Genomic DNA, 57,671 nt, shown 5'->3' on the forward strand with positions numbered 1-57,671 from the left:
TCGCCCGGTCAAGCCGGGCGACGACACCTCCTTTGTGGCCGGCGGGAACGACACCTCCCTTGTGGCCGCCAGAATCTGCTAACACCTGCCCATGACCGCACCCGACGCGACCTCCGCCGCCGGAACAGACACCATCTCGTGGCGCGACAGCCTCGCCGTGTACCTGCAATCGCGGGTGCTGATCGTGCTGTTTCTCGGCTTCTCCTCCGGGCTGCCGCTGGCGCTGTCGGGGTCGACCTTGCTGGTTTGGATGCGGGAATCCGGCGTCGACCTCGGCACCATCGGGCTGTTCGCGCTGGTCGGCACGCCGTACACGCTGAAATTCCTGTGGGCGCCGCTGGTGGATGCGCTGCATGTGCCGCTGTTCACCCGCGCGTTCGGCCGGCGGCGCGGGTGGCTGCTGTTCTCGCAGCTGCTGCTGATCATCGCGATCCTGCTGTTGGCGCTGACCGATCCCGCGCGCTCGCCGTTCTACGTCGCGCTCGGCGCGCTGCTGGTGGCGACGACGTCGTCGACGCAGGACATCGTGGTCGATGCCTTCCGCGTCGAGAGCCTGCCCGAGAGCGAGCAGGCCGCCGGCATGGCATCCTATGTCGCGGCCTATCGCATCGGCATGCTGGTCTCGACCGCCGGCGCGCTGTTCATTGTCTCCGGTTTCGAGAGCACCGGCATTGCGCGCGCATCCGCCTGGACGTGGGGCTATGTGGTGATGGCAGCGATGGTGCTGATCGGGACGGTCACGGCATTGGTCGCCACCGAGCCCGAGCAATCGGCGCGGGCCGAAGCAGCGACACACACCGAGACGGCCTTTGCGCGCGTGCTCCACGCCGCGATCGGCGCCTTCTCGGAATTCCTGTCGCGCAAGGACGCGCTCGCCGCGCTCATCTTCGTCGTGCTGTTCAAGTTCACCGACGCGTTCTCCGGCACCATGACAGCGCCGTTCGTGATCGACCTCGGGTTCTCCCGCAACGACTATGCCGCGATCGTGAAGGGCGTCGGCCTCGCCGCGACGCTGATCGGCGGCTTTGCCGGCGGCTTTGTCGCGCGGCGCTATTCGCTGGCGACGTCGCTGTGGATCGGCGGCGTCTTGCAGGCGCTCGCCAACTTCTCCTTCTCCTGGCTGGCCTTCGTGGGCACCAGCCAATGGGCGCTGGCCTTCGCCATCACCTGCGAGAACTTCACCAGCGCGATCGGCACCGTGATCTTCGTCGCCTATCTCTCGGCGCTGTGTCAGAACCCGCTGCACACGGCGACGCAATATGCGCTGCTCACCGCGCTGGCGGCAGTTGGACGAACGTATCTCTCATCGGGTGCGGGCTATGTCGCCAAGGCGACCGGATGGCCGCTGTTCTTCGTGATCTGCGTGCTGGTGGCGATCCCGAGCCTCGTCCTGCTGACATGGCTGCAGAAGCGACGGCATTTCGAGACGCTGGGGCCGGTGCGGATTTAGCAGGGCGCCGCCTCACACTCGGCATTGCGAGCGAAGCGAAGCAATCCAGAATCTCTCCTCAGAACCAGTCTGGATGCTTCGTCGCAAGGGCTCCTCGCAACGACGACGAGAGCAGAGCGGACCCCCTACTGCTTCCTCACCAAACTCCACTTCGTGATCACGGCTTCGCTCATCTGGCCGGGATCGCTGGCGCAGGCGACTTCGTCGACCTTGACCGAGATCTCCTTGCCGGCAAACGTCTTCAACTGCGCAGCCTGGGCATCGCCATTGGGGACGAGCTGGAAGGTCTCCGGCCCGGTCTCGAGATTGCACAGCCCGTTCGGCGGCGGCAGGCGGCGCGGCTCGGACGTGATCTGGTAGGTCGCAACCCTCTTGCCGGCGTTCTTGACGTCGCGCACTTTCATGGTGTTCAGCTCGCCGGAGAGCACCTCGCCGGCGTTGATCGGCTTGCCGGGCTTTGAAGGCGGCAACGCCTCGTCGTCCTGCTGCGCGGAGAAGGCCGGGGTCACCAGCACTGTTATCATCGCGGCCAAAGCCAATCGCGTGGCGAAAAGTTTCGTCATGTGGTCCGTTCCGTAACTTCTGGATTGCTAGAACAGGGTCCGCTGCCGCATCGCGGCCGACAGCGTCCCTTCATCGAGATAATCAAGCTCGCCACCGACCGGCACACCATGGGCGAGACGCGTTACTTTTACGTTGGCGTCCTGAAGCAGGTCGGTGATGTAGTGCGCTGTGGTCTGGCCGTCCACCGTCGCGTTCAGCGCCAGGATGATTTCGTGGACTTGCGCATCATGCGCGCGCGCGACCAGCGCGTCGATGGTCAGATCCTGCGGGCCGACGCCGTCGAGCGGCGACAAGGTCGCCCCTAACACATGGTAACGACCTTGAGTCGCATTGGCCCGCTCCAGCGCCCAGAGATCGGCGACATCGGCGACGACGACGATGATCGACGGATCGCGCCGCGGATCGACGCAGACCGTGCAGGGATTTTGGGTGTCGATGTTGCCGCAGGTTCTGCAGACCTGAACCTTGTCGAGCGCCACTTGCAGGGCCGAGGACAGCGGCATCATCAGCGCTTCGCGCTTCTTGATCAGATGCAGGGCCGCGCGCCGCGCGGAGCGCGGACCGAGGCCCGGCAGCCGTGCGAGAAGCTGCACCAGCCGCTCGATTTCGGGACCTGCAACCGCGCCCATATTATTGGCCGAACAGCCCCGGCGGCAGGCCGAGCCCGCCGGTGAGCGACTGCATCTTTTCCTGCATCGCCGTCTCCGCCTTGCGGCGAGCGTCACCGAGCGCGGTGACCAGAAGGTCCTCCAGCACCTCGCGCTCTTCCGGCTTCATCAGCGAGGGGTCGATCTTGACGCCCTTGACGTCCATCTTCGCGGTCATCCGCACGGCGACCAGGCCGCCGCCGGAGATACCCTCGACCTCTACATTGGCAAGCTGCTCCTGCATCTCCTGCATCTTGGATTGCAGCTGCGCCGCCTGCTTCATCATGCCGAGAAAATCAGCCATCGGTGCGTGTCCTCAAAACTGGCTCAGAGATCGTCGCCGTCGGAATCGTCGGGCGGATCGTCACTGCCATAGTCCGCATTAATATTGGTTTCCGGCGTCTCGGGGGCAAGCCTGCGGACCTCGACGACCTTCGCACCGGGGAAACGCGACAGCACCTCCTGAACGCGCGGATCGGCTTCCGCGGTACGTGCGTGCTCCTGCTTGGCGGCCTGGTTCACCGAGCGCAGCGTCGGCTGGCCCTGTTCATTGGAGACGATCACGGTCCAGCGGCGGCCGGTCCAGAGTTCGAACTTGCGTGCGAGCTCGGTGATCATGGTCTTGGAGGCATTCGGCTCGAGCGCGATCTCGAGCCGGCCTTCCTCGAAACGGACGAGGCGCATGTCGCTTTCGAGCGCGCCCTTGGTCATCAGGTCGCGTTTCTGGCCGGCGAGCGCGACGAGCTGGGTGAAGCTCGTGACCCGCAGCGCGGGGGCGGCAGCTTGCGGATCCGGCGCGGGCGCGGCCATCTGCGGCCGGGCGCCGCCGCCGAACGATGAAGGCGACGAGGTCGGCGCGCGAACAGGCGCCGCCGAGGCAACAGGTGCTGCCGGCGTACTGCGCGCGGCACTGCTGCCGCTCACGACCGGCGAACCGCCGCCGTTCTGTTCCAGCATTTTGATGGCTTCGTCCGGCGTCGGCAGGTCGGCGACATAGGCGATGCGCACCAGCACCATCTCGGCGGCAGCCGCCGGGCGCGTCGCGGCCTGCACCTCGGTAATGCCCTTGAGCAGCATCTGCCACATCCGCGACAGCACGCGCATCGAGATCTTGGACGCGAATTCACGTGCGCGCACGCGCTCGGTCTCGCCATAGGCGACATTGTCCGCGGTCGCCGGCACGATCTTGACGCGGGTGACGAAGTTGACGAATTCGGCGAGATCCGAGAGCACCACGATGGGGTCAGCCCCGACGTCGTACTGGTCGCGGAACTCCTTGAAGGCGGCCGCGATGTCGCCACGCGCCAGCGAATCGAAGAGATCGATGACGCGGGTGCGGTCGGCGAGCCCCAGCATCTGCCTGATAGCATCGGCCTTCACGGTGCCCGCCGCATGCGCGATCGCCTGGTCGAGCAGCGACAGCGAATCACGCACGGAACCTTCCGCCGCGCGCGCGATGATGCCGAGCGCCTCGGGCTCGATCTCGACGTTTTCCTTCGCAGCGATGTTGGCGAGGTGCTTCATCAGCACGTCGGCCTCGACCCGGCGCAGATCAAAACGCTGGCAGCGCGACAGCACGGTCACCGGAACTTTTCGGATCTCTGTCGTCGCGAACACGAATTTGGCGTGCTCCGGCGGTTCCTCCAGCGTCTTCAGGAAGGCATTGAACGCCGCCGTCGACAGCATGTGGACTTCATCGATGATGTAGACCTTGTAGCGGGCGCTGGCAGGGGCATAGCGCACGCTGTCATTGATCTGGCGGACGTCGTCGACGCCGGTATGCGACGCCGCGTCCATCTCCAGCACGTCCATGTGCCGGCTTTCCATGATCGCCTGGCAATGCACGCCCAGTGTCGGCATGTGGACGGTCGGCCCCTTCACCGAGCCGTCCGGGATCTCGTAGTTTAGCGCACGGGCAAGGATGCGCGCGGTGGTGGTCTTGCCGACGCCGCGGACGCCGGTGAGAATCCACGCCTGCGGAATGCGCCCGGTTTCGAACGCATTGGAGACGGTGCGAACCACGGCTTCCTGGCCGATCAGATCGTCAAAGCTGGAGGGGCGATATTTGCGTGCCAGCACCCGGTAGGGCGTGCCCGCCGGCGCGCCGAGTGCAAAGCCGGCCTGGCTGGCGCTATCGGAATTGGGAGGGGCGCCAGCATCGGTCATCGGTCGATCCGCAATGAAATCTCTCTCAGCCGGCTTTGCGGAAAGGAGCGCGCTGGCGGTTTGAGCCGCCGGCGCAATTCGCTCGAAAAAACGGTAGGAGACTGACGAGCGACCCGATCCGGACCTCGTTAGGGCTGCTTCCTTCCGGACCTGACCCGGTTGGCGAGTGGCTCGTCCACCGCCAATCTCCCGGTGCCTATTTGGAGCCAAAAGGGCGGGAAAGCAAGCGGGTATCATCTTGGACGGGCTGGGCTTAGCCTCGATTTATCCTTGGCTTGGCATTGGCATGCCTGGCCTCCGGGCAATTCCCGGTGTGCCCAGCCGATAGGCTGTGCTTTCACTGCCGAGGGCGCCTTGGAACGCTGCCGGAACTCCATCGCGGTCGACCAGGGCTCGCCGCACGACCAGGTCGTCAGCTGGCTGACACCAAAGGCGCAGATCCCGCGGCTGAAGAGCGCCGACGATGCCACCGCCGCGCTCCAGACCGGCCGCGTCGACGCTGTGCCTGATCACCATGGTGTCGCTGACGGTTTTGAAGAAGAATCCTTCGCTCGGCCAGTTTCGTGCTGCCGACGCCGATTTTCGCCACGACGTCGAATGCCGGCTTCCGCCGCGAGAGCGACAACACCTGACGCGACTACCTCAACACCTGGATCGACTTCAACAAGGGTCTCGGCTTCATCCGCAACGCGATCGTCACGAACATGGAGCTGATGGGCGTGACCGAAGCGGACATTCCGCCGAGCGTTTCGCTGTAGGCGATGAGTTTGAGTCGGACCCTATCCGCTACGCGGTGCGCCCCCTCTCCCGCTTGCGGGAGAGGGTTGGGGTGAGGGTCTCTCCTCCAGGGAGACTCCCCAAGAGGAAACAGCCCTCACCCGGCGCGCTGCCGCGCACCGACCTCTCCCGCAAGCGGGAGAGGTGCAGTGAGACCGCCGCTCTGCCTGACCAAACTTCTTCGCGACTGAGGCCCAAAAGAGTATGTATCAGTGGGACTTTGGCATCCTCTGGAGCTATCACTGGCTCTTTCTCGACGGCAAGTCGACGCTGCTCCGCTGCATCAATCTCCTGGTCGCGCCCGACGGCGGCAGCGTCCGCGTCGGCGACACGCACTTCACATTCGGCGATGGCGCAAGGCTGCCGGACGTCAAGACACTCGCAACATTCCGTGCCACCACCGGCATGGTGTTCCAGCATTTCAATATATTCCCGCACATGACGACGCTTCAGAACGTGATGGAGGGCCGAGATGGACGCCGAGAAGCTGGCGGTCGTCCCACGGGAAGACTCTTCACTACGAGCTTTCGCCAAACTTCTTCCTGGGGATATGGGTCCCGGATCTGCGCTCCGCTTCGCTGCGCTTGTCCGGGACGACGATCGAGTATGCAGTGATAGCGGAGCCCCAACCTTCCCCTCGTCAACTGCGTGTCGTATGGTCCGGCCAAACAAGCCCCATCGGGCCATCCGGAAGCCTTCATGTCTGAACCCGCCTGGTCGCTGCACTCCCGCCTGAAAGAGGACACCATCGACATCGGCGACTTGCCGCTATCGAAGGTGCTGGTCATCAAGGACGCGCATTATCCCTGGCTGCTGCTGGTGCCGCGGCGCGCGGATGCAGTCGAGATCATCGATCTCGATGAAGTGCAGCAGGCGCAGCTGATGACGGAGATCTCCCGCGTCTCGCGCGCGCTGAAGGAGATCACCCAATGCGACAAGCTCAATATCGCGGCGCTCGGCAACCTCGTGCCGCAGCTGCACGTGCACATCATCGCGCGCCGGAGCAGTGACGCCGCCTGGCCGCGGCCGGTGTGGGGGTGATGAAGCCCTTGGCGCATGACGCCACCGAGGTGCAGAGTTTCATCAGCGCGCTTCGCCGAAAAATCTGGTTGGGTTGAAAGAACAAATGTCAGCATTCGATTCCTTTCCGCTGGGGCAACCGGCCTTCGTCACCAACGTGCTCGATCGCGCCGCGCATCTGCGCCGCGACGAGGAAAAACTGTTCGCGATGGAGCAGAAGGTCTCATCGCGCGCCTATGTCGTCTACCGCGACTTGCTGCTGGTGAAGCGCGAAGGCGAAAAGGCGCGCGCGTTGCTGGCAATCGACGAGGCCCTAAAGTGCGGCGCCAATCCCGGCACGATTTTCTTAGGGCTGCGCGATGGTGCGGCCGTGTTCGGCATGGGGATGCCGCAGGCCGCCGCCGAGAAGCTGATCGGGCGGGAGGACTATACCGTCACCGAGCTGCGCGGCATGGCGATGCAGGGCGCGATTCCACCGCAAGAGCTCTCGGCGATCGCGATGGCGAAATCGATGGTGAGCTGGCACCAGCGCCACGGCTATTGCGCCAATTGCGGCGCGCGCAGCGCGATGAAGGAAGGCGGCTGGAAGCGCGAATGCCCTTCCTGCAAGGCCGAGCACTTTCCCCGCACCGATCCGGTCGTGATCATGCTGGTGGCTTCCGGCGAAAAATGCCTGCTCGGGCGCCAGAAGCAGTTTCCGCCGGGCATGTATTCCTGCCTCGCCGGCTTCGTCGAGGCCGCCGAGACGATCGAGGATGCGGTGCGCCGCGAGATCCTCGAAGAGTCCGGCATCAGCTGCACCGAAGTGCAGTATTACATGACCCAGCCCTGGCCGTATCCGTCGTCGCTGATGATCGGTTGCAGCGCGCGGGCCGTGAGCGAGGACATCGTCGTCGATCACTCCGAGCTGGAGGATGCGCGCTGGTTCACACGCGAGGAGGCAGCCCTGATGTTGACGCGAACGCATCCCGACGGGCTCGCCGGCCCGCATCCCTTCGCCATCGCCCATCATCTGCTCGGCCGCTGGGTGCACGACAAGAGCGGCGCTTGAGCTGAGATCGCCGATGGCCGGGATCGCGCCGCGCATCCTCTGCATAGGCATTCCCGTGCGCGACCTCATCTTTCGCGTCGAGGCCGTGCCTGAGCGCGGCAGCAAGGCCAATGCCAGTCACCTTGCGGAGATCTGCGGCGGCAACGCGCTCAATGCCGCGATCGCCATCGCCCGGCTCGGCGGCCGCGTCGCGTTCGCCGGTCCGATGGGCGATGCGCAGGAAACGTCGAGCCGTTTCATCCTCGAGCTGATGGCCGCCGACGGTGTCGATACCACGCATATCGTGCGCATGCCGGGTCTCATGACTCCGGTCTCTGCGATCATGATCGAGCCCTCCGGCGAACGAACGCTCACCATCTATCGCGACCCTGCGCTGTGGCGCGTGAGGCTGCCGGAGGCTGACGAGCTGCTGGCCGACTGCCGGGCGGTTCTGGTCGAAAGCCGCTGCGCCCCGTTCTGCACCGAAATCTGCCTCGAAGCGCGCCGCCGCGGCATAGCCGTCATTGTCGGCGTCGACCGCGCGATGGCGCTGACTGACCGCTTGCTGACCGACGCCTCGCATCTGCTGTTCGCCAGCGGGCAGGTGCAGGAAACCGCCGATGTGGCCGATGACGGCGAGGCCTTGAAGCGCCTCTCCGGGCTGACACCGGCCTTCCTGGCCGCCACCCGCGGCCCGCGCGGTACGATCTGGCTGAACGAGGCGGGCGCTCTGGAGGAGACGGCGGCCTTTCCGGTCCAGGCGGTCGATACGCTCGGCGCCGGCGACGTCTTCCATGGCGCCTTTACGCTTCGCTTGGCTCAAACCGGCGACGTGCGTGAGGCGCTGCGATTCGCTGCGGCGGCAGCAGCGCTGAAATGCACCCGCCATGGCGGCGGCCTAGCTGCTCCACAACTTATTGAAGTTGAAGAGTTTTTGCGCAGCTACCAGGAGCCAGCCTAAGTCGCCCGCCAAGATTATGGACTTGCGATAGAAGATTTTTCTATATATGAGGTAAAGAAGTCCACATAATGGAACAAAGTTCTTCAAATGACTGACCTCGCTGTCCAACTCCCCGAGACCAGCCGCCGCCTCGACGCCATCGATCGCAAGATCCTGATGGTGCTCCAGGACGATGCCTCCCTGTCGGTTGCCGAGATCGGCGACCGTGTCGGGCTGTCCTCGACGCCCTGCTGGAAGCGCATCCAGCGCCTGGAAGCTGACGGCGTGATCATCAAGCGGGTGGCCCTCGTCGACCAGAACAAGATCGGGCTCGGCATCTCCGTGTTCGTCTCGGTCGAGAGCTCCGACCATTCGGACGCCTGGCTCAAGAAGTTCGCCGAAGCCGTCAGTGCGATGCCCGAGGTGATGGAGTTCTACCGCATGGCCGGCGACGTCGATTACATGCTGCGCGTCGTGGTCGCGGACATGCAGGCCTATGACGTGTTTTACAAGAAGCTGATCAGCGCCGTGCCGCTGAAGAACGTCACCTCGCGCTTCGCGATGGAGAAGATCAAGTCGGTCACGGCGCTGCCGATCCCGGCGGTGGTGGCGTAGGTTTCACCGCACCGAAGCTGTCATCGCCCGGCTTGATCGGGCGATCCAGTACTCCGTGACGCCTGAAATCGATCGAGAAGCCGCGGCGTACTGGGTGCCCCGCCTGCGCGGGGCATGACACGGTGCGTCTGATACGCACTCGCCACTTCAAATCTTCTGATTGTACTCCCCGACTTGCGGATGGGTGCGCAGCACGCTGTTCACCATCTCGAACATGTCGTGCATCCGCTGCTCGGAGACCGGGCTCTCGACCACGACCACGAGTTCGGGCTTGTTGGAGGAGGCGCGCATCAGACCCCAGCTGCCGTCCTCGACCGTGACGCGCACGCCGTTGACCGTGACGAGATCGCGGATCGCCTGACCGCCGATCCTGGCGCCCTTGGCCTGCAAATCTTCAAAATGCTTCACCACGGCGTCGATGACGCCGTATTTGACCTCGTCGGCGCAATGCGGCGACATCGTCGGCGACGACCAGGTCTTCGGCAGCGCGTCCTTCAGGTCGGCCATCGACTTGCCGGGCGCGCGATCGAGCATGTCGCAGATCGCAATCGCCGAGACCAGGCCGTCGTCATAGCCGCGACCGTACGGCTTGTTGAAGAAGAAGTGGCCGGACTTCTCGAAGCCAGCGAGCGCGCCCATCTCGTGGGTGCGGCGCTTCATGTAGGAATGACCGGTCTTCCAATAGGCGACCTTCGCGCCCTGCTTCTGCAGCACGGGATCGGTGACGAACAGGCCGGTCGACTTCACGTCGACGACGAACTGCGCGTCCTTGTGGATCGCCGACATGTCGCGCGCCAGCATCACGCCGACCTTGTCGGCAAAAATCTCCTCGCCGGTGTTGTCGACAACGCCGCAGCGGTCGCCGTCACCGTCGAAGCCGAGGCCAACATCGGCCTTGTGCTGCAGCACCGCCTCGCGGATCGCGTGCAGCATCTCCATGTCTTCGGGGTTCGGATTGTATTTCGGGAAGGTATGGTCGAGCTCGGTGTCGAGCGGGATCACCTCGCAGCCGATCGCTTCCAGCACCTGGGGGGCGAACGCACCGGCGGTGCCGTTGCCGCAGGCGGCGACCACCTTGAGCTTGCGCTTCAGCTTCGGACGGCTGGTGAGATCGGCGATGTAGCGCGCCGGATAGTTTTCATGGAATTGGTAGGAGCCGCCGGCCTTGTTCTTGAAGTCGGCGTTGAGCACGATTTCTTTCAACCGAGTCATCTCGTCGGGGCCGAACGTCATCGGGCGGTTGGCGCCCATCTTCACGCCGGTCCAGCCGTTGTCGTTGTGCGAAGCGGTGACCATGGCGCAGCAGGGCACGTCGAGATCGAACTGCGCAAAATACGCCATCGGCGTCACCGCAAGCCCGATGTCGTGGACCTTGCAGCCCGCCGCCATCAGGCCCGAGATCAGCGCGTATTTGATCGAGGCCGAATAGCTGCGGAAATCATGGCCGGTGACGATCTCCTGCTTGACGCCGAGCTCGGCGATCAGCGCGCCCAGCCCCATGCCGAGCGCCTGCACACCCATCAGGTTGATTTCCTTCTGGAACAGCCAGCGCGCGTCGTATTCGCGAAAACCGGTGGCCTTCACCATCGGCTCGGATTCGAAGGCATAGGTGTTGGGCAGCAACACGGATTTCGGCTTGGGGAACATCGAGGAGGCCTCTTGAAAACGCGGATGGTGAACGCTTGAGCCATAGCCAAAGCAAAGGCTCAGCGAAAGGCGGCATGGGCGGCTTGTGGCCGAAAATTGCGGCAGATTGGCAGCGGCTAGCGGTACGGCTTGCGTACCGAACGCTCTGTCCGGTCGCGCGATCGGTTCTGAGGCAAACCGGCAAAAGCCGAGCGTGTCGCCGAAGGATTACCCCGTCCCGCTTGGCAAATACTCCGTGATCGCAATGGCGTTCGACCTTGTTTGGAGGACCAATCGAAGTGGATTTCAAAACGTGTCTAGAACTTTCTCCGCGACAGAGATATGGGAGAAGAAGCATGCGCAGGATGCTAGTCCTGGCTGCGGTCGCCGCCGCGGCAATCACGATCGCCTGTCCGCAAGCCCATTCGGGATTGTTGGGCATGCCGATCGGCCTGCTCTCCGCGATCCAGCAGATCAAGTTCAAAGACCCAGCGCTTGCGCCGATGGCGTTCACCATGTTCTGTCTGCGTTATCAGGACGAATGCCGCGCGCGCCCGATGTTTCGCGGCGGCCCCGTCCCGCTGACCGAGGCGCGATGGACCGAGCTGAAAGAGGTCAACCAGGCCGCGAACCGCGCCATCATTCCCGAACGGAATGATCTCGGTCTGGCCGGGGAAACCTGGCTCATCTATCCGGAACGCGGCGACTGCAACGACTACGCCGTCAGCAAACGACACACGCTTCTGGAGCGCGGATGGCCCGCGCGGACGCTGCTGCTGAGCGAGGTCGAGATCCCATCGGGCGAGCACCATCTGGTTCTCGTGGTACGGACCAAGAGCGGCGACCTCGTGCTGGATAATTTGACCCCGCAACTCAATCCTTGGTTACGCGCGCCCTATCGCTGGCTCCGAACTCAGCTGCCGGGCTATCCGCGATACTGGACGACCGTCGTGCAGCGCGGGTCCTAAGACTTCGGTGCGACCACGGCCGAGCCTGCGGTACGCGGTGCCGGCCTTACTGCTCCAGCACCATCTGACCGTTGGAATATTCGAAACGCTTCAGGCGGGACAGGAAGGAGAGGCCGAGCAGGTTCTCCGACAGCGCCTCGTCCGGCAGCACCATGGCATCGACGTCGCGCACGACGAGGCCGCCGACGTCGAGCATGGCGATGCGGGTGCGGGCAGCCTTGATGGTGCCGTTGGCGGTGGAGACAGTCGCGTTGTACTCGCTGCGCGAGGGACGCAGGCCGAAGCGCGCCGCCGAGCTCTCGTTCAGCGCGACCACGGAGGCGCCGGTGTCGACCATGAAGCCGATGCGCTGGCCATCGATACGGCCGTCAGTCTGGAAATGGCCGCGACCGTCCCGGGGGATGCTGAGGCTGCGACCGCCGGTTGGCGCGTTGGACGCAACTGCTACCGTAAGCGGCACCGATGTCGCCGAGGCGGAGCTCATCCTGTCCGCCATCTGCGCCATGAAGGTGCCCAGCCCAATCATGATGGCCGCGAAGATCATTATGTTACGCATGACACCACTCGGAACTGAAGGCACGATTTGACCACGCGGCGTGCCAGCCCGCGAGCGAAGCCGCGACTGGGCCGGTGTCATTTTGCCGAAAAGGATGAGCGAAGGGTTAATCCGCTCTCTGATGACTCAAGTGCCCCGCGGTTTGACCCGCCGGGTTGGCAATGCCCTGGCCGGATCCTCCGGCCAGGGGTGCCGCGGATAGCGTCCGCGCAGGTCCGAGCGCACCGCGCTGTAGCTGCAGCGCCAAAAACCGGGAAGATCGCGCGTCACCTGCACCGGGCGCTGCGCCGGCGACAGCAATTCCAGCACCAGCGGCACCTTGCCGGCCGCGATCGACGGATGGGTGTTGAGCCCGAACAATTCCTGGAGCCGCACCGCGATGGTCGGCCCCTGCTCGGCCTCGTAGTCGATCGCGAGCACCGTGCCGGTCGGCGCCTCGAAATGCGTCGGCGCTTCGCGCTCGAGCCGGGCGCGCATCTCCCAGGGCAGCAACGCCATCTGTGCATCGGAGAGATCGCCGGCCGAGATATCCTTGAGCGCGGTCTTGCCGTAGAGCGCCGGTACCAGCCAATCATCGCGCCGCGCGATCAGACCATCATCCGACAGATCAGGCCAGCTCTCGCCTTCCGCCTTGCGCAGGAACATCACACGGTCGCGCCATTGTTTGGCAGCCTTCGACCATGGTAAGCGGTCGAGACCGGCTGCGATCAACCCATCCGCGAAGATGCGCGCGGTCTCCTCCGACGGCGACACCGCCAGCGTCGCCTCGGACAGCGTAATCGCGTGCAGGGCGCGCTTGCGCCGCGCGCGCAGTGCCATCGCGCCGCGGTCGAAGGAGATCTCGTCCACCGTCTCGATATGCTCGGCGAAATGCCGCTCGATCTCGCCCTCGGTGATTTGCGCGGCGAGCAGGATGCGGCCGCTCGCGGCCGTCCCCGTCATCTCGCCAATGGCGATATAGGGCGCGCGCGCGAGCGGCGAGATCTGCTCCACCGCGGCACCGCGGCCATTGGCGAGCACGAAACTGCCGTTGCCGCGGTTGCGCGCGACACGATCCGGGAAAGCGTAGGCGAGCATCAGCCCGGTCGAGAGATGATCCCGCTCGGCGGCCTTCTCTGAGGCCGCGACCTGCGAAGCCCAGCGCCGCGCCAGGTCGCGCGCGCTCGACGCGCGCGGCGAGCGGTCGCGGCGGAACTGGTCGCGCCTGTGCTCCAGGTCGGCGCTGTCTCCGCCGAGCCCGCGCTCGGTGAGGATGGCGGCAATCTCGGCGGCGGCCTCACCCGCACCTTGGCGGTGCGAATCCACGATCATGCGCGCGAGCCGCGGCGGCAGTGCCAGCGCGCGCAGGCTCTTGCCTTCCGCAGTGATGCGGCCGTCGCCATCAAGCGCATTCAGCTCGGTAAGCAGGCTCTTGGCCTCCTTCCAGGCCGGCTGCGGCGGCGGATCGAGGAACGACAGGGCGGCGGGGTCAGCGACGCCCCATTGCGCCAGATCGAGCACCAGCGAGGACAGATCGGCACTGAGGATTTCCGGCTGGGTATAGGGCGCAAGTGACGCCGTCTGCGGCTCGTCCCACAGCCGGTAGCAAACGCCGGGTTCGGTGCGGCCGGCGCGACCGCGGCGCTGGTCCGCCGCCGCGCGCGAGGCGCGCACGGTTTCGAGCCGCGTCAGCCCGATATCAGGCTCGTAGCGCGGCACGCGGGCGAGACCGGAATCGACCACGATGCGCACGCCCTCGATAGTCAGCGAGGTCTCGGCGATCGAGGTCGCCAGCACCACCTTGCGCATGCCCTTGGGCGCCGGCGAGATGGCGCGATCCTGCACGGCGGCATCGAGAGCGCCGAACAGCGGCACGATCTCGATGGAGGCATCCTGCACCCGTTCAGCGAGGAAGTTCTGGGTGCGGCGGATTTCCGCAGCACCCGGCAGGAACGCCAAGACGGACCCCGCATGGGCGCGGAGCGCAGAGGCGATCGCATCCGCCATCTGCCTCTCAACCTGCACATCCGCCTTGCGGCCGAGATAGCGCGTCTCGACCGGAAACGCGCGGCCCTCGCTTTCGACGACGGGAGCCTCGCCGAGCAGCCTGGCGACGCGCGCGCCGTCGAGCGTTGCGGACATCACCAGGATGCGCAGATCCTCGCGGAGGCCCAGCTGCGCATCGCGCGCCAGCGCGAGGCCGAGATCGGCGTCGAGCGAGCGTTCGTGGAATTCGTCGAACAGGACGGCCGCAATGCCGGAGAGCTCGGGGTCGTCGAGGATCTGGCGTGTAAAAATGCCCTCCGTCACCACCTCGATGCGGGTCGCGCGCGATATTTTCGAGCCGAAGCGAACGCGATAGCCGACGGTCTCGCCTGCGCGCTCGCCGAGCGACTTGGCCATGCGATCGGCGCTGGCGCGAGCCGCGATGCGCCGCGGCTCCAGCACGATGATCTTTTTGCCCTTGGCCCAGGGCGCATCCAGCAGCGCCAGCGGCACCCGCGTGGTCTTGCCGGCGCCGGGCGGTGCCACCAGCACGGCGGCGGCATGCGCCTCCAGCGTGCGCGAGAGGTCGTCGAGCACGGCATCGATCGGGAGGGGCGTGTCGAAGCTGCGGGGCAATTGGCAATCCGTTCGTCATGCCCGGGAAAAAGCGCGAAGCGCGTCTTCGCGCAGAAGTCCCGGGCAACCACGTCTTTAGACTAGAAAACAGACGTGGATGGCCGGGACAAGCCCGGCCATGACGGAATCGTTGCAACGTTGATCGCTAGCCCTGCACCGACGACCGCCCGATGCTCTCATAGACGAAGCCGGCGGCGGCCATCTCTTCGGGGCGGTAGATGTTGCGCAAGTCGACGATGACGGGCTGTGCCATGGTCGCCTTCAGCCGGTCGAGATCGAGCGCGCGGAACTGCACCCATTCCGTGACGATAACGATAGCGTCGGCACCTTGCGCGCAGGAATAGGCGTCCTCGCAATAGATGATGTTGGGCAGCTCACCCTTGGCCTGCTCCATCCCGACGGGATCGAAGGCCTTGACCTTGGCGCCCATATCGAGAAGGCCGGTGACCAGCGGAATCGACGGCGCATCGCGCATGTCGTCGGTGTCGGGCTTGAAGGTGAGACCGAGCACCGCGATGGTCTTGCCGCGCAGCGAGCCGCCGAGCGCCTGGCTGACTTTCCGCGCCATCGCGCGCTTGCGGTTCTCGTTGACCGCGAGCACGGATTCGACGATGCGCAAGGACACGTCGTAGTCCTGCGCGATCTTAATCAGCGCCTTGGTATCCTTTGGGAAGCAGGAGCCGCCGAAGCCGGGACCGGCGTGCAGGAACTTGGTGCCGATGCGGTTGTCCAGGCCAATGCCGCGCGCGACCTCCTGCACGTTGGCGCCGACTTTCTCGGACAGGTCTGCGATCTCGTTGATGAAAGTGATCTTGGTCGCGAGAAACGCGTTCGCCGCGTATTTGATCATCTCGGCGGTGCGGCGCTCCGTGAACATCAGCGGCGCCTGGTTCAGCGAGAGCGGGCGATAGATGTCGCCCATCAGCTTGCGGCCGCGCTCGTCCGAGGTGCCGACGACGACACGGTCGGGGAACTTGAAATCGCGGATCGCGGCGCCCTCACGCAGGAACTCGGGGTTGGAGGCAACGACCACGTCGGCTAACGGATTGGTCTCGCGAATGATGCGCTCGACCTCATCGCCGGTGCCGACCGGAACGGTCGACTTGGTCACCACGACCGTGAAGCCGGTGAGTGACTGCGCGATCTCTTTCGCGGCAGCGTAGACATAGGAGAGATCGGCGTGACCGTCACCACGGCGCGACGGCGTGCCGACCGCGATGAAAACCGCATCGGCGTCCGCGACCGGCTTAGACAGGTCGGTGGTGAAGTCGAGCCGCTTGGCCTTGACGTTGCTCGCGACCAGCTCGTCCAGCCCGGGCTCGTAGATCGGGATCTCGCCGCGATGCAGTGCCGCGATCTTCTTCTCGTCCTTGTCGACGCAGGTGATGTCGTGACCGAAATCCGCAAAGCAGGCTCCGGACACCAGTCCCACATAGCCCGTGCCGATCATCGCGATGCGCATTGAATAGCCCTGTCTGTCCTGGTTAACGAAACCCCAATTCGGGGCGGTTTAGCATTTTCCTGCTGGGAAGGAACAGCCCGCATCCGAAAACCGGCACGTGATTTGTACCGGTAAAGAAGTCGGAAACCACAAGGCCCCACACTGCCGCGATCCCGGACAGCATCGGACGGAACACGGGTCGAACAGGGACACCCATGACACCAATTGGCACACCAGGCGCGAGCGGAGGCTTTAAGGCCCCGGCGACCACGCGTGTCGACTGGGTCGACTATGCCAAAGGCATCTGCATCGTCATGGTCGTGATGATGCATTCGGTGCTGGGCGTCGAGCTCGCGGCCGGCGAGACCGGTTTCATGCATGTCGTCGTGGCCTTCGCCAAGCCGTTCCGGATACCGGACTTCTTCCTGATTTCGGGCCTTTTCCTGCCACTGGTGATCGACCGCGATTGGCGAACCTATCTCGACCGCAAGGTGGTGCATTTCGCCTATTTTTATGTCCTCTGGGTGACAATCCAGTTCGGCTTCAAGGCGCCTGCGTTCGCGGCGGAGACGAGTTGGCGCGACGCGGGCCTGCTGTATCTCGGATCCTTCATCGAGCCGTTCGGCACGCTCTGGTTCATCTACCTGCTGCCGATCTTCTTCGTCGTCACAAAATCGACACGGCGATTTCCCCCGCTCGCGATCTGGATGGTCGCGGCAGCGCTGGAAACGGCACGCATCGCGACCGGCTGGACTGCGATCGACGAGTTCTGCGCGCGCTTCGTCTATTTCTATTCCGGCTATCTGTTCGCGCCTTACGTGTTCGCGCTGTCGGATCGTGCGCGCAACCATCCTGCGCTCGCGCTGGCAGCGCTGGCGGCATGGGCGCTGATCAATGCGGGCATGGTCGCGCTCGGCGCAAGCGAATGGAAGGTCGTCTCGCTCGTGCTCGGCTTTACCGGCGCCTGTGCCATCATCGTCATGGGCACACTGCTCGCGCGTGCCCATTGGCTGAAGCTCCTGCGCTTCTGCGGCGAGCATTCGATCGTGATCTATCTCGGCTTTTTCCTGCCGATGGCGGCAACGCGCACGCTGCTGCTGCGCACCGGCATCATTCCCGATATCGGCACGATGTCGCTGATCGTCACCATCGCCGGCGTGCTCGGATCGCTGGCGATCTGGCAGGCCGCGCTGCGCCTCCACGCCAACTTCCTGTTCGAGCGGCCGGATGCATTCTGGATCGCGCCGAAGAAGGCCGGGGCTCGGTTGCAAGCGGCGGAGTAGCCCGCTCTCTCGCTGTCGTCGCACGGCTTGACCGGGCGACCCAGTACGCCGAGACGTCAGTAATTCAGCCGAGAAGCCGCGGCGTACTGGATTCCCCACCTTCGCGGGGAATGACAGTGGGGATAGCGGCTCCAGCAAGCCAAAAATCCCCTTCCCAAGGCTGTCAAAACCCGCAGAAATTCATACATTGCCGCCATGCCCAAAACCTCCCCGAAGACCACCGCCAAAGCTGAGACCCAGGTTGCTGCGCCCAAGCCGCCAGCCGATAGCAAATACGCTGCTGCCAAACCCGTCGCCGCGAAGGCGGCTGGGAAGGGCGACCATGTCTTCCTGGTCGACGGTTCCTCCTACATCTTCCGCGCCTATCACGCGCTGCCGCCGCTGAACCGCAAGTCCGACGGGCTGCAGGTCAATGCCGTACTCGGCTTCTGCAACATGCTGTGGAAGCTGCTGCGCGAGATGCCCGAGGACAACCGGCCGACGCATCTGGCGATCATCTTCGACAAGTCGGAGATCACCTTCCGCAACAAGATCTATCCGGAATACAAGGCGCACCGGCCGCCGGCCCCGGACGATCTGATCCCGCAATTCGCATTGATCCGCGAAGCGGTGCGCGCCTTCGACCTGCCCTGCCTGGAACAGGTGGGCTTCGAGGCCGACGATTTGATCGCCACCTATGTGCGGCAGGCCTGCGAGCGCGGCGCGACCGCCACCATCGTGTCGTCCGACAAGGACCTGATGCAACTCGTCACCGATTGCGTCACCATGTACGACACCATGAAGGATCGCCGCATCGGCATAGCGGAGGTGATCGAAAAATTCGGCGTGCCGCCGGAGAAGGTGGTGGAGGTGCAGGCGCTGGCCGGCGATTCCACCGACAACGTACCTGGCGTGCCCGGCATCGGCATCAAGACCGCCGCACAACTGATCACCGAATATGGCGACCTCGACCAGCTGCTGTTCCGCGCCACCGAGATCAAGCAACCGAAGCGGCGCGAAGCGCTGATCGAGCACGCGGAGAAGGCGCGCATCTCGCGGCAGCTCGTGCTGCTCGACGACAAGGTCGAACTGGAGGTGCCGCTGGACGATCTCGCGGTTCACGAGCCCGACGCCCGCAAGCTGGTCGCCTTCCTGAAGGCGATGGAATTCACCACGCTGACGCGTCGCGTCGCCGATTATTCGCAGATCGACCCGGCCAATGTGGATGCCGATCCCGGCTATGCGAGCGGCGCCAGCGTGTTCTCGCCGCTGCCGCCCTCCGACGTCGTCCCGACGCCGGGAACCGGCGCCCCGGTGCAAGCCCGGCCGGGCGAGCGCAACACATCGGCGAGCAAGGAGGACAAGGCCGCGAGCCCCAAGGGCGCGCCGATCTCGCTCGCCGCGGCGCGCGAAGAGGCGCTGCGCAAGCTTCCGGTCGACCGGAGCAAATACCAGGCGATCAAGACCCTCAAGGAGCTCAACGCCTTTGTCGCGCGCATCCATGATGCCGGCCACGTCGCGGTCGAGATCCGGGCGAACTCGATCGATCCGATGCAGGCCGACCTCTGCGGCATCGCGCTGGCGCTGGCGCCGAACGATGCCTGCTATGTGCCGCTGGCGCACAAGCAGTCCGGCGGCGGTGCGGGCCTATTCGATGCCGGCCTCGCGCCCGACCAGGTCAGGCATGCCGATGCGATCGAGGCGCTGCGGCCGGTGCTGGAATCGGCCGGCATCCTCAAGATCGGCTACGACGTCAAATTCACCGCCGTCATGCTGGCGCAGCACGGCATCACGCTGCGCAACACCGACGATGCGCAATTGATCTCCTACGTGCTCGACGCCGGCCGCGGCTCGCACGCGATCGAATCGCTCGCAGAGCGGTGGTTCGGCCACGCCATGCTGAAGGAGAGCGAGCTGCTCGGCAGCGGCAAGGGCAAGATCAGCTTCGACCAGGTCCCGATCGAAAAGGCCACGCCGCTGTCGGCCGAAGCCGCCGACGTGACCTTGCGCGTCTGGCGCGTGTTGAAGCCGCGCCTCGTCGCCGAGCACATGACCACCGTCTACGAGACGCTCGAGCGACCGCTGGTCTCGGTGCTCGCGCGCATGGAACGGCGCGGCATCTCGATCGACCGCCAGGTGCTGTCACGTCTCTCCGGCGATTTCGCCCAGACCGCGGCCCGCGTCGAGGCCGAGATCCAGGAAATCGCAGGCGAGCCGGTCAATGTCGGCAGCCCCAAGCAGATCGGCGACATCCTGTTCGGCAAGATGGGGCTCTCCGGCGGCACCAAGACCAAGACCGGCGCGTGGTCGACCACCGCGCAAGTGCTCGACGAACTCGCCGAGCAGGGCCACGACTTCCCGAAGAAAATTCTGGAATGGCGGCAGGTCTCGAAACTGAAATCGACCTACACCGACGCGCTGCCGACCTACGTCCATCCGCAGACCCATCGCGTACACACGACCTACGCGCTGGCCGCGACAACGACCGGCCGGCTGTCGTCGAACGAGCCGAACTTGCAGAACATTCCGGTTCGCACCGAGGATGGCCGGAAGATCCGCCGTGCCTTCATCGCGACGCCCGGGCACAAGCTCGTCTCCGCCGACTATTCGCAGATCGAGCTGCGGCTGCTTGCCGAGATCGCCGACATTCCCGTGCTGAAGCAGGCCTTCAAGGACGGGCTCGACATTCACGCCATGACCGCGTCGGAAATGTTCGGGGTGCCGATCAAGGGCATGCCGAGCGAGATCCGCCGCCGTGCGAAAGCGATCAATTTCGGCATCATCTACGGCATCTCGGCGTTCGGCCTCGCCAATCAGCTCGGCATCGCGCGCGAAGAGGCCTCGGCCTACATCAAGAAATACTTCGAGCGCTTCCCCGGCATTCGCGCCTACATGGACGAGACCCGCGATTTCTGCCGGAACCACGGCTATGTCACCACGCTGTTCGGCCGCAAGTGCCACTATCCCGATATCAAGGCCTCGAATGCATCGGTGCGCGCCTTCAACGAACGCGCCGCGATCAACGCACGGCTTCAGGGCACCGCGGCCGACATCATCCGCCGCGCCATGACGCGGGTGGAGGACGCACTCGCCGAGAAAAAGCTCTCGGCGCAGATGCTGCTCCAGGTGCATGACGAACTGATCTTCGAGGTGCCCGACGCGGAGGTCGCCGCGACGCTTCCGATCGTGCAGCACGTCATGCAGGACGCGCCGTTCCCCGCCGTACTGCTCTCCGTGCCGCTGCATGTCGACGCGCGCGCGGCAAACAATTGGGACGAGGCGCATTGACGGCAATCGCTATGAAGATCGCCGCCATCTCCGGCAGCCTGCGCGCGGGTTCGAGCAATTCCGCGGTCTTGCGCGCAGCGGCGCGGCTCGCGCCTGCTGGTGTGGAGGTGGTCCTGTTCGAGGGAATTACGGACCTGCCTTTCTTCAATCCAGACCTGGACGGCGATGACGGGCCTGCGCCGGTCCGCGCGATGCGCAAGCTGATCGGGAGCGCCGACGGGCTCCTGATCTCGAGTCCCGAATATGCCCGCGGCATCGCGGGCGTGCTCAAGAACGCGCTCGACTGGCTTGTCGGCAGCAAAGAATTTCCCGACAAGCCGGTTGCCTTGATCAATACGTCACCGCGCGCGACGCACGCGTTGGCCGCCCTGACGCTGACGCTGGAGACGATGTCCGCCCGGCTGGCCACAGAGGCCTGCGTGACGCTACCGCTACTTGGCGGCGCCTGGGACGAACACAGCATCGCCGCCGATCCTTCACTGGCAGAACCGTTACGATTGGCGATGGAGCGTCTAGCGGCGTTCATCGCTACCGCGCAGGCCGAGCCGTAGGACCATACTGAATTGTCCTCCGAGCAATTGCATGATGGCAGCGCCACGAAGCGCAGATTAGAATCGTGCCATCTCCCGCACCGGTTCACCCATGCCGCACACCTCCGCCCTGCTCGGCTTCGCTCTCGTTTCCTTCGGCCTGGTGCTGACACCCGGACCGAACATGATCTATCTGATCTCGCGCTCGATCACGCAGGGGCCAACGGCGGGCATCGTCTCGCTCGGCGGCGTGGCGCTCGGCTTCGTGTTTTACATGCTGGCGACGGCGTTCGGCATCACGGCGCTGCTGCTCGCCGTTCCCTTTGCCTATGACGCGCTTCGCTTTGCGGGTGCCGGTTATCTGCTGTGGCTGGCCTGGCAGGCGATGAAGCCGGGCGGGCGCTCACCGTTCCAGGTCAAGCAGCTCGCGATCGACAGCCCACAGAAACTGTTCGCGATGGGATTCGTCACCAATCTGCTCAACCCGAAGATCGCGATGCTCTATCTGGCACTGCTGCCGCAATTCATCGATCCCGCCGCCGGCAGCGTGCTGGCGCAGTCGATCGTGCTCGGCGCGATCCAGATTGCGATCAGCGTAAGCGTCAACGCTGTGATCGCGCTCGCGGCAGGTTCGATTGCGTTGTTCTTGAAGAGCCGGCCGAGCTGGATGCTGGTGCAACGCTGGCTGATGGGCACGGTGCTGGCCGGCCTCGCGGTGCGGATGGCGGTCGAGGCGCGGAAGGTGTGATGGTTTTTTCACCTCTCCCCGCCCCCTCACCCCGACCCTCTCAGCGCGAGCGAAGCTCGTCGCGGCCCCGTAAGAACGGGGAGAGGGAGAAGACCCGCCTCAATCCAGCTTCGCCTCCATGCCCCGCTTCACCGCCGGCCGGGCCATCAGGGCCTCGTACCAGCGCTTGACGTTGGGGAAATCGGCCAGATCCACCTTGTGGCGCGGATGGCGCCAGGCCCAGCCCAGGATGGCGAAATCGGCCACCGAGAGCTCGCCGGCGACGAAGTCGTGGCCGTCCAGGCGGCGGTCCAACACGCCATAGAGCCGGCGGGTCTCCGCCGTGTAGCGCTTGAGGCCGTAGGCGCGGTCCTGCTCGTTCTCGAGCGCGATGAAATGGTGCACCTGGCCGGGCATCGGGCCGAAGCCGCCCATCTGCCACATCAGCCATTCGTAGACGGGGATTCGTTCCGAAAGCGGTTTGGGAAGGAATTTGCCGGTCTTTTCGCCCAGATAAAGCAGGATCGCGCCGGATTCGAACACGCTGACGGGCTTGCCGTCCGGCCCGTCGGGATCGACGATCGCGGGGATCTTGTTATTCGGGGAAATCTTGAGGAACCCAGGCGCCATCTGCTCGCCCTTGCTGATGTTGACCGGGATCACCCTGTAGGACAGGCCTATTTCCTCCAGCGCGACAGAGATTTTGCGGCCGTTCGGCGTGTTCCAGGTGTGCAGTTCGATAGTCATTTTGCCCGTTTCCTTCCCAAGACGCTCTGGCTCTCGGCTTGGGCTCTCAACTACTCCGGAGGTCGCGACCCCACAACCGGCGGACCTGGATGGCCGACCGCCGGCCGATCCCTGTTGACGGGACCCGTGCCCTCTGGAATGTCACCGCCCGGGCGGATAAATTCCGCTTCCCGCTAAAAATGCCCTCGAGGGACCGCCGTGTCGAAATCAGCCTCCCGCGCCCGCCTGTTCGAAATCATCCGCCGGCGCTCCTTTGGGCGGGGCGAGGTGACGCTTGCGTCGGGCCGCAAGAGCGATTTCTACTTCAACCTGAAGCCGACCATGCTGGATCCGGAAGGCGCGACGCTGCTCGCCGAATTGACCTATGAGACGCTGAAGGACGACCAGCTCGATTTCATCGGCGGGCTGGAGATGGGCGCGGTGCCGCTGGCGGGCGCGCTGGCGCAGATCTCCTGGATCAAGGGCCATCCGATCGCGGCGTTCTTCGTGCGCAAGAAGCCGAAGGAGCACGGTGCGAAGCTCGCGATCGAGGGCCTGCCCAGGGGCGAGAGCCTGGAGGGCAAGCGCGTTGTGATCGTCGAGGACGTCACGACCACGGGCGGGTCGGCGATGAAGGCGGTGGAATCGGTGCGCGAGATGGGCGCCGAAGTAGTGTTGGTGCTGACCATGGTCGACCGCGAGGAAGGCGCCACCGACACGTTCGGCGCGGCCGGCCTGCCGTTCCGGTCGCTCTACAAGGCCTCGGAATTCTTGACGGCTTGAAGTCCTTCCCCCTCGCCCCGTTCTTACGGGGCCGCGACGAGCTTCGCTCGCGCTGAGAGCGCCCGCTCAACCCCTCATTTACCATCCCCCTTTATGGTGAATCGGAAGCTGGGACGATTGCTCTCGGCGGGTTGCGTTGCGTCGGGTGGAGTAAGCGTTGCGTACAATTATGTCCCATGCGCGCCGGCGGCGTCGCGCGATGCTGGTGGCCGCCATGTTCGCAAGCCCGCTGCTTGCGGCGCCTGCCCCCGTTTCGGCGGAAGGCCTGTTCGACTTCTTGTTCGGCGGAGCGCAGCAGCAGCGCCCGCAGCAGGCGACCCCGTACGCCGATCCCTTCACCGGCCAGCAAAATGCCGCAACCCCGCAATATGTCCCGCCGACGCGCTCGGCGGCGGCCGGCGGCTCGGGCCCGGCGTTCTGCGTGCGCAGCTGCGACGGCAAATATTTTCCGCTGATGCGCGGCGTCGCCTCGCCGGCGCAGATGTGTCAGGCCTTCTGTCCTGCCACCACCACGAAGGTGTTTTTCGGCTCGAGCATCGACGGCGCCACGGCGCAGACCGGCGAGCGTTACGCCGACAGCGAGAACGCATTCGCCTACCGCAAGGCCCTGCGCGCGGACTGCACCTGCAACGGTCGTGAGCCGGCTGGACTCGCCCCGGTCGATCTCGCGCTGGATCCGTCGCTGAAGGCTGGCGACGTGATCGCCACCAGCGACGGCCTCGTGGCCTATACCGGCATCCGCCTCGGCAACGACCAGACCGCGGAGTTCACCCCGGTCGCCTCCTATCCCGGCCTCACCGCGCAGGTCCGCGCGCGGCTCGGCGAAATGAAGGTGGCGCCGGTGCGGGCGGAGACGGTGGCGGCGGATGCGCCAGCCGCGGAGATCGTGCGCGAGACGCTGCCTGATTTGGCGGTGCCTAAGACACAGGCGAAATCGGCAAAGCGGGCGGGATTGGATTAAAGCCCCGCCCCTCACCAAGTCGTCATTGCGAGGAGCGCTTGCGACGAAGCAATCCAGACTGCCTCCGCGGAGAGATTCTGGATTGCTTCGCTGCGCTCGCAATGACGGGAGGAGAGAGCGTCACCGCCCGATAATCACGCCGATCACGTTCGGTGCCGCCAGATATTTCTCCTCGATTGCCGCGCGCGCGGCGGCGCGGTTGTCCTGGGTGAGCAGGCCACGCTTCTCGGCCAGGATCATCCAGCAAAAGCCCCACCAGTCGGTCAGCATGCCCTGATCGCCAACGAGGTCATACCCCTGCTCGGCCGCGAAGATGCGCGCATGCGCTTCGTCCAGCGTGTCGAGAAACAAATGATCCTCGGCCGAGAACAGATCGTCGCTGACGTCATCGATGGTGTAGCCCCAGATCGACTGGCACACCGCGTTGAACTCGCGGTCGAACTGATCGTCGTCGATCCTCTGGCGCCGCGCCGTCTGGTGCAGCCGCGACAGCGACCGCGCGAAATCGGCGATCCGGGTGAGGGCAAATTGATCGAAGGCAATGGTGGACATGTAGTCCTCGCGACGTCTGACAGACCCTAGATGTTGTATCGGCAACGCGCCGAATCACCATGATATATCAAAGACTTGCTAAAGTGTTCTTAATTTGTTCTGATGACTGTCGGGCGTCGTCCCGGCGAAGGCCGGGACCCATATCCACCGCCCTCAATCGTCTCGGAAGTGGGCGCTCAGCCATGAATGCAACGGCCGCGTACTACGTCTACATTCTCGCGGGCCGACGTTATGGCACGTTGTACATCGGTGTTTGCAACAACCTTAGCAATCGGCTGGCGTTACATCGCTCGGGACGGGGTTCAAAGTTCGTCGCGAAGTACGGTGTGACGCGGCTCGTCTATGTCGAAACATACGCGACGCCGTCCGAAGCGATCGCACGCGAAAAAGGCGTTGAAGGAGTGGCAGCGCGACTGGAAGATTCGGTTGATCGAGAAGGAAAATCCGGATTGGCGCGATCTGTCGAATCTTCTTTGACAGCGGTGATTATGGGTCCCGGCCTTCGCCGGGACGACATCGTTTTCGTAGGAGCCTACTCGACTCAATTCACCGCCGACATCAACTTGTCCCCGCACGCGTTCGCATAAAACTTCCCGCCGCACTGCCGCTTGATCGCGGCGCAGCGCGCGGCGGGCGACGCATTTTGCGGGAGCGCGAAGCCGCAGCTCAGGCCGTCGGCGCCGCGGCCGGGCTTGCCGGCGGCGATCGCGCTGCCGGAGGCGGTCATGCAGACGATGAACAGGACGACGGCCGTGGTTTCGATCAGCAGTCTCATCTGCGATCTCGTCAGCAGTGCCATGGGCGTTTCCTCCACAGTGAAGGCTGAATTGTCCCCTAATCTAGCATCAGAATCCACACTTCCCCGTGCTGATCCGGGTTCCCAAACCGGCCCATTCCTTGCATAAATTTGCGCCAGTGCTGTGCACGGCCGCGCCGGTGATGGTTTCGGTCCGGAAGCATGCGTAGTGTGAGTGGTGTTCTCGCGACCAGGAAGTGACGGCCTTGCAAGATCAATCGTTTCAGCCAAGTTTTCCCGCCCCCGGTCAGCCCATCGACGAACTCGCGCTGGCTGAGATCAAAGGTGCGATCCTGGCGAAGCTGCGGCTTGCTATCGGCAAGGACGCGGGCATGGCGACCAAGCACGACTGGTACCAGGCCGCGGCGCTGACGCTGCGCGACCGCATCGTGCACCGCTGGTTGACCGCCGAGAAGCGCAGCTACGACGCGGGGCGCAAGCGCGTCTACTACCTCTCGCTCGAATTCCTGATCGGCCGGCTCTTTACCGACGCGCTCAACAATATGGGCCTGTTGAAGATCTTCGAGGTCGCGCTCGGTGACCTCGGCGTCTCCTTGCCGGAGCTGCGCAAATGCGAGCCGGATGCAGCGCTCGGCAATGGCGGCCTCGGGCGGCTCGCCGCCTGCTTCATGGAGAGCATGGCAACGTTGTCGATTCCTTCGATCGGCTACGGCATCCGCTACGATTACGGCCTGTTCCGCCAGATCATCAATCAGGGCTGGCAGCAGGAATATCCGGACGAATGGCTCGGCTTCGGCAACCCCTGGGAATTGCAGCGGCCGGAAGTGATCTATGACATCAAATTCGGCGGCGGCGTCGAGCATGTCGATGACAAGGGCCGCGACCGCGCGATCTGGCATCCGTCCGAGACCGTGCAGGCGATGGCCTATGACACGCCGATCGTCGGCTGGCGCGGCCAGCACGTCAACGCGCTGCGGCTGTGGTCGGCGCGCTCGCCCGATCCGCTGAAGCTCGACGCCTTCAACACCGGCGACTATGTTAGCGCCAGCGCCGAGCAGTCGCGCGCCGAAGCGATCTGCAAATTCCTCTATCCGAATGACGAGAGCCCTGCGGGGCGCGAGTTGCGCCTGCGCCAGGAATATTTCTTCGTCTCGGCTTCGCTTCAGGATCTCATCAAACGTCATCTCGCGTCCGACGGCCAGCTGCGCAGCCTGTCGTCCAAGGTCGCGGTGCAGCTCAACGACACCCATCCGAGCCTTGCCGTCACCGAGCTGATGCGGATCCTGATCGACGATCACAATTTCCGCTGGGACGAAGCCTGGAAGATCACGGTCGCGACGCTGTCCTACACCAACCACACGCTGTTGCCCGAGGCGCTGGAGACCTGGCCGGTCGAGCTGTTCGAGCGTCTGTTGCCGCGGCATCTCGAGATCATCTACCGCATCAACGTGCAGCATCTCGCACTCGCCGAAGCGCGGGCGCCCGGCGACATCGATTTCCGCGCCTCGGTCTCGCTGATCGACGAGAGGAGCGGCCGGCGCGTGCGCATGGGCCAGCTCGCCTTCGTCGGCTCGCACCGCATCAACGGCGTTTCGGCGATGCATTCGGATTTGATGCGCGAGACCGTGTTCCACGATCTCAACCATCTCTATCCCGGCCGCATCACCAACAAGACCAACGGCATCACCTTCCGCCGCTGGCTGATGCTGGCGAACCCCAGGCTGACCGACCTGTTGCGCGAGGCCTGCGGCGAAGCCGTGCTCGACGATCCGACCCAGCTCAGCCTGATGGAAACGCGCGCCAGCGACGTCGAATTCCAGAAGAAATTCCGCGCCGTCAAGCATCACAACAAGACGGCGTTGGCGCGGCTGATCGGCGAGCGGCTCGGCATCAAGATCGATCCCAGCGCGCTGTTCGACGTGCAGATCAAGCGCATCCACGAATACAAGCGCCAGCTGCTCAACGTGATCGAGACCGTCGCGCTGTACCAGGCGATCAAGGACGATCCCAACGGCAACTGGGTGCCGCGGGTGAAGATCTTCGCCGGCAAGGCTGCGGCGAGCTACCGCTACGCCAAGCTGATCATCAAGCTGATCAACGACGTTGCGGAGGTCGTCAACAACGATCCCGCGATCGGGGGCAAGCTCAAGGTCGTGTTCCTGCCCGACTACAATGTCAGCCTCGCGGAAGTGATCATTCCCGCGGCCGACCTGTCCGAGCAGATCTCGACCGCCGGCATGGAAGCCTCCGGCACCGGCAACATGAAGCTGTCCTTGAACGGCGCGCTCACCATCGGCACGCTCGACGGCGCCAATATCGAGATCCGCGACCATGTCGGCGCAGAGAACATCGCGATCTTCGGCATGGAGGCCGGGGACGTGATGATCCGGCGCAAGCAGGGGCTCGACGCCTCCGACGTGATCCGCAATTCGCCGAAGCTCCAGCGCGCCATCAATGCGATCGGCGGCGGCGAGTTCTCGCCCGGCGATCCCGGCCGATTCGAATCGATCGCGCATGCGCTGCGCTATCTCGACCACTACATGGTCAGCGCCGATTTCGACTCCTACTACGAGGCGCAGCGCAGCGTCGACGCGCGCTGGCAGGTGGCGCCGGCCTGGACGCGCGCCAGTATTCTCAATGTCGCACGCATGGCGTGGTTCTCGTCCGACCGCACCATCCGCGAGTACGCCGAGGAGATCTGGAACGTGCCGGTCAATCCGGTCACGCCGCCGTTCCAGGCGGCCGAGGACCTGCGCGACGCGGCGAGCTGATATTTCCGCGCTACGAAATCGGCCTTACCTGCGAAGTCATTGCATTCCGCGCGGGGGATGATGATATGATCGTCATCATCTGCAGAGGCCGATGGCAGCAAGACTGCGCCATCATCTCAACACCGCCATTGCGAGCGCAGCGAAGCAATCCAGACTGTCCCCGCGAAAAGACTCCGGATTGCTTCGCTGCGCTCGCAATAACGACGGGTCGGCATCGAGGACCAGCCATGCATGCCAAGCTCCCACATCCTTTCGACGACGCCACGCGCGTCACCGCCGGCGACTCCAGCTGGCAGGGGCACACCAGCGACGATTACTGGGCCTTTGTCGGCCCGTTCGGCGGCGCCACCGCCGCGACCATTTTGCGCGCGCTGATCGATCATCCGCAAGCTGCGGGTGATCCGCTGGCGCTCACGGTCAATTACTGCGCGCCGATCGCCAGGGGTCCGTTCGATCTCGATGTCCGGCTGGTGAAGGCCAACCGCTCCAGCCAGCACTGGAGCGTCGAACTGTCGCAAGGCGGCGGCGAGGTCGCAACGCTCGCCACCGCGGTGTTCGCCGAGCGGCGGCCGTCCTGGGAGCACAGGGTGGCGAAATATCCTGATACCAGGCCGTTCGAGCAGACGCTGCCGTACCCGAAAATGGCGGCGTCCTGGGCCAACCGATATGAATTTCGCTTCGTCGAAGGCGAGTTGCGGATCGGGCCGCCGCAGGCTGAACTCGCCAGCACCTATTCGAAAATCTGGATCGGCGATCGCGAGCCGCGCAAGGTCGACATGCTGTCGCTGATATCGATGTCGGACGCCTTCTTCGGCCGCATCTTCCATGCACGGCGCGAGCTGGTGCCGTTCGGCACGGTGTCGCTGACGACCTATTTCCACACAGATGCGGAAGAGCTCGCCGCCGAAGACATTACGCGCGTGCTCGCGACCGCCGATGCCAAGATCTTCCACAAGAGCTACGGCGACCAGAACGCCGAGCTGTGGTCGCCGAATGGAAGGTTGCTCGCGACGAGCACGCAGATCGCGTATTTCAAGGCCTAGCCGCTTTTTCCTCTCCCCTTGTGGGAGAGGGTGGCTCGCCGCATAGCGGCGAGACGGGTGAGGGGTTCTCTCCGCGAGCACTTCTCTTGCAGTTGAGTTTGCGGATACAGACCCCTCATCCGGCGCTTCGCGCCACCTTCTCCCACAACAAGGGGAGAAGGAAAAAGGCGGCCTCGCGGCCGCCCTTTTGCATTGAAGACGGAGCGAACTCACTCCGCCGCGAGCTTCACGTCCGGAGCAGCGGCACGCACCTCGGCGTCGACCTGGGCTTCGAACCTGGCAAAGTTCTTCTGGAACATGCCGACCAGCGCGCGCGCGGTCTTGTCGAACTCGTCCTTGTCCTTCCAGGTGTTGACCGGGTTGAGAATCTCGGCAGGCACACCCGGCAGTGCGGTCGGGACCGCGAAGCCAAAGTACTTGTCGGTGCGGAATTCGACGTTGCGCAAGCTTCCGTCGAGCGCGGCGGTCAGCAGCGCGCGGGTCACCTTGATCGGCATGCGCGATCCGACACCGTACTTGCCACCGGTCCAGCCCGTGTTGACCAGCCAGCAATCGACATTGTGCTGGGCGATGAGGTCGCGCAGCATGTTGCCGTAGACGGATGGATCGAGCGGCAGGAAGGGCGAACCGAAGCAGGTCGAGAATTCCGGCTGCGGCTCGTTGCCAAGGCCGCGTTCGGTGCCGGCGACCTTCGCGGTATAGCCGGACAGGAAGTGATACATCGCCTGTGCCGGCGACAGCTTTGCGATCGGCGGCAGCACGCCGAAAGCGTCGGCGGCGAGCATCACCACGTTCTTCGGCTGCGGCGCGCGGCCGGTGCGCGAGGCGTTCGGAATGAACTCGAGCGGATAGGCCGAACGCGTGTTCTCGGTCTTGGAGCCGTCGTCGAAATCGACCACGCGGGTGTCTTCGTCGAGCACGCAGTTCTCGAGCACCGCGCCGAAGCGGGTCGAGGCGGCGTAGATCTCGGGCTCGGCTTCCTTCGACAGCTTGATGCACTTGGCATAGCAGCCGCCTTCGAAATTGAAGACGCCGTTCGGGCCCCAGCCGTGCTCGTCGTCGCCGATCAGCGTGCGGTTGGGATCGGCCGACAGGGTCGTCTTGCCGGTGCCGGACAGACCGAAGAAGACCGCTGCGTCACCCTTGGGGCCGACATTGGCGGAGCAGTGCATCGGCATCACGCCGCGCTCGGGCAGGTAATAGTTCAGCGTCGTGAACACCGACTTCTTCATCTCGCCGGCATAATAGGAGCCGCCGATCAGCACGATCTTGCGGGCGAAGTCGATGGCGACGACGTTCTCCGATTTGCAGCCATGGCGCTTCGGATCGGCGCGGAAGCTCGGCATGTCGATGATGGTGAGCTCCGGCGTGAAGCTCGACAGCTCGACCGCCTCGGGGCGGATCAAGAGCGTGCGGATGAACAGCGAGTGCCAGGCGAGCTCGGTGAAGACGCGGGTCTTGATCCGGTAGGCCGGATCGGCGCCGCCGTAGAGATCCTGCGCGAATAGCGACTTGCCTTCGGCGTGCTTGAGGAAGTCCTGGTAGAGCGTCTCGAACTGCTCGGCGGTGATCGACTGGTTGCCGGCCCACCACATCTTCTTGTCAGTGGTGGCGTCACGCACCGTGAACTTGTCTTTCGGGCTGCGGCCGGTGAACTCGCCGGTGTCGGCGCAGAGTGCGCCATCGGCGGACAACACCGCCTCGCCCGCGGAGAGCGAATATTGATAGAGCTGCGGAGCGCCGAGATTCCAGTGAACCCGCTTGAGATTCTTTAAGCCGAATTTGTCGGCACCGAAGGCACCGTTGCGCACGCCCGTCTCTTGCACGAAAAATCCTCCTCGAACCCGCGACACTCGACGCGATCATGTTTTGGCGCCGTCGCGGCCACCGTGATTTACAGGCCGTCCGGCCTCGGTTGGACGACCTAATATCGGTGAACGCCCGCGTTGCCAAGCTGATCCCTTCGGATTTGGTTTATTCAAGGACCGCGCCAAACGCCGCGCATGTCAGCCTTGAGCAGACGCATCGAAAAATCCCGAATGATCGCGCAACCAAATGCGCGCTTCCGCGTTTTCCGTGATTATTGCGACGCACAACGCGCGTGCGGCTCTATCGTACCGCACCCTCGCCGATGAGCGCGAACGGTGCCCACATCGCAGGGTACGCATTGCGCGGCGATGAGGCGTCATCCAGATAAGCCAACATCGCGCGCCGCAAGGCTTCGGCTCGGCCGATTTTTGGTTCGCTTTTGAGCAAATCGAAAGTCGATGTGGTCAAGCGCGTGGCAGCTTCGGAATCGACTGCCCAATGCGAGACCAGAAGCGCGCGGGCGCCGGCATAGAAGAACGCGCGCGCCAACCCCGACAGCGCCTCGGCGCCGGGCTTGTCGCCGGCAATCGTGTTGCAGGCCGACAGCACCACCCAATCCGCATTGAGCTTGAGTTGGGCCACTTCGCTGGCCGTGAGCAGACCGTCATCGAGCTCGGAGGGCTGATCGGGAATGGAGAGCGCAAGCGATGGTTCGCCCACGCCCTTGATATCGCCGGCGACGAGGCCGTGGGTGGCGAAGTAGATGATGCCGTATTGAGCAAGCGCTGCGCGTTTGAGCGTCGTCTCGCTGGCGTCGCGGCCGAGATGGATGTCGGCCTCGGTCGCGCCGACATCCTTCGCCACCGCGCTCAGCTCGTCGGCGGTGTCAGGCAGTTGCGGCAGCGCCTGCGCAAGCCGCGCGCGATCGACCCCGGCACCGCGCCAGAAGTCGGTATAGGCGATGCTCGCGATGCTGCGCGCGGCGACTTTGCCGCCTGCTGTGCGCCGCTCGGCGGGGCCGCCTTGGGCAGGATTGAACACGGGGTCGCCAAAGCCGGTCATCGGCTTGACGCCCTGATCTTTGCGCGCAAACGCACGCAGCGATTTCAGGCTCACGACGGACGGCAGCACTGAGACGGCCTGACGGCGCAACAGCCAGGCGGCGCTGCGATAGCCTTCGAGCGTGTCCGGGATCGCGGCTTCCGGCGTCTCCGTGACGAGCAGGTGAAACGGCAGCGCCGTCAGCGCACCCGAGGGCACCACCAGCAGGCTGCGCTTCTCCCTCGTCAGCCCTTCGACCGGGCCCAGCAGCGCGGTATAAATCTCGTTGGCGAGCGCGAGATCGAACAAGCCTGATTTGCCCGAGGCGTCGCGCGCCTTGCCGACATCGAGGCCTTTGCGGAAAGCCGTGACTTTCTGCGCCAGCGCGTCTGCGCCAAGCGGAATCTCCTTCCAATCGACGCTCTCGCGCGTAATCGCGATGACATAGCTCCGCTTGTCGAGCACGGAATAGACCGTCATGGCCTCATCGGCCGACAGCCGCGGCTGGATCTCCTTCGCGGTCAGCGGCAGCGGATTGGACAGCGAGGCGTAATCGGGAAACTCGACGGCGAGCGTCTTCTGCAAGCCGGCGCGCTCGCTTGAGATTGCGGCGATCCGTGCACGGCTGCGCTGCTCGGCCGCGACATCGCGTTGCGCCGCTTGCTTCGACACCGCGGCGATGATGGCCTTGTCGAGCGCCTCAGCCTCGGCCGCGAGATCCTGATCCTTGCGCACGAGCTCGGCGAGCCGGTCGCTGCCGGCGGCGAGCCGCACCGCGAGCTTGTTCACCGCCGATGCAGCGGAGGATTGCGTGCCGCGCTGGATCGCGGCGAGCGCCTGGTTCAGCGCCTCGTCATTGGCCAGCAGGGCTTGCTCTCGCGCAGCGAACAGGATCGGCAGCACCACGCGCAACTGCGCGCGATTGGTCGCGAGCGTCTTTTCCGCGAATGGCAGTGCATCGGCGGTCCGTCCCGAGGCGTAAAGGAAATAGCCGAGATTACTGGTCGAGATCGCGACGTCAGGATGATCGGGTCCCAGCGCGCGCTCGCGTATCATCAGGGCACGGCGGTAGAGCGGCTCGGCCTCGGCATAGCGCTGCTGGTGTTCATAGAGCCCGGCGAGGTTGTTCAGCGAGCGGGCAACGTCGGGATGATCCGGCCCAAGCACCTTTTCGCGGATCGCGAGCGAGCGCTTGATCGGCGCCTCTGCATCCGCATCGCGGTTGAGGTCGCGATCGAGCTGGCCGATGTTGTTCAGGACGGTTGCCACCGCCGGATGCTCGGGGCCTGCGGCCTTTTGGTAGATCGCGAGCGCCCGTTGGAATAACGGTTCGGCTTCGAGCTGGCGCTGCTGCTTGACGTAGAGCGTGGCCAGATTGTTGAGCGCCTGGCCCACGTCGGGATGCTCGCGCGACAAGCTCTTTTCTCGAACGGCGAGCGCGCGCTTGAACAGTGGCTCGGCTTCGGCATAACGACTCTGCCGCTGATACAGTGCGGCGAGATTGGTCAGCTCGGCCGCAACCAGCGCGTTGTCGAGACCGAGCGATTTTTCCATCAATGCGATCGAGCGCATGTAGAGCGGCTCGGCGAGATCGTCATGGCCCTGGCCGGCATAGACCTGACCGAGGTTGTTCAACGCTGCCGCGAGATCACGACCATTGTCGCTCTTCTCCAGGCTCGCGACCATGCCTTGCGCCAGGGGAAGCGCTTCCGAATACTTGCCGGCGCTCATGAGGGCGTTGATCCGCGCGCCCTCCGCGGCGAGGCCTTTCTGGGCAACGCCGGGCGTGGCCAGGGACGAAGCGATCGCGAGCGCCAAGCTTGCGACCCATGCCAAACGATGGCGCGCCATGAACCCTCTCGCTCCAACCTCGGACCGTACGGTCTTGGGTCGCACCGATGGGCAGCGGCGTTCAATTTGTCGCGGCTAGTCGGGCTTCGCGCGCGCTCCGCCCGCAAGCCTGACCAGCATCTTGCGCAGCGCCGTGCCGCTCTCCACTCGCTCCGGGAAATCCAGCCGCAGTGCGGTCTGGCCATCCTGCATGTCGAGGCCTTCGGGATCGCAGCCTGTGCAGCGCCAGTCGCCCTTGGCGGCGCCGAGCAACTTTGTGGCGTACAGGCCCATGGCGTCGCGATGGTCGGCATTCATGTGCGCAACCGCGCCTTCCTCCGCGGCGAGCAGATCCTCGGCCCCGCCGAGATCCGTCAGGAACTGCTCGGGTTTCAGATCGACGATCCGGCCAAATCCGGCGACTAAATGGGTTCCCGTTGGGCGGATCCGGAAGAACGAAAAAATCCGCAAACGAGACAAAGGCTTCCGCCGACGGATGGGCATTGAGATACCTTCGCCGGAGAAGGTCCTTCTCGGCATCCGCGTGCTCGGCCCGGCCGGACAGCATGATCCGGGCGCCCTCCAGCGGATCACCCTCTGCACGCTCGTCCAGCATCAGCGACACCCTGGCGTCCGACAGGATGTTCCCGGTGTGCACCGCCAAGCGCGAGATCAGCAGGATGGGCGAGCCGTCGGGATGGCTGGCCAGATTGACCAGGGAACAATAGGGATCGCCGCTGCCGACCATCAGCGTGGCGAGCGCCCCCTGCCGGGACCGCCGCAACAGCGATTTGGCGAGCTTTCCGGGGTCGAAATCTGGGGTCGGCTGCATCGGCTTTCTCGGCTCAGGTGGTTGCAAGGGGGGCCTTTTTTCGGGTAAACGAGGGTCTGGTTATGGGTCGACATGCGGCGAATCTGCCGTGTTTCGTGGAACTTGGTCACACTTCAGCCCAGCTTGCATTGCTCGGTGACAAAGTTCGAACTCCAAGTTCGGGACCCATGTATGCGGCGCATCACTGGATTGCTCGCCGTTTAAGCCACGATCCAAACGGAAAGCAGAAAGCAGGCTCATGCCCACAATCGCTTTGGTCGACGACGACCGCAACATTCTCACATCCGTCTCGATCGCGCTGGAAGCCGAAGGCTACCGCATCATGACCTACACCGACGGCGCTTCCGCGCTCGACGGTTTCCGCACCACCCAGCCCGATCTTGCCATCCTCGACATCAAGATGCCGCGCATGGACGGCATGGAGACGCTACGCCGGCTGCGGCAGAAATCCGATCTGCCGGTGATCTTCCTGACCTCCAAGGACGAAGAGATCGACGAATTATTCGGCCTCAAGATGGGGGCCGACGATTTCATCCGCAAACCGTTCTCGCAGCGCCTGCTGGTCGAACGCGTCAAGGCGGTGCTTCGCCGCTCGGCGCCGAAGGATCCGACCGTCGCGCCGAAGGAGAACGACGCCAAGGCGCTCGACCGCGGCCTGCTGCGCATGGACCCGGAACGCCACACCTGCACCTGGAAGAACGAGCCGGTGACGCTGACCGTCACCGAATTCCTGATCCTCCAGGCGCTGGCGACACGGCCCGGCGTGGTCAAGAGCCGCAACGCGCTGATGGACGCCGCCTATGACGACCAAGTCTATGTCGACGACCGCACCATCGACAGCCACATCAAGCGGCTGCGCAAGAAGTTCAAGGTGGTCGACAACGATTTCGAGATGATCGAGACGCTCTACGGCGTCGGCTACCGCTTCAAGGAAGCCTGAGGCGCAACGAGCCTTTCACGAAACACCAGGGCTGCGCCCGGTTCTGATTCCATCGGGACCGGGATGGCTCTAGGATGCGGGGACTTGATCGCACGAGCTGTCCCAACGCGGGCATGAGCATTGCTTGACCGAACGCAGCCTGATCCAAACCTGAACGCCGAGGATGTCGCATCCGAGGGCGGCCCGGAGCGCTTGGCCGAGGACAAGCCGGTCGCGCAGGGCTGGCGGCCGCTCAACTGGCTGAAGCGCGCCGGGCAGTTCTTCTTCGCGCTGTCCTTCTCCAGCCTGACCCGCCGCATCGTCTCGCTGAACCTCGCCGGTCTCGTCGCGCTGGTCGCGAGCATCCTGTATTTGTCGCAATTCCGCGCCGGCCTGATCGATGCCCGCGCGCAGAGCCTGCTGGTACAGGCCGAAATCATCGCCGGTGCGATCGGGGCGTCGGCGACGGTCCAGACCAACGCGATTACCGTCGACCCGGAGCGGCTGCTCGACCTGAAACTGGGTGAGAGCTATGGCGGACCGGACGATTCGCTGGAGTTTCCGATCAATCCCGAACGCGTGGCGCCCGTATTGCGCACGCTGATCCTGCCGACGAAGACGCGCGCTCGGATTTTCGATCCCAACGGTTCGGTGCTGCTCGACAGCCGCGACCTCGACAACGTGCGGACCATGCCACTGCCGCCGCCGTCGGAAAAACCCGGGCTGGTCGAACGCGCGACGATCGCGGTCCGCCTCTGGATCAACCGCGGCGACCTGCCGCTGTATCGTGAGCTCGGGCGCGAGAACGGCAATGGCTATGTGGAAGTCGCCGACGCGCTCCAGGGCCAGAAGCGTTCGATGGTGCGGGTCAATGCACGCGGCGAGGTGATCGTCTCGGTCGCGGTCCCCGTGCTGCGCTCGCGCGCCATCCACGGCGCGCTGATGCTCTCGACACAGGGCGACGACATCGACCAGATGGTCACCGCCGAGCGCCTTGCCATTCTGAAGGTCGGTGGCGTAGCAGCCGCGGTCATGATCATGCTGTCGCTGCTGCTGGCGAGCACGATCGCCGGCCCGGTGCGCCGGCTCGCCGACAGCGCCGAGCGGGTCCGCCGCCGCATCAAGAGCCGCGTCGAGATCCCCGACTTCACCCGCCGCCGCGACGAGATCGGCCATCTCTCCGGCGCGTTGCGCGATATGACCAATGCGCTCTACAAGCGGATCGAGGCGATCGAGATGTTCGCCGCCGACGTCGCCCATGAACTGAAGAACCCGTTGACCTCGCTGCGCTCCGCGGTGGAGACGCTGCCGCTGGCGCGCAACGAGAACAGCCGCGCCCGCCTGCTCGAGGTGATCGAGCATGACGTGAAGCGGCTGGACCGGCTGATCTCCGACATTTCCGACGCGAGCCGTCTCGATGCCGAGCTCCAGCGGCAGGACGCTATTCCCGTCAACCTCAGGCGGCTCCTGGGCACGCTGGTTTCGGTCGCCAACGAGACCAAGCTCGGCCACGACGTCGCGGTCGAAGCGCGCTTCGAGGGCCGCAGCCCGACCGATACATTCGCGGTGACCGGCCACGATTCGCGGCTCGGGCAGGTGGTCTCCAACCTGCTCGCCAACGCCCAATCGTTCTCCGAACCCGGCAGCAAGGTGCGCCTCATTTGCCGCCGCGTCCGCGGCGAGATCGAGATCGTGGTCGACGACGACGGCCCCGGCATTCGCGACGACGCGCTGGAGCGCATCTTCGAGCGCTTCTACACCGACCGTCCGCATCAGGGCTTCGGCCAGAACTCCGGCCTCGGGCTCTCGATCTCCAAGCAGATCGTCGACGCCCATGGCGGGCGCATCTGGGCGGAGAACCGCGCAGGCGCCACGGACGCCGACGGCGCGCCGACGGTCGCCGGCGCGCGCTTCGTGGTGAGGCTGCCGGCGCTATGAGCGACGGCGACGCGAGCGTTCACGCCTCCGCAGTCAAGGTCGGATCTCTGGCGGTGCTGATCCGCGGCCCTTCGGGCGCCGGCAAGTCGCGGCTTGCCTTCGATTTAATCATGGCCGGGCGTGCCGGCGTGGTCGAAAGGGCCGTCCTGGTCGGCGATGACCGTGTCCATCTGGCGACACTCGGCCATGAAATTGAGGTCCGGCCCGCCGCGGTACTGGCCGGCCTGATCGAGATCCGGGGCTTGGGGATTCGCCGCTGCGACTTCGTGGAGCACGCGACCGTAGGCCTCGTGGTCGATCTCGACGCAGCGGACGCGGAGCGGCTGCCGCCGGCTCAATCCCTGAAAATAAGCATTTTAGGTGTTGAAATACCGCGAATCCCGGTCGGGCCGGGCTATTCGCCCCTCCCGCTGGTTGTCGCGGCCTTGACCACTACCAAGAGTTCATCTTCCGTTAACCCTTCGGACGATTGTTTGAAGGGAAATGGTAACCATATGAACCCCACTATCGCGACCGAGTAGACCGGCGCAGCTCCCCTCATCCATCCGTCTAGATTCAGGGAGATACGCAACATCCCCTCTTGCGCGGGGGCTCTGGATGGTCAAAGTGGCGCGTTCGTGCGGTGCACCAAAAGCGCCCGCGAGGAGTTTTTCCGATGATAGGTCTAGTACTTGTGACCCACGGGCGCCTTGCCGACGAATTCAAGGCAGCGCTTGAGCATGTCATGGGCCCACAAAAGCAAATCGAAGCGATCACGATCGGCGCCGAAGATGATTCCGATCTCTGCCGAAGCGACATCATCGAAGCGGTTAACCGCGTCGATTCCGGCGACGGCGTTGCGATCCTCACCGACATGTTCGGCGGCACTCCATCCAACCTGGCAATATCCTGCATGAGCCGGCCGAAGGTCGAAGTGCTCGCGGGCATCAACCTTCCCATGCTGGTGAAGCTTGCCAAGGTGCGCGAGGAGCGTTCGCTGCCCGACGCGATCGCGATGGCCCAGGAAGCGGGTCGCAAATACGTCACCATCGCCAGCCGCGTGCTCGCCGGCAAATGAGCGACGACGCGCCGCAAGCCGCGACGGGCGTGCCCGCGGGCGCGATTTCCAAAGAGCTCCTGATCATCAACAAGCGCGGCTTGCACGCTCGCGCCTCGGCGAAATTCGTCCAGGCGGTCGAGCGCTTCAACGCGCAGGTGTGGGTGACGCGCGGCGCCGAAACCGTCGGCGGCACCTCGATCATGGGCCTGATGATGCTCGCCGCCGGGCCGGGCACGACGATCACGGTCGCCGCGGCCGGTGCTGATGCCGAAGCTGCGCTCGCGGCGATTACGGAGCTGGTCGAGAGCAAGTTCAACGAAGAAGGGACCTGAAGGTCACTTCTCCGGCGGCGCGATGTAGATGTTCCACGTCATCGACGGACCGGCCTTGCCGTGGGTGAAGCGGCGCGTCGTCATCACGATGCGCTCGGCATTCGGCGCGGTCTCGGACACCCATTTCTCGAACGCCGGCAGGCGGCCGTCGGTCGGATCGAACACGCCGATGAAGCCGTACTTCTTGACGTCTTCGAGTGACGTCAGGCCGGAGCTCCAGGCCTCGTTCGGCGTGAACGCAGCCGGATGATCGGGGCTGTAGAATACCATCGGCTGGATTGATTCCATGGTGCCGGCGACGACGGCCCAGCGCGAGGCAAAGCGCGCGTGCCAGGCCTGCGTCAGTTCACGCGCAAGCTCCGAGCGCGCGCCGTAGGTCGCGGTATTGTCGGCATTGACCGCCATCTCGCGCGCGGCGATCCAGGGCGAGGCAATCAGCGTCGCGACGCTGAGCACGAGCCAGATCGCGGTGATGTTGAAGATCGCCGCACCCTGCACCCGCAAGGCGGGGATCGCGACCAGCGCCAGCGGCACCAGAAAGAACAGCGAGATGCCCCAATCGGTCTTCATGTAGATGCTGAAGACCAGCGCGCCGAGCGGCGGCCCGACTGCGACGATGACCTGGATGATCCAGATGTTGCGGGCCTGCGAGAAGTTGACGCTCGCATTGGCGCCGCGCGCCCAGGCCCGCGTGACGATGCGCAACGGTGCGCGCGCGAGCAATGTGAGCCACGGCGGCACCAGCGCCATTGCGAGCCCGGCGAGCGCCACCGGCAACGCCAGCAGCGCGGCATTGTGCAGGACATAGCCGAACACCAGCTGACGCACGAGACTGGTGTCCTCGATGCTGTAGGTGTCGCCGGCATAGGTCAGCGGCACGAAATGCGCATTCGCGAGCCAGATGAAGTGCGGAATCATCGCCACCGCCATCGTCGCGATCGCAACCCACGGCGCCGGCGACGACAGGAATCTCAGCCGCTCGGGATGGATCAGCGCGGCAAGGCCAATGGCGCCGATCATCGTCAGCACCCAGTATTTGGTCATCAGCGCCAGCGCGCCGGCAAGCCCAAGCCAAATGCCGGACTGCCAGCTCCGCTTCTCGAACGCGTTGAGATAAGCGAGCACGAGCAGCGGCAGGGTGACGAGCTGCAGCAGGTCCGGATTGTACTTGAAACCCTTGAAATTGAAGATCGGGTAGAGCGCGACCATCACCACGACCAGGAACGCGCGTCTGGCATCGACGACGCGCAGTGCCACGAGCCAGCAGATCACCATGCCGACGCTGACGGTCGCCATCGCAAGCGCATAGGTCGCCCAATCCGCCGCCGGGAACGCCATGAACCAGAGGCCGGCGATCCAGCCCGACAGCGGCGGGTGCTTGCCATAGCCGAGCAGGAACTTCTGGCCCCAGCCATAGGCCTCTGCGACGTCCATGTGAACGTCCTGCGCGGACTTGAGATTGATCAGGATGAAGGTCCAGATCACCGCATGCAGGACGGCGAACTGGATCACCAGCCAAAGCCGGGCCTCGGGGCGGATCGCGCAGGCAACCAGCCAGGCCCGGAAGCGGGCAAGGCTCACCCGGGTCTTCGCGCGCGCCCGGGCGGATGGGATTGAAGTCGTTGACATCAGGCGTTGCGTAGCGCGTTTTGGCCCGGCGTGGAATCAGCTTGGCGTGAAGAAAGCCCCTGAAATTACAGCAATATGGTTGCCGCACGGGGATGTGAGTGGTATCCCGCGCCCATGACGACCGTCCCCATTTCCAACATCCGCAATTTCTCCATCGTCGCCCATATCGACCATGGCAAGTCGACGCTGGCCGACCGCCTGATCCAGATGACCGGCGGCCTCACCGATCGCGAAATGGCGGGCAAGGAGCAGGTGCTCGATTCCATGGACATCGAGCGCGAACGCGGCATCACCATCAAGGCGCAGACGGTCCGCCTCGCCTACCACGCCAAGGACGGCAAGGATTACATCTTCAACCTGATGGACACGCCCGGCCATGTCGACTTCGCCTACGAAGTCTCGCGGTCGCTGGCGGCCTGCGAGGGTTCCCTGCTGGTGGTCGATGCCAGCCAGGGCGTCGAAGCGCAGACGCTCGCCAACGTGTACGCGGCGCTCGACAACAACCACGAAATCGTTCCGGTTCTGAACAAGGTCGACCTGCCGGCCGCCGAGCCCGACAAGGTCAAGCAGCAGATCGAGGACGTCATCGGCATCGACGCCTCCGATGCCGTGATGATCTCGGCCAAGACCGGCTTCGGCGTGCCCGATGTGCTGGAGGCCATCGTCACCCGCCTGCCGCCACCGAACGGCGACCGCGACGCGACGTTGAAGGCGCTGCTGGTCGACAGCTGGTACGACGTCTATCTCGGCGTCGTCGTGCTGATCCGCGTCGTCGACGGCGTCATGAAGAAGGGCAGCCGCGTCCGCATGATGGGCACGGGTGCCGCTTACGACGTCGAGCGCGTCGGCTTCTTCACGCCGAAGATGACGCAGGTCGACGAGCTCGGCCCCGGCGAGATCGGCTTCATCACCGCCGCGATCAAGGAAGTGGCCGACACCCGTGTCGGCGACACCATCACCGACGACAGGAAGCCGGTGACGGAGATGCTGCCGGGCTTCAAGCCGGCGATCCCGGTGGTGTTCTGCGGCCTGTTTCCGGTCGACGCCGACGATTTCGAGACGCTGCGCGCCGCGATGGGCAAGCTGCGGCTGAACGACGCCAGCTTCTCGTTCGAGATGGAAACCTCGGCGGCGCTCGGCTTCGGCTTCCGCTGCGGCTTCCTCGGGCTGCTGCACCTCGAGATCATCCAGGAGCGGCTGTCGCGCGAGTTCGATCTCAACCTGATCGCGACCGCGCCGAGCGTGATCTACAAGATGAAGCTCACCGACGGCAGCGAGCTCGAGATCCACAATCCCGTCGACATGCCCGACGTGGTCAAGATCGCCGAGATCCAGGAGCCCTGGATCGAAGCGACGATCCTGACGCCGGACGAATATCTCGGCAGCGTGCTGAAGCTGTGCCAGGACCGCCGCGGCGCGCAGAAGGAGCTGACCTACGTCGGCTCCCGCGCGATGGTGAAATACGATCTGCCGCTCAACGAAGTGGTGTTCGATTTCTACGACCGCCTGAAGTCGGTCTCCAAGGGCTACGCCTCGTTCGACTATCATCTCACCGACTACAAGCCGGCCGATCTCGTGAAGATGCAGATCCTGGTCAACAACGAACCGGTCGATGCGCTCTCGATGCTGGTGCACCGGACCCGCGCCGAGGGGCGCGGCCGCGCCATGGTCGAGCGGATGAAGGAGCTGATCCCGCCGCATATGTTCCAGATCCCGATCCAGGCGGCGATCGGCGGCAAGGTGATCGCCCGCGAGACCGTGCGCGCGCTGCGCAAGGACGTCACCGCCAAGTGCTACGGCGGCGACATCACGCGCAAACGAAAACTTCTGGAGAAGCAGAAGGAAGGCAAGAAGAAGATGCGGCAGTTCGGCAAGGTCGACATCCCGCAGGAAGCCTTCATTGCCGCGCTGAAGGTGGATAGCTGAGGCGAGGTCGCGGGGGTCTGCGGGCCTCCTCTGACTGCGCGAACCTCGCCTCAAACAAAAACCTGCAAAACAACCCCATGCACAGTAGCCGGCGCCTTGTCGGCACTACACCTTTTTCGCTTTTTACGAATCTTGTTTGACTCGTCGGGCAAAACAGGGCCATGATGCCATCATTGCAGCGTGTGTAATCGGCAGCGATAATGTCCCATCAGACCAACCGCCCCATGTTTGTGCTCATAGCCCGAATACCCAAAGAGGGTGTCGCGGACTTTCGAGCCTACGAGGATGCCGTCCTGCCGCTCTTGCCCGAGTTCAATGGACGGCTGGAGCGACGGCTTCGAAATTCGGATGACACCGTCGAGGTGCACATCGTCAGCTTCGCATCCGATGTGGATTTTCAAAACTACCGGAATGATCCTCGGCGGATGGCGCAAGCCGAGCTGTTGGGAAAATCATCCGCGAAGTTGGAATTGCTTCCAATGGCGGACGTCTAACGGGCCTCACAGTCGACGGACGCAATATCTGGAAGCTTGATGGTTTCGCTTCCGCTCTACCCATCCTACGGTGCTCTTCCCGCTCATGCCTGTCACCCCGTCATCCTGAGGTGTGAGGCTTGCGATGCGAGGCATCGCAAGCTGAGCCTCGAAGGATGAACGGCCGAGATGCAGCCGGGCCGTCGCCCTTCGATGCTCGCCGAAGAGGCGAGCACCTCCAGCGACAATGGCTGCGCCATTGCGCGGGGGTGACGGAGAGGAGGTTGCGCTTGTCGGAGCTGCGGGAGAAGCTGCCAACCTCAATAGCGCGTCCTCGTCCGTGCAACATCAATCCTTGAAAGTTGCGGGTATGATGTATCGATCCAACAACTCCAGCTCGGGCCCAACCATGTTCTTGGATCGCCGGGACGGGTTGATGACGACCACCATATCGAGCGCGGGGATGACGATGATCTTTTGAGAATTGAAGCCTCTGGCGGCGATCCATCGAATTTCGCGCTCCCCGTCCAGCGAGCGGCCAAGCCACCACTGATAGCCATAAGCGAGCGGCTCTTCGGTCTTGATGTGCTCGGCCGTCGACTGATCCACCCAGGACCCTGAAACAATCTGGCGGCCTTCCCAAACGCCACGGTTGAGAACGAGCTGGCCGATTTTCGCCCAGTCGCGGGGGCGCAGGCTCAACCCGTAAGCCGAGGTCGCAACACCGCTGAGCGGGTCTTGATCCCAGCCAACATCCTTGATTCCGAGTGGCTCGAAGATGTTCTCCCGAGCCAGCACATCGACCGCGTTCCCGGTGACCTTGTTGAGAATAGCTCCGATAAGCTCTGTTTCCCCATTGTCGTACGCGAAGGCGACACCGGGAGCTGTGCTGGAGCCCAATCCCGCCGACATCATCAGGAGATGGCGCAGCGTTATGGGATCCTTGCCGGGCATACGAAGATCGGCATTGTCCGGAAAATACGCAGCAACCGGAGCATCCATATCCTTGATCAAGCCCCGATCCATGGCGATGCCGACGAGCAGCGAGACGACGCTCTTTGTCATGGAATAACCATCGTGCCGCGTCGTCGCGTCAAAATTCAGCTGATGAGGATAATTGTAATAGCGTTCGTAGACGAGCACGCCGTGCCTGATAACGACGACGTCGTCGACATTGGCGAGCTTGCCGCCGGTTATGCCGTCGTCCATCGTGCAAAGCAGTCTCGCGTTCATCCCCTGCTTTTCAGGCGACGTCATCGCCCATCCGTCGTGGATGTCGGAAGGAATGCCGCAGGCGGATGCGGGTTCGGCTGCGAACGCGGTTTGAGCTCCGGTGGGGTGAAGAGCGAAGGCCCACAACGCCGCGATGAAGCCGATCCATGCCCGCATGACAAAGTCCCCGCAACATTCCCCAGGACGCCATATCTGGAGCTTCTGGTTTATGCGTGTTTATTTTGCGGCACTGCGAGCGTCGAAAGACCTGGCCGCTACCTTGGCGGTCGGCTCCCCGCGCAGGGGGACATTGCGACGATGCTGAGCGCATCTGGCCCGCAGGACGCCTGATCAATTCACTGCCTGAAGCGCGGCCGTGAAAGCGCCGAGATCGACGCGGGCAATTTCGTCCGGCGCCCAGTTGGGAAGGTCGGCGAGCTCGGCGATCAGGCGGGCCCGACCCTCCGGCAGCAGGTGGCTCGCCCAGACCTCGCGCGTGTCGCGCAGCGCAGCCGCGACCAGACGGGCGTTGGCCGGCTTGCTGGCACCCTGGATCGCCGCGCACACCGTGGACAGGATGAAGAGGGCGCTGTTCCTGCGCATGCCTGCAAATCCCTCCTCGCGGATCCGGGTGCGATGCTCCGGTGGAAGCTCGTTCCAGAACATCTGGCCCGCAATTGCCTCGCGCGCCATGCCGCGGATCATGAAGCTGATTGCGGTCGCGTACTGGTCGCCATACTCGGTCATGTTGCGCTGGAGCGCGACGAAATCAGGCTGCGGCCCCGGCTTCGCACCGTAAAGGATGAAAAGCTTGTGGGTCTGGTTGGCCGCGTCCAACCAGTCCGGCAGCCAGTTCATATCGCTCCCCTCGATGGGCGGCAGCGCGGCGAAGGCGTCAAGATCGTAGATGTGGCCGAGCATGGCGGCGACATCAGGCCGGGTCAGGTCGGGCCGCCCGCCCTTTCTCGCGACCCCGTCGACATAGATCTTGAAGGCCTTGGCGGCATCGCGCGCGGCGACCAGCTCGTGGATGCCGTCCTGCGCGAAGGCAGGCGCGGCGAACGCGAGCAGGATCAGGACAATTCTGACGATCGGCATGATCTTTGGTCGCACGCCGCGCCGCCGAGGTTCAGGCCTGCAGCGCCGGCAGGCGGCTTGCGCATGCGGGAGGCCTGCTCGTAGCCGTAGGCCAGCGGTAGGAAGGCGGAAGCGTGCCCACCATCTTGATTCGGTATGAGGAGATATGGTGGGCACGGCGCAAGAGCGCCTTAGCCCACCCTACGAGAGCCGTTGTTGGTCGTCGCGGCCTTCGCCGGCACGACCGCCGCGAGCTAGTTCGCGCAAGGGCCTCAACAGACTCGTCGCCGGCAGACATCGTAGGACGGGTTGAGCTCTTGCGAGACCTGCCCAAGCCTATCACCACGTGATCAACGGCGAGCGATGCAGCCAGTTGTTGCCCTGGATCTGGTCCAGCACGAATGTCGCAACGTCCTGGCGCGCTATGCTGCCGCCGTGGAAGTCAGAGAGATCCGTGATCGCGCGGATCGCGCCGCGGCCGGGCTTGTCGTTCAGGACGGACGGACGAACCAGGACCCAGTCGAGCCCGCTGTCTCTGACGACGGCTTCCTGCCGGTCCTTGTCGGCGTACACGTTCTTCAACAGAAGCGGAAAGATCAGCCTGTCGAAGAGAAAACCGCCGCGCCCGGCGCTGTCGCCGGCGCCCATCCCGGTGATGCAGACCAGCCGGGAGACCTGCTCGGCCTTCATCGCGGTCACGAGCGCGCGCGTTGCGGTCGAGAGCAATTTCACCTCGCGAAAGGGGCTTGCCGGCGTGCCGAGTGCACTGACGACCGTGTCCTGACCCCTCAGCGCGTTTCGCAAGGCGTTTTCGTCGCTGATGTCTCCGACGATCAGCCTGGCGCCTTTCAAATCGCCGGCCTTCTCCGGTGAACGCACCAGCGCGGTGACCTCGTGCCGGCGCGCCAGCGCCTCGCTGACGATCAGGCGACCGGTCCCGCCGGTTGCTCCAAGAACCAGTATCTTCGATCGCGTGGTGCTGGCGCTTTCGTCGGTCGGGTTGTTCATGGATGCCTCCTTCAATGCCGGGAGGCCTCAAGGAGGCGCTCCCGCAGTTTTGGTTTTCGATTGATCATGGTCGTGTTCGGTCGGTGCCGGAGCCGTCAGGCGGCGGCCGCGATCTCGGCGACGAAGTTGCGATAAGAGCGCAGCGGACGGCCCAGCAGCGCGGTCAGACGCTCGACGTCGCCGGCCTCGGGGATCATTCCCTCGCTAAGGAAGCGCTCGCTCATCAGGCGCATGTCGAAGGCCATCCAGCTCGGCATGAACTGCCTGAGGTTCTTCTCGAACCCGGCGGTGTCGTCGCCGCCATAGGCGATCGGACGACCCAGCACCTCGGACCAGATCGCCGCGGCCTTCGCGCCGGTCAGCGTATCGGGACCGACCAGGTTGATTCGGTCGGGCGGAAGCGGCGTGGCGGAGCTCTCGCGGCGAATGAGCTCGATGGCCGCGATCTCGCCGATGTCGCGGGCGTCGATCATCGCGAGCCCCTTGCTGCCGATCGGCATCGGGTAGACGCCGTAGCCGGTCACGACGTCCTTGACCGTGAGGTCGTTGTTCAGGAAGTAGGCCGGGCGCAGGATGGTGGCCTTGAAGTCCATCTGCTCGATCATCCGCTCGACGCCGAACTTGCCGGCGAAGTGCGGCACGTTGACGTAGCGATCGCTGTGGATCACCGAGAGATAGACGATCCGCTCAATCCCCGCTTCTCGCGCCAGGTTGAGGGCAATCAGCGCCTGGGTGAATTCGTCGGGCACAACGGCGTTGAGCAGGAACAGGGTTGAAACGCCGGAGAGCGCGCTGCGCAGCGAATCGACGTCGAGCATGTCGCCCTTCGCAACATTGACGCCGGCCGGGAAGCCGGCCTTTGCGGGGTCGCGGACGAGCGCACGGACATCGGCGTCACGCTTGACGAGTTGTTCGACGACTTGGCGGCCGACCGTGCCGGTGGCGCCGGTAACGAGGATGGTCATGGGATCACTCCGGGTTGGGGTTGGAAGAACACACCCGCAAACTAGCGATCCACATTCGAGCCGATAGACGCTATATTTGGACGCATCGTCTCACTGGTGGAACAGATGGACCTGCTTGCCTTGGCTGATTTCAACCTTGTCGCCCGTTACGGAGGGTTCGGACGGGCTGCCCGGGCCACTGGGCGCCCGAAAGCCACGCTGTCCCGGCGCGTGGCGGAGCTGGAAAGCAGCCTTGAGCTGCGCCTGTTCGAGCGTGGAGCACGCATCCTGAAGCTCACGGAGGAAGGGCGCGCGCTGTATGAGCGGACGGGGACGTTGCTCACCGAACTGGAGCAGACCGCGGCCGTAATTGCTTCAGGCGGGGACAGACCGCGCGGCAGGCTGCGGGTCAGTGCACCAGTGTTCTTCTCGCAGACCGCGATGGGCAAGCTCGCCGCCGGGTTCGCGCTCAGATATCCGGAGGTTCGGCTCGAGGTCACGACCGAAGACCGGGCCGTCGACATGGTCGAGGAAGGCTACGATTTGGTGATCCGGGTCAATCCAGATCCGGATGAAAGCCTGGTCGGACGAATCTTCCTGCGCGATCGGCTGGTGGTGGTCGCGAGTCCCGGACTCGCGCGACCGGCGGACGACATCGCCGTCCCGGCGGTGGTGCGCGGAGCCGGCGGCCAGACGACATGGAAAGTGACCATGCCAACCGGAACATCGCACATCGCGGTTGATCCGGTCCTTCGCCTGTCATCGCTCCTGATGGTCCGCGACGCCGTCCGAGCCGGCCTGGGTGCTGCACGGCTTCCCGTATCACTCGTCAGTCACCATCTCGCCGCCGGCACACTGGTGCATTGGGGCGATGTCGACGCACCGGAGATCGCGTTATGGACCCTCTATCCGTCGCGGCGGCTGCTGAGCGCGCGCGTATCCGCCTTTCTCGACTATCTCAAGCAGGCCTTTCCGATGGGGACGCCTGATGAGCTGGCCGCCTATGTCGGTGGATGAGAGTCACTGGCTCTCCAATTCGGTCACGTGATGCAGGTCTATCTCATCTCGCGATCAATCCGGGCGGCGGCTTGCGCATGCGGGAGGCCTGCTCGTAGGCGTAGGCCAGACGCAGCAGCTTGTGTTCGCTCCAGGCGCGGCCTGAGAAAGTGACGCCGAGCGGATAGTCGGGCGTGTCTTTGCCGTCGTTTGTCCCCGAGACGAACCCGCCGGGCACCATCACGCTGGGATAGCCCGCCTTGGCGGCGATTGCGGCGCCATAGGCGCCGGGGAACAGCACCGCATCGAGCTCGTGCTGGTTCAAATAGGCATCCATGCCGTGCGTCCGGGCGGAGAGCAGATCCATGGCACGCGCCGATTTGTACTCGCGCTCGCTGAGATTGCCGCGGGTGAGATTGGCCGCGAGAAACAGGTCCTGGCCGAAACGCAGCGCCTTGTCGGCATTTGCCTCGTTGAAGGCGACGATGTCGGCGATGGTCTTGATCTCCGTGTTGGTCGCCCAATCCTTCAAATAGAGATTGAGATCGTGCTTCAGCTCGTAAAGGAAGACGATCCATTGCATGGTCGGGCTGCCCTTGTTGCGGCTCAGCGGATTGCGGTTGAGCACGGCCATGGTCGTGCCCGGTCCGGCGATCCAGCCGGCAGTCGGCATGCTGGCGCGGACGATGATCGCGCCGAGATCCTCCATCACCTTGATCGCCTCGGCGATCACCTCGATCCATTTGGGTGGCAGCTTGCCGTAGTAGGGATCGTTCAGCGGATCGGCAGGATCGCTCGGCACGCCGATGCGCGCGCCCTTCATCGCATCGGATGCGAGGCCGGCGGTGTAATCGGCGGGCCGCCGCTGGCGCAGCGTCACCGGGTCGAGCGGATCCTTGGCGGCCAGCACGTTCAATAGCAGCGCCGCGTCACGCACGGTGCGCGTCATTGGCCCCGCGGTGTCCTGGCTGTGCGCGATCGGCACGATCCCGGCACGGCTGATCAGCCCGACGGTCGGTTTGACGGTGACGAGGCCGTTCAGGCCGGCGGGGTGCAGCAGCGAGCCTGAGGTCTCGGTGCCGATCGAGGCCGCGCACAGACCGGCCGCCACAGCAACCGCCGAACCCGAGCTCGAGCCCCCTGGCGTCACCACCGGGATATCGCGATCGTCCATCAGCGCCGGCGCGTAAGGGTTCTTCACTTGGCCGCCCAGCGATGAATAACCTGCGGGCATGTCAATCGCCAGCATGTTGGCGAACTCCATCAGGTTCGCCTTGCCCAGGATCACCGCGCCGGCGCCCCGCAGCAGCTTGACCACGGTGGCGTCGCGCTTGGCGCGCGCGCCCTCCAGCGCCAGCGAGCCTGCCGTGGTCGGCTGCTTGTCGGCGGTCGCGATGTTGTCCTTCACGAGGATCGGGACGCCGGCCAATGGCCGCTTGAGCGACGGCCTGGTGTGGTCGAGCTTGCCCGCGATCGTAACCGCGTCGGGATTGAGCGCGCGGACGGCATTGAGCATCGGACCGCCGCGGTCGTAAGCTTCGATGCGCGCGAGATAGAATGTGGTCAGCGCGCTCGCGGTAACGCGCCCGTCGGCCAGAGCATCGACGAGATCGCTCATCGGCGCGTGCTCGAACGCCAGCACGGTCGGCGTCTCGGCGCTGGGAGCCGCGGCGAGGCGAGCATCGCGGCGGGTCGGCTTCTTCATGATATGCCTCTTGGGCGGCCCCAAATATGCTACAAACGGTAGCATCAGGTTGGGTTGCGCGACAAGCTGATTGCCTGTGGCGGGCCTTGACATCCAGTTCTTTGCGAGTGGGAGCGAGCCTTGGAATGCACGATCCGGCCCGCGCTTGACGATGACGCCGCTGACATCAGCGTGGTCATCCTGCGTGCCCTGCGTGAAACCAATGCGAAGGACTATACCAATGAGATCATCGAAACGGTCGAGCGCAGCTTCAGCCCGACGGAGGTGCGCGAGCTGATCCGGAAACGCACGGTCTTTGTCGCCAGCATCGGCAGCCGCGTCGTTGGAACAGCCGGCCTTGACGGAAGCGTCGTTCGCACGGTCTTCGTCGCCCCCGATGTTCAAGGCCGAGGTGTCGGCAAGCTGCTGATGGCGGAGATCGAGCGCACGGCGCGCGAGCGAAACATCGCTTCGCTGACCGTGCCTTCCTTGGTCACCGCCGAAACCTTCTACGCCCGGCTTGGCTTCCATGCGGTGCGCGACAGCTATCATGGTGACGAGCGCACGATCATCATGGAGCGACCGCTTCACGATTCCATCGACTGATCCGTAGCCCAGATGGAGCGGAGCGCAATCCGGGTTGGTCGCCGTGGGAGACAGCGGCCCCCGGATTTCGCTTCGCTGCATCCGGGCTACAAGATCGCGAAGTTTCAGGTCGTGGCCGGCAAGCCAGGCTTGGGGCTACGATCTTGATCGCGCCCGCCAGATAGATCACCATCGCGCATCTACCGCTCACACCAAGAATGGGCGAGGAAACGCTGACATGAACCCAACTCCCGGATTTGGGCTGGTCGAACGGGCCCGCGCCATCGCGCCGCTGATTGCGGGCGAGGCTGACGAGATCGAGCGGACGCGGCGGCTGACGCCCGTGGTGGTGGGCGCGCTGATCGAGAACGGGCTCTATCGCGCGCTGCTGCCGCAGAGCCTCGGCGGATCGGAAGCGCCGCCCGAGATTTTCATGCAGATGCTCGAGGAGATCGCAAAGGCGGACGCCTCCACCGCCTGGTGTCTCGGCCAAAACAGCGTCTGCGCGATGATCGCGGCCGCCCTCGACCACGAAACCGCGCACGAGATCTTCAACACCGCGCCCGGCATTCTCGCCTGGGGTGCCGTTGCGCATGAGGCGCGCGCGGTCGAGGGCGGCTATCGCGTCACGGCGCGCTGGGATTTTGCCTCGGGCTCGCGCCAGGCGAGCTGGCTCGGCGCGCATGTGCGCATCCTCAGTGCCGACGGCACGCCACGGAAAAACGCCGACGGCTCGCCGGAGATACGCACCATCCTGTTTCCCTCTGCGAGAGCTGTGCTGCACGACGTCTGGCAGGCAATCGGCCTCGCGGGCACCGGCACCGATTCCTACGAGGTGCGCGACCTCTTCATTCCCGATCGCTTCGCTGTGTTCCGCGACGTGCCAGAGGCTTTGCGCGAGCCGGGGCCGCTGTACAGGCTCCCGACCGGCTCGACCTTCAGTCTCGGCTTCGCCGCAGTGTCGCTCGGCGTCGCGCGCGCGACACTGGATGCCGCGATCGCGCTGGCGCGCGCAAAGCACCAGTCGCTCGCAGCAAACGCGATGCGCGACAACCAGGCGGTCCAGGGCTTGATCGGCCGCACCGAAGGGGACCTGCGCGCCGCGCGCGCCTATCTCTATGCCACGGCCAATGCGATGTGGCGCGACCTCGCCGCGACCGGCGCATTCAGTGCGGCACATCGCAGCGCGGTTCGCCTTGCGGCGACCTGGACCATCCAGCAATCAGCCAAGGTGGTCGACACCGCCTATCGTATGGCCGGCGCGACCGCCGTGTTTCGCAGCAGCCCGTTCGAGCGGCGCTTTCGCGACATGCACGCCATCACCCAGCAGATCCAGGCGCGCGACACGCATTTTGAGGATGTGGGGAAGGGGATATTGTCGGCAGTTGAAGCGGGATAACAGCCATAAGGGCGCTGCGCTCCCTCCCCCGCTTGCGGGGGAGGGCTGGGGAGAGGGTGTCTCCGCGGTGGGACTCCCAGCGTGGAGAGAGCCCTCACCCGCGCCTGCGGCGCGACCTCTCCCGCAGGCGGGAGAGGTTAACTGAGAGTCCAGTGCGTCCCTTACATTTGGAGATGCATTGAAGCAATGACCCAAAGGAACACAGCGCTCACGCCACCAGCGCCGCTTTCTCGCCGCCGTCGATGCCGCGCTGGGCGGCGAGCAGGCTGATGATCTCGGCATTGGGGCGGGCCTTGCTGAACAGGAAGCCCTGGCCTTCATCGCAGCCTTCGGCGCGCAGACAGCTCAGCTCGGCTTCGGTCTCGACGCCTTCGGCGGTGATGATGACCTCGAGACCTTGCCGAGGCTGACGATGGAGCGGATGATCGCCTGCGATTCGCGATTGCTGCCGAGGTCGCGCACGAAGGACTGGTCGATCTTGATCTTGTCGAACGGAAAGCTTCTGAGATAGCTCAGGCTGGAATAGCCGGTGCCGAAATCGTCCATCGAGATGCGGACGCCGAGCGCGCGCAGCGCATGCAGCGTCGCCAGCACCTGCGCGCTCTTCTCGAGCAGCAGCGTCTCGGTGATCTCGAGCTCAAGCCGGCGCGGCGGCAGGCCGGAATGCTTCAGCGCGTCCGTCACCACCGAGAGCAGATTGCCGCTGCGGAACTGGAGCGGCGAGAGGTTGACGGCGACGCGGACGTCGTCCGGCCAGGTCACGGCATCGAGACAGGCGCGGCGCAGCATCAGCCCGCCGAGCGGATTGATCAGCCCCGTGTCCTCGGCGACCGGAATGAATTCGGCCGGCGAGATCATGCCGCGCTCCGGATGCGGCCAGCGCACCAGCGCCTCGAAGCCGGTGATGCGCCCGCTCGAAAGATCGATCAGCGGCTGATAATGCGGCCGCAGCACGTCGCCCTGGATCGCGTCGCGCAGCTCGACCTCGATCTTGCGGCGGCTCTGGGCTTTGGCATCGAGCGCGGCCTCGAAGAAAGCAAAGCCGCCGCGCGCATCCAGCTTGGCGCGCGATAGCGCCATGTCGGCGCTCTTGAGCAGCTTTTCGGAATCATCGCCGTCGCCGGGCGCCATGGCGATGCCGATCGAGGCGCCGATCACCACGGAATGACCGTCGAGCAGATAGGGATCCGCGATGGCCGCCAGCAGGCGTTTGGCCAGCAGCACGGCGTCCTCGGGACGCGCCAGCCCGCTCTGCACCAGCACGAACTCGTCGGAGTTGAGCCGCGCCAGCGCGTCGTCCTCGCGCAGGCTCGAGCGCAGCCGCTTGGCGACGCCGCGCAGCAGCTTGTCGCCCACCGCATGTCCGAGCGTATCGTTGACCGCCTTGAAATTGTCGAGCCCCAGCATCAGCACCGCGACCTTATCGGCGCTGCGGCGCGTATGTTGGAGCATATCGTCCATGATCTGGCGCAGCAGATTGCGGTTCGGCAGGCCGGTCAGCGCGTCGTGCTGGGCCATGAAGGCGAGCCGCGCCTCGGCGCGTTTGCGTTCGGTGATGTCCATCAGCGCGAGCAGCATCGCCGGCCGCCCGGCATAGGTCAGCTCGCGGGAATAGATCGCGAGATCGATCAGCGCGCCGTCGGCCTTGACGTGCTTCCAGGTGCGCCCGGCCTGCTCCTCGCCGGCGGGACCGACGGTCCAGGGCGGCGCGCTGTCGAACGCCTGCAGGGAGCGGATCGTCAGCTTCTCGAACTCGGTACGGCTATGGCCGTAATGCGCGACCGCGGCATCGTTGACGCCGACGATACGCTCGTCATCCAGAGCGCAGATGATCATGGGGACGGGATTGCCGTCGAACAGCAGGCGGAACGAGGCCTCGCGCTGCTTCAATTCGGTGATGTCGACGCGCAGTCCGACGACGCCGCCGTCGTCGGTGCGGCGTTCCTCGATCAGGATGACGCGGCCATCCGACAGCTTCTGCTCGTGGCGCTTGCCCGGCTCGTGCAGCCTTTTCAGCCGCTCGGCGATCCACTCGTCCTCGTGGCCGGCGGCTTCCGGATAGTCGCCGCGGGCAACGCCGACGCGCAGCGTGTCTTCCAGCCGCGCGCCTTCCGCGAACAGATCGGCGGTCTTGCTGTAGATCTCCGCATATTGCTTGTTCCAGAGGACGTAGCGGCCCTCGGGATCGAGGATCACGATGCCCTGCGGCAGCATGTCGACGGCCTGACGCAGGTGGTCATGGGCTTTGCGTGCTTCGATGATCGCCGCGTCACGTTCGAGCGGCGGACGCGGCGCGCGCCCGAATCGCGGCTTGCACGGCCGTTGGCCGGTCCGAGCGAGCACGCCCCGCTTTCGCTTTTGGTGTCCGAGGCCCCAAACTCAACTTCATACGTCCCAGTCGCGCCCAGCGGCCGCAACTGTTGCGGGAAGTCTCTGAAAAAACAGTAATCTTGGGCGGGCTCGGCGCCACACGCCAGCGTCGTGCGGATCGCGCGAGACCGACTTTGTGCCTGTTTGCGAGGCGGCGCGGTGTCGGCGGGCGCCCCAAACCTGGTGCCGCGGCGCGATCGGAGAAGGCGCTGGCGCAAAATTGCGCGCTCGCCTGAATCCTTTCCGAAATCATGCGCGATTGCATACCGGCGGCGAGTTCTCCTCACCCCGCGCACCAATTTTGGTCAATGCAGCACAGGGTTATCGCGCCGTTAAAAATCGGCTGGCCCGATCGGACAATTGCGGCTTTGGACGATATCTCAGCCGACGGCCGGATTCTTAATCCTGACGCAGCGTTGGGCTATAAGGATGGCAGCATGAGTCTCCGCCGAATCGCCCCTCTCCTGCTTGTCATGACGCTCCTGGCCGCCGGCGTCGCGCTGGCCCAGGACAAGGGCAGCGTGAACCCAAAGCCGCTGCCGCCACTGGCCAATCCGAACGATCCCAAGATCGGGGCCAAAGAGCTGTTCGCGCGAAAGCTGCTGCCCTCGGCGGGGCCGGCGCGCGTGATCGGCTCCTATGTCAAAGGCTGCATCGGCGGCGCCGTCGAGATGCCGCTCAACGGCGACGATTGGCAGGTGATGCGGCTGTCGCGCAATCGCTATTACGGTCACCCCGACATGATCGCGCTGCTCAAGCGGCTCGCGGCCAAGGCGCACAAGGACGCGGGCTGGCCCGGCATCCTGGTCGGCGACATCGGCCAGCCGCGCGGCGGCCCGGCGCTGTCCGGCCACGCCAGCCATCAGATCGGCCTCGACGCCGACATCTGGCTGTCGCCGATGCCGGACCATCGCCTCTCGCGCGAGGAGCGCGAGGAGACCTCGGCGGTGATGATGGTGCGCGACGACCGGCTCGACGTCGTCCCCAAGGTGTTCACGCCGGGTCATGTGCTGGTGCTGCGCGACGCCGCGCAGGAGCCGGCGGTGCAGCGCATCTTCGTCAATGCCGCGATCAAGAAGGCGCTGTGCCGCGAGGCCAAGGGCGACCGCTCCTGGCTGTCGAAGATCCGGCCGTGGTGGGGCCACGATTATCACTTCCACATCCGCATGCGCTGTCCCGCGGGCGCAACCGAATGTCAGAGCCAGCCGTCGCAATCCGAAGACGAAGGCTGCAAGCCGTCCGACCTCGCCTACTGGTTCAGCGACGGCGTGCTGCATCCGAAGCCGCCGCCGGAGCCGCCCAAGCCGAAGCCGCCGATGACGCTGGCGCAGATGCCTGCCGCCTGCAAGGCGGTGCTGCACGCGCCGGATGCGAAGCGGTAATTGATGCGCGCGGGGACGCCGCTTGCCAATACTCCGCCGTCGTCCCGGACAAGCGCGCCTAAGCGCGCGCAGATCCGGGACCCGTACTCCCAGGGAGAAGGCGTAGCGCGGGCTGACAATTCCGAGTCTTCGCCAAATTACTTCCTGTGGCTATGGATCCCGGATCTGCGCGCGCTTTAAGGCGCGCTTGTCCGGGATGACGGCTGGATGATTGGTTCGCCTGGCTGAAATGCGCTAGGATCAGCTTGCCGCCGTGCCGTAAGCCCGCGGCATCCCGGGACGCGCATCCCGCTCTCCAACAAAATTGACAGCAAGCCCGCAGCTTCGCGTGGCCAACGATGAGATTTGACATGCGCGTCCTCACCTTCCTCGCTGCGCTTTCGATCAGTGCGACCTCCGCCCTCGCCGCCGAGGAACCGAGCGGCTGCGACAAGTTCAAATGGCCGATCGAGCGCGAGCGCGCTGCGCTCACCGCCCCGGATCGTGTCAAGCTCGCGTCGGGCAGCGAGCAGGCGGCCCTGCCGTCGTCGGCGATCACGCTCAGACTGGTGACGCCCGCGGATGCCAAATTGCCCAGCCCACCCGAGCGCGCGCCGAAGGACGGCAGCTTTGCCGGGTTCACGAGCATCAAGACCGCGAAGGCCGGGCTCTATACGGTCAGCCTGTCCAGCGGGGCCTGGGTGGACGTGATCCAGGACGGGCACGCCCTCAAGCCGGTCGCCTTCAGCGGCGCGACCGATTGCGACGGCATCCGCAAGACCATGAAATACCAGCTGTCGGCGCAGCCTTTCGTGCTGCAAATCAGCGGCGTCAGGGACAATTCGCTGGCGATCGCGATCCTGCCGGCGCAATAGGCTGAACGGCCGCCTTTGACGTGACGCGTCAGCCTGCTATCTTCGCAGCTGCGATATCCCGGCCGGCCGTAAGCCGTCGCAAGGACCCGTGGAACAGCGCTTCCGCCCGTCGCAAGCCAGACCCCCACACAACGCCAGTTGCGCGCGCGATCGCGCGCGCGCGGGCTCGGACGGAGCGCATCTGATGTTTCGTATTGCCGGACTTGTCACCGCTTTCGTGATCCTCGCGGGCGTGGGCCCCTCGCCTGCCGCCGCAGAGGACAAGACCATCATTGTGTTCGCCGCCGCCTCGATGAAGAACGTGCTCGACGAGGTCGACGCGGCCTACACCGCCCGGACCGGCGTCAAGTTCAGCGTCAGCTATGCCGCGAGCTCGGTGCTGGCCAGACAGATCGAGCAGGGCGCGCCGGCCGACGTGTTCGTCTCCGCCGACACCGACTGGATGGACTACGCGATCGCCAAGAAGACCATCAACGAGCCGACCCGCGTCAATCTGCTCGGCAACAGCATCGTGCTGATCGCGCCGAAGGATCGAAAATCGACAACGTCACAATTGCGCAAGGCTTCGACCTGGCAAAGCTCGCCGGCGAC

The 57,671-nt window shown here is 64.7% G+C and carries 44 protein-coding genes, 1 other RNA gene and 7 pseudogenes (1 of these 52 only partly in view); 30 read left to right on the forward strand and 22 right to left on the reverse strand.

What is annotated here, in order from left to right; genetic code table 11:
* Positions 1-91: 91 nt before the first annotated feature.
* Positions 92-1,450: an MFS transporter gene (locus AB8Z38_RS20360; RefSeq protein ID WP_369719641.1), complete on the forward strand. Its 1,359-nt coding sequence runs from the start codon at positions 92-94 to the stop codon at positions 1,448-1,450.
* Between the two features lie 125 nt (positions 1,451-1,575).
* Here the strand turns inward: AB8Z38_RS20360 and AB8Z38_RS20365 are convergent, their stop codons facing one another.
* The 5 genes from AB8Z38_RS20365 to ffs form a co-directional block, all read right to left on the reverse strand.
* Entirely contained in the window at positions 1,576-2,013 is a 438-nt protein-coding gene (locus AB8Z38_RS20365) for a hypothetical protein (RefSeq protein ID WP_369719642.1), read from the reverse strand.
* Between the two features lie 27 nt (positions 2,014-2,040).
* Positions 2,041-2,643, reverse strand: coding sequence for a recombination mediator RecR (recR, locus tag AB8Z38_RS20370; RefSeq protein ID WP_369719643.1), 603 nt, complete (start codon positions 2,641-2,643; stop codon positions 2,041-2,043).
* 1 nt (position 2,644) lies between these two features.
* Positions 2,645-2,965, reverse strand: coding sequence for a YbaB/EbfC family nucleoid-associated protein (locus AB8Z38_RS20375; RefSeq protein ID WP_369719644.1), 321 nt, complete (start codon positions 2,963-2,965; stop codon positions 2,645-2,647).
* Positions 2,966-2,988: 23 nt separating this feature from the next.
* Positions 2,989-4,827: a DNA polymerase III subunit gamma/tau gene (locus tag AB8Z38_RS20380; protein ID WP_369719645.1), complete on the reverse strand. Its 1,839-nt coding sequence runs from the start codon at positions 4,825-4,827 to the stop codon at positions 2,989-2,991.
* Between the two features lie 93 nt (positions 4,828-4,920).
* An RNA gene (gene ffs / locus AB8Z38_RS20385) (signal recognition particle sRNA small type) lies at positions 4,921-5,017 on the reverse strand.
* A gap of 185 nt (positions 5,018-5,202) precedes the next feature.
* Between ffs and AB8Z38_RS20390 the strand changes: the two are divergent.
* The 6 genes and pseudogenes from AB8Z38_RS20390 to AB8Z38_RS20415 all read left to right on the forward strand — a co-directional run.
* Positions 5,203-5,585 (forward strand): annotated as a pseudogene (locus tag AB8Z38_RS20390) (transporter substrate-binding domain-containing protein); the annotation flags it as partial.
* Between the two features lie 277 nt (positions 5,586-5,862).
* A pseudogene (locus AB8Z38_RS20395) lies at positions 5,863-6,072 on the forward strand (ATP-binding cassette domain-containing protein); the annotation flags it as partial.
* A 231-nt stretch (positions 6,073-6,303) separates the two neighbouring features.
* Positions 6,304-6,722: pseudogene (locus AB8Z38_RS20400) on the forward strand (HIT domain-containing protein).
* Between the two features lie 8 nt (positions 6,723-6,730).
* The gene (nudC, locus tag AB8Z38_RS20405) at positions 6,731-7,675 is read left to right on the forward strand and encodes an NAD(+) diphosphatase (protein WP_369719646.1); all 945 of its coding nucleotides are present in this window, start codon (positions 6,731-6,733) and stop codon (positions 7,673-7,675) included.
* 13 nt (positions 7,676-7,688) lie between these two features.
* Positions 7,689-8,615 (forward strand): sugar kinase, encoded by a 927-nt coding sequence (locus AB8Z38_RS20410; protein WP_369719647.1) that lies wholly within the window; start codon positions 7,689-7,691, stop codon positions 8,613-8,615.
* Positions 8,616-8,702: 87 nt separating this feature from the next.
* Positions 8,703-9,209 carry an Lrp/AsnC family transcriptional regulator gene (locus tag AB8Z38_RS20415; RefSeq protein ID WP_369719648.1) on the forward strand — a complete coding sequence of 169 codons (507 nt, stop codon included), beginning with the start codon at positions 8,703-8,705 and terminating at the stop codon, positions 9,207-9,209.
* Positions 9,210-9,356: 147 nt separating this feature from the next.
* Here AB8Z38_RS20415 and AB8Z38_RS20420 read toward each other — a convergent pair whose 3' ends face one another.
* Positions 9,357-10,856, reverse strand: coding sequence for a phosphomannomutase/phosphoglucomutase (locus AB8Z38_RS20420; RefSeq protein WP_369719649.1), 1,500 nt, complete (start codon positions 10,854-10,856; stop codon positions 9,357-9,359).
* 419 nt (positions 10,857-11,275) lie between these two features.
* Between AB8Z38_RS20420 and AB8Z38_RS20425 the strand changes: the two genes are divergently transcribed.
* The gene (locus AB8Z38_RS20425; RefSeq protein WP_369719650.1) at positions 11,276-11,803 is read left to right on the forward strand and encodes a transglutaminase-like cysteine peptidase; all 528 of its coding nucleotides are present in this window, start codon (positions 11,276-11,278) and stop codon (positions 11,801-11,803) included.
* Positions 11,804-11,849: 46 nt separating this feature from the next.
* Here the strand turns inward: AB8Z38_RS20425 and AB8Z38_RS20430 are convergent, their stop codons facing one another.
* The 3 genes from AB8Z38_RS20430 to AB8Z38_RS20440 all read right to left on the reverse strand — a co-directional run bounded on the left by AB8Z38_RS20430 (position 11,850) and on the right by AB8Z38_RS20440 (position 16,422).
* Positions 11,850-12,359 carry a TIGR02281 family clan AA aspartic protease gene (locus AB8Z38_RS20430; RefSeq protein WP_369719651.1) on the reverse strand — a complete coding sequence of 170 codons (510 nt, stop codon included), beginning with the start codon at positions 12,357-12,359 and terminating at the stop codon, positions 11,850-11,852.
* Between the two features lie 126 nt (positions 12,360-12,485).
* Positions 12,486-14,960: an ATP-dependent helicase HrpB gene (gene hrpB, locus AB8Z38_RS20435; RefSeq protein WP_369719652.1), complete on the reverse strand. Its 2,475-nt coding sequence runs from the start codon at positions 14,958-14,960 to the stop codon at positions 12,486-12,488.
* A gap of 145 nt (positions 14,961-15,105) precedes the next feature.
* Positions 15,106-16,422 (reverse strand): UDP-glucose/GDP-mannose dehydrogenase family protein, encoded by a 1,317-nt coding sequence (locus AB8Z38_RS20440; RefSeq protein WP_369719653.1) that lies wholly within the window; start codon positions 16,420-16,422, stop codon positions 15,106-15,108.
* 194 nt (positions 16,423-16,616) lie between these two features.
* On the opposite strand from AB8Z38_RS20440, the gene AB8Z38_RS20445 reads away from it, so the two are divergent.
* From AB8Z38_RS20445 to AB8Z38_RS20460, 4 genes are all read left to right on the forward strand, one after another.
* Positions 16,617-17,684 carry an acyltransferase family protein gene (locus AB8Z38_RS20445; protein ID WP_369719654.1) on the forward strand — a complete coding sequence of 356 codons (1,068 nt, stop codon included), beginning with the start codon at positions 16,617-16,619 and terminating at the stop codon, positions 17,682-17,684.
* 195 nt (positions 17,685-17,879) lie between these two features.
* Positions 17,880-20,951, forward strand: coding sequence for a DNA polymerase I (gene polA, locus AB8Z38_RS20450; protein WP_369719655.1), 3,072 nt, complete (start codon positions 17,880-17,882; stop codon positions 20,949-20,951).
* An 11-nt stretch (positions 20,952-20,962) separates the two neighbouring features.
* Positions 20,963-21,502 (forward strand): NADPH-dependent FMN reductase, encoded by a 540-nt coding sequence (locus AB8Z38_RS20455; RefSeq protein ID WP_369719656.1) that lies wholly within the window; start codon positions 20,963-20,965, stop codon positions 21,500-21,502.
* 91 nt (positions 21,503-21,593) lie between these two features.
* Positions 21,594-22,229, forward strand: a complete 636-nt coding sequence (locus tag AB8Z38_RS20460; RefSeq protein ID WP_369719657.1) for a LysE family translocator — start codon at positions 21,594-21,596, stop codon at positions 22,227-22,229.
* Positions 22,230-22,328: 99 nt separating this feature from the next.
* Here AB8Z38_RS20460 and AB8Z38_RS20465 read toward each other — a convergent pair whose 3' ends face one another.
* Positions 22,329-22,955, reverse strand: coding sequence for a glutathione S-transferase family protein (locus AB8Z38_RS20465; RefSeq protein ID WP_369719658.1), 627 nt, complete (start codon positions 22,953-22,955; stop codon positions 22,329-22,331).
* A 198-nt stretch (positions 22,956-23,153) separates the two neighbouring features.
* Here AB8Z38_RS20465 and pyrE point away from each other — a divergent pair, with 198 nt between their 5' ends.
* Together pyrE and AB8Z38_RS20475 are read left to right on the forward strand one after the other, a co-directional pair.
* Positions 23,154-23,717 (forward strand): orotate phosphoribosyltransferase, encoded by a 564-nt coding sequence (gene pyrE, locus AB8Z38_RS20470; protein WP_369719659.1) that lies wholly within the window; start codon positions 23,154-23,156, stop codon positions 23,715-23,717.
* 199 nt (positions 23,718-23,916) lie between these two features.
* Positions 23,917-24,678 carry a DUF2865 domain-containing protein gene (locus AB8Z38_RS20475; protein ID WP_369726553.1) on the forward strand — a complete coding sequence of 254 codons (762 nt, stop codon included), beginning with the start codon at positions 23,917-23,919 and terminating at the stop codon, positions 24,676-24,678.
* 120 nt (positions 24,679-24,798) lie between these two features.
* Here the strand turns inward: AB8Z38_RS20475 and AB8Z38_RS20480 are convergent, their stop codons facing one another.
* A complete protein-coding gene (locus AB8Z38_RS20480; protein WP_369719660.1) occupies positions 24,799-25,230 on the reverse strand; it encodes a hypothetical protein in 432 nt (143 codons plus the stop codon).
* Between the two features lie 182 nt (positions 25,231-25,412).
* Here AB8Z38_RS20480 and AB8Z38_RS20485 point away from each other — a divergent pair.
* Positions 25,413-25,707: pseudogene (locus AB8Z38_RS20485) on the forward strand (GIY-YIG nuclease family protein).
* A 64-nt stretch (positions 25,708-25,771) separates the two neighbouring features.
* Here the strand turns inward: AB8Z38_RS20485 and AB8Z38_RS20490 are convergent.
* Positions 25,772-26,029: a hypothetical protein gene (locus tag AB8Z38_RS20490; RefSeq protein WP_369719661.1), complete on the reverse strand. Its 258-nt coding sequence runs from the start codon at positions 26,027-26,029 to the stop codon at positions 25,772-25,774.
* 203 nt (positions 26,030-26,232) lie between these two features.
* Here AB8Z38_RS20490 and AB8Z38_RS20495 point away from each other — a divergent pair, with 203 nt between their 5' ends.
* Positions 26,233-28,758 carry a glycogen/starch/alpha-glucan phosphorylase gene (locus tag AB8Z38_RS20495; protein ID WP_369719662.1) on the forward strand — a complete coding sequence of 842 codons (2,526 nt, stop codon included), beginning with the start codon at positions 26,233-26,235 and terminating at the stop codon, positions 28,756-28,758.
* Positions 28,759-28,985: 227 nt separating this feature from the next.
* Positions 28,986-29,801, forward strand: coding sequence for an acyl-CoA thioesterase (locus AB8Z38_RS20500; protein ID WP_369719663.1), 816 nt, complete (start codon positions 28,986-28,988; stop codon positions 29,799-29,801).
* Between the two features lie 209 nt (positions 29,802-30,010).
* Here AB8Z38_RS20500 and AB8Z38_RS20505 read toward each other — a convergent pair whose 3' ends face one another.
* From AB8Z38_RS20505 to AB8Z38_RS20515, 3 genes and pseudogenes are all read right to left on the reverse strand, one after another.
* Positions 30,011-31,627: a phosphoenolpyruvate carboxykinase gene (locus AB8Z38_RS20505; RefSeq protein WP_369719664.1), complete on the reverse strand. Its 1,617-nt coding sequence runs from the start codon at positions 31,625-31,627 to the stop codon at positions 30,011-30,013.
* Positions 31,628-31,910: 283 nt separating this feature from the next.
* Positions 31,911-34,502 (reverse strand): tetratricopeptide repeat protein, encoded by a 2,592-nt coding sequence (locus AB8Z38_RS20510; protein ID WP_369719665.1) that lies wholly within the window; start codon positions 34,500-34,502, stop codon positions 31,911-31,913.
* A gap of 75 nt (positions 34,503-34,577) precedes the next feature.
* Positions 34,578-35,313, reverse strand: a pseudogene (locus AB8Z38_RS20515) (HugZ family protein).
* A 238-nt stretch (positions 35,314-35,551) separates the two neighbouring features.
* On the opposite strand from AB8Z38_RS20515, the gene AB8Z38_RS20520 reads away from it, so the two are divergent.
* The 5 genes from AB8Z38_RS20520 (at position 35,552) to AB8Z38_RS20540 (ending at position 39,541) form a co-directional block, all read left to right on the forward strand.
* The gene (locus AB8Z38_RS20520; protein WP_027535781.1) at positions 35,552-36,253 is read left to right on the forward strand and encodes a response regulator transcription factor; all 702 of its coding nucleotides are present in this window, start codon (positions 35,552-35,554) and stop codon (positions 36,251-36,253) included.
* A 120-nt stretch (positions 36,254-36,373) separates the two neighbouring features.
* Positions 36,374-38,170, forward strand: a complete 1,797-nt coding sequence (locus AB8Z38_RS20525; RefSeq protein ID WP_369719666.1) for a stimulus-sensing domain-containing protein — start codon at positions 36,374-36,376, stop codon at positions 38,168-38,170.
* On the forward strand, positions 38,167-38,691 hold the full coding sequence (locus AB8Z38_RS20530; protein ID WP_369719667.1) for an HPr kinase/phosphorylase: 525 nt from the start codon (positions 38,167-38,169) through the stop codon (positions 38,689-38,691). Before AB8Z38_RS20525 ends, AB8Z38_RS20530 begins: the two co-directional genes overlap by 4 nt.
* Before the next feature lie 134 nt (positions 38,692-38,825).
* Complete coding sequence (locus AB8Z38_RS20535; RefSeq protein WP_024339151.1) at positions 38,826-39,227, forward strand: PTS sugar transporter subunit IIA; 402 nt, start codon at positions 38,826-38,828, stop codon at positions 39,225-39,227.
* Positions 39,224-39,541, forward strand: a complete 318-nt coding sequence (locus tag AB8Z38_RS20540; RefSeq protein ID WP_369719668.1) for an HPr family phosphocarrier protein — start codon at positions 39,224-39,226, stop codon at positions 39,539-39,541. Before AB8Z38_RS20535 ends, AB8Z38_RS20540 begins: the two co-directional genes overlap by 4 nt.
* A gap of 3 nt (positions 39,542-39,544) precedes the next feature.
* On the opposite strand, the gene AB8Z38_RS20545 is transcribed toward AB8Z38_RS20540, so the two are convergent.
* Positions 39,545-41,170 carry a glycosyltransferase family 39 protein gene (locus AB8Z38_RS20545; RefSeq protein ID WP_369719669.1) on the reverse strand — a complete coding sequence of 542 codons (1,626 nt, stop codon included), beginning with the start codon at positions 41,168-41,170 and terminating at the stop codon, positions 39,545-39,547.
* A gap of 114 nt (positions 41,171-41,284) precedes the next feature.
* On the opposite strand from AB8Z38_RS20545, the gene lepA reads away from it, so the two are divergent.
* Positions 41,285-43,096, forward strand: coding sequence for a translation elongation factor 4 (gene lepA / locus AB8Z38_RS20550; protein WP_369719670.1), 1,812 nt, complete (start codon positions 41,285-41,287; stop codon positions 43,094-43,096).
* Positions 43,097-43,296: 200 nt separating this feature from the next.
* Positions 43,297-43,590, forward strand: coding sequence for a hypothetical protein (locus tag AB8Z38_RS20555; RefSeq protein WP_369719671.1), 294 nt, complete (start codon positions 43,297-43,299; stop codon positions 43,588-43,590).
* Positions 43,591-43,917: 327 nt separating this feature from the next.
* On the opposite strand, the gene AB8Z38_RS20560 is transcribed toward AB8Z38_RS20555, so the two are convergent.
* From AB8Z38_RS20560 to AB8Z38_RS20575, 4 genes are all read right to left on the reverse strand, one after another.
* On the reverse strand, positions 43,918-44,958 hold the full coding sequence (locus tag AB8Z38_RS20560) for a serine hydrolase domain-containing protein (RefSeq protein WP_369719672.1): 1,041 nt from the start codon (positions 44,956-44,958) through the stop codon (positions 43,918-43,920).
* A 174-nt stretch (positions 44,959-45,132) separates the two neighbouring features.
* A complete protein-coding gene (locus tag AB8Z38_RS20565) occupies positions 45,133-45,879 on the reverse strand; it encodes a hypothetical protein (RefSeq protein WP_369719673.1) in 747 nt (248 codons plus the stop codon).
* A gap of 318 nt (positions 45,880-46,197) precedes the next feature.
* Positions 46,198-46,866: an NAD(P)-dependent oxidoreductase gene (locus AB8Z38_RS20570; protein WP_369719674.1), complete on the reverse strand. Its 669-nt coding sequence runs from the start codon at positions 46,864-46,866 to the stop codon at positions 46,198-46,200.
* Between the two features lie 95 nt (positions 46,867-46,961).
* Positions 46,962-47,831: an NmrA/HSCARG family protein gene (locus AB8Z38_RS20575; protein WP_369719675.1), complete on the reverse strand. Its 870-nt coding sequence runs from the start codon at positions 47,829-47,831 to the stop codon at positions 46,962-46,964.
* Between the two features lie 105 nt (positions 47,832-47,936).
* Between AB8Z38_RS20575 and AB8Z38_RS20580 the strand changes: the two genes are divergently transcribed.
* Positions 47,937-48,827, forward strand: a complete 891-nt coding sequence (locus AB8Z38_RS20580; RefSeq protein WP_369719676.1) for a LysR family transcriptional regulator — start codon at positions 47,937-47,939, stop codon at positions 48,825-48,827.
* A gap of 43 nt (positions 48,828-48,870) precedes the next feature.
* On the opposite strand, the gene AB8Z38_RS20585 is transcribed toward AB8Z38_RS20580, so the two are convergent.
* Positions 48,871-50,511 (reverse strand): amidase family protein, encoded by a 1,641-nt coding sequence (locus AB8Z38_RS20585; RefSeq protein ID WP_369719677.1) that lies wholly within the window; start codon positions 50,509-50,511, stop codon positions 48,871-48,873.
* 120 nt (positions 50,512-50,631) lie between these two features.
* Between AB8Z38_RS20585 and AB8Z38_RS20590 the strand changes: the two genes are divergently transcribed.
* The gene (locus AB8Z38_RS20590; protein ID WP_369719678.1) at positions 50,632-51,096 is read left to right on the forward strand and encodes an N-acetyltransferase family protein; all 465 of its coding nucleotides are present in this window, start codon (positions 50,632-50,634) and stop codon (positions 51,094-51,096) included.
* 217 nt (positions 51,097-51,313) lie between these two features.
* On the forward strand, positions 51,314-52,474 hold the full coding sequence (locus AB8Z38_RS20595; RefSeq protein ID WP_369719679.1) for an acyl-CoA dehydrogenase family protein: 1,161 nt from the start codon (positions 51,314-51,316) through the stop codon (positions 52,472-52,474).
* A gap of 208 nt (positions 52,475-52,682) precedes the next feature.
* On the opposite strand, the pseudogene AB8Z38_RS20600 reads toward AB8Z38_RS20595, so the two are convergent.
* Positions 52,683-54,817: pseudogene (locus AB8Z38_RS20600) on the reverse strand (putative bifunctional diguanylate cyclase/phosphodiesterase).
* Between the two features lie 464 nt (positions 54,818-55,281).
* On the opposite strand from AB8Z38_RS20600, the gene mepA reads away from it, so the two are divergent.
* The 3 genes and pseudogenes from mepA to modA form a co-directional block, all read left to right on the forward strand.
* On the forward strand, positions 55,282-56,226 hold the full coding sequence (gene mepA, locus AB8Z38_RS20605; protein ID WP_369719680.1) for a penicillin-insensitive murein endopeptidase: 945 nt from the start codon (positions 55,282-55,284) through the stop codon (positions 56,224-56,226).
* A 350-nt stretch (positions 56,227-56,576) separates the two neighbouring features.
* Positions 56,577-57,080 carry a hypothetical protein gene (locus tag AB8Z38_RS20610; protein ID WP_369719681.1) on the forward strand — a complete coding sequence of 168 codons (504 nt, stop codon included), beginning with the start codon at positions 56,577-56,579 and terminating at the stop codon, positions 57,078-57,080.
* A 184-nt stretch (positions 57,081-57,264) separates the two neighbouring features.
* A pseudogene (gene modA / locus AB8Z38_RS20615) lies at positions 57,265-57,671 on the forward strand (molybdate ABC transporter substrate-binding protein); it runs 378 nt beyond the window's last position.

The organism is Bradyrhizobium sp. LLZ17 (assembly GCF_041200145.1).
Taxonomy (GTDB): Bacteria; Pseudomonadota; Alphaproteobacteria; order Rhizobiales; family Xanthobacteraceae; genus Bradyrhizobium.

Coding starts and splice junctions, on each gene's coding strand:
- AB8Z38_RS20360 (WP_369719641.1), top strand. CDS start 92: ATGACCGCACCCGACGCGACCTCCGCCGCCGGAACAGACACCATCTCG.
- AB8Z38_RS20365 (WP_369719642.1), bottom strand. CDS start 2,013: ATGACGAAACTTTTCGCCACGCGATTGGCTTTGGCCGCGATGATAACA.
- recR (WP_369719643.1), bottom strand. CDS start 2,643: ATGGGCGCGGTTGCAGGTCCCGAAATCGAGCGGCTGGTGCAGCTTCTC.
- AB8Z38_RS20375 (WP_369719644.1), bottom strand. CDS start 2,965: ATGGCTGATTTTCTCGGCATGATGAAGCAGGCGGCGCAGCTGCAATCC.
- AB8Z38_RS20380 (WP_369719645.1), bottom strand. CDS start 4,827: ATGACCGATGCTGGCGCCCCTCCCAATTCCGATAGCGCCAGCCAGGCC.
- nudC (WP_369719646.1), top strand. CDS start 6,731: ATGTCAGCATTCGATTCCTTTCCGCTGGGGCAACCGGCCTTCGTCACC.
- AB8Z38_RS20410 (WP_369719647.1), top strand. CDS start 7,689: ATGGCCGGGATCGCGCCGCGCATCCTCTGCATAGGCATTCCCGTGCGC.
- AB8Z38_RS20415 (WP_369719648.1), top strand. CDS start 8,703: ATGACTGACCTCGCTGTCCAACTCCCCGAGACCAGCCGCCGCCTCGAC.
- AB8Z38_RS20420 (WP_369719649.1), bottom strand. CDS start 10,856: ATGTTCCCCAAGCCGAAATCCGTGTTGCTGCCCAACACCTATGCCTTC.
- AB8Z38_RS20425 (WP_369719650.1), top strand. CDS start 11,276: ATGCCGATCGGCCTGCTCTCCGCGATCCAGCAGATCAAGTTCAAAGAC.
- AB8Z38_RS20430 (WP_369719651.1), bottom strand. CDS start 12,359: ATGCGTAACATAATGATCTTCGCGGCCATCATGATTGGGCTGGGCACC.
- AB8Z38_RS20440 (WP_369719653.1), bottom strand. CDS start 16,422: ATGCGCATCGCGATGATCGGCACGGGCTATGTGGGACTGGTGTCCGGA.
- AB8Z38_RS20445 (WP_369719654.1), top strand. CDS start 16,617: ATGACACCAATTGGCACACCAGGCGCGAGCGGAGGCTTTAAGGCCCCG.
- polA (WP_369719655.1), top strand. CDS start 17,880: ATGCCCAAAACCTCCCCGAAGACCACCGCCAAAGCTGAGACCCAGGTT.
- AB8Z38_RS20455 (WP_369719656.1), top strand. CDS start 20,963: ATGAAGATCGCCGCCATCTCCGGCAGCCTGCGCGCGGGTTCGAGCAAT.
- AB8Z38_RS20460 (WP_369719657.1), top strand. CDS start 21,594: ATGCCGCACACCTCCGCCCTGCTCGGCTTCGCTCTCGTTTCCTTCGGC.
- AB8Z38_RS20465 (WP_369719658.1), bottom strand. CDS start 22,955: ATGACTATCGAACTGCACACCTGGAACACGCCGAACGGCCGCAAAATC.
- AB8Z38_RS20475 (WP_369726553.1), top strand. CDS start 23,917: ATGCTGGTGGCCGCCATGTTCGCAAGCCCGCTGCTTGCGGCGCCTGCC.
- AB8Z38_RS20480 (WP_369719660.1), bottom strand. CDS start 25,230: ATGTCCACCATTGCCTTCGATCAATTTGCCCTCACCCGGATCGCCGAT.
- AB8Z38_RS20490 (WP_369719661.1), bottom strand. CDS start 26,029: ATGGCACTGCTGACGAGATCGCAGATGAGACTGCTGATCGAAACCACG.
- AB8Z38_RS20500 (WP_369719663.1), top strand. CDS start 28,986: ATGCATGCCAAGCTCCCACATCCTTTCGACGACGCCACGCGCGTCACC.
- AB8Z38_RS20510 (WP_369719665.1), bottom strand. CDS start 34,502: ATGGCGCGCCATCGTTTGGCATGGGTCGCAAGCTTGGCGCTCGCGATC.
- AB8Z38_RS20520 (WP_027535781.1), top strand. CDS start 35,552: ATGCCCACAATCGCTTTGGTCGACGACGACCGCAACATTCTCACATCC.
- AB8Z38_RS20530 (WP_369719667.1), top strand. CDS start 38,167: ATGAGCGACGGCGACGCGAGCGTTCACGCCTCCGCAGTCAAGGTCGGA.
- AB8Z38_RS20535 (WP_024339151.1), top strand. CDS start 38,826: ATGATAGGTCTAGTACTTGTGACCCACGGGCGCCTTGCCGACGAATTC.
- AB8Z38_RS20540 (WP_369719668.1), top strand. CDS start 39,224: ATGAGCGACGACGCGCCGCAAGCCGCGACGGGCGTGCCCGCGGGCGCG.
- AB8Z38_RS20545 (WP_369719669.1), bottom strand. CDS start 41,170: ATGTCAACGACTTCAATCCCATCCGCCCGGGCGCGCGCGAAGACCCGG.
- lepA (WP_369719670.1), top strand. CDS start 41,285: ATGACGACCGTCCCCATTTCCAACATCCGCAATTTCTCCATCGTCGCC.
- AB8Z38_RS20555 (WP_369719671.1), top strand. CDS start 43,297: ATGTCCCATCAGACCAACCGCCCCATGTTTGTGCTCATAGCCCGAATA.
- AB8Z38_RS20560 (WP_369719672.1), bottom strand. CDS start 44,958: ATGCGGGCATGGATCGGCTTCATCGCGGCGTTGTGGGCCTTCGCTCTT.
- AB8Z38_RS20565 (WP_369719673.1), bottom strand. CDS start 45,879: ATGCCGATCGTCAGAATTGTCCTGATCCTGCTCGCGTTCGCCGCGCCT.
- AB8Z38_RS20570 (WP_369719674.1), bottom strand. CDS start 46,866: ATGAACAACCCGACCGACGAAAGCGCCAGCACCACGCGATCGAAGATA.
- AB8Z38_RS20575 (WP_369719675.1), bottom strand. CDS start 47,831: ATGACCATCCTCGTTACCGGCGCCACCGGCACGGTCGGCCGCCAAGTC.
- AB8Z38_RS20580 (WP_369719676.1), top strand. CDS start 47,937: ATGGACCTGCTTGCCTTGGCTGATTTCAACCTTGTCGCCCGTTACGGA.
- AB8Z38_RS20585 (WP_369719677.1), bottom strand. CDS start 50,511: ATGAAGAAGCCGACCCGCCGCGATGCTCGCCTCGCCGCGGCTCCCAGC.
- AB8Z38_RS20595 (WP_369719679.1), top strand. CDS start 51,314: ATGAACCCAACTCCCGGATTTGGGCTGGTCGAACGGGCCCGCGCCATC.
- mepA (WP_369719680.1), top strand. CDS start 55,282: ATGAGTCTCCGCCGAATCGCCCCTCTCCTGCTTGTCATGACGCTCCTG.
- AB8Z38_RS20610 (WP_369719681.1), top strand. CDS start 56,577: ATGCGCGTCCTCACCTTCCTCGCTGCGCTTTCGATCAGTGCGACCTCC.